This window comes from Sulfitobacter sp. SBS6 (genome assembly GCF_048285585.1).
In the GTDB taxonomy this organism is placed as follows: domain Bacteria; phylum Pseudomonadota; class Alphaproteobacteria; order Rhodobacterales; family Rhodobacteraceae; genus Sulfitobacter; species Sulfitobacter pontiacus.
Genome location: NZ_JBLWBA010000010.1, coordinates 1 through 57,671 on the forward strand (window position 1 = coordinate 1; position 57,671 = coordinate 57,671).

Consider the following 57,671-nt stretch of genomic DNA (forward strand, 5'->3'; position numbering starts at 1 on the left):
ATGGACCTGTCACGGTTTGATGCCGCTCCTTTGATAGCATTTACTGCACCAAAGGAGACTGACTATGGGACTGAAACGGACGGATGAATTTCGCAAGGATGCGGTGCGCATCGCACTGACCAGTGGGTTGAAGCGCCAGCAAGTTGCTGATGATCTGGGTGTCGGAATGTTGACGCTGAATAAATGGATCACGGCGCACCGGGACACAGATGTGGTCTCGAAAGAGGATTTGGGACTGGCTCAAGAGAATGACCGGCTTCGTCGCGAGGTCCGCATCCTCAAGGAGGAGCGGGACATCTTAAAAAAAGCCACCCAATTCTTCGCGGGTCTAAAGCAATGAGATTTAGATTCATCGAAGAACACATAGATTGCTTTCCAGCGAACCGTTTGTGCAAAGTCGTAGGTGTCAGCTCTCGGGGCTTGCGGGCCTTCCGCAGCCGCCCTGCCAGCCGCAGGCAGCGATCTGATATGGTGACGTTGGCGCACATCAAAGAGCAATCCCGTCTCAGCTTGGGCAGCTATGGTAGGCCACGGATGACAGAAGAGCTGAAAGAGATCGGTTTGGACATCGGTCACCGCCGTGTTGGCCGATTGATGCGTCGGAACGGCATATCAGTTGTCAGGACACGCAAACACAAGGTCACGACAGACAGTGACCACAAGTTCAATATCGCGCCAAACCTGTTGGATCGCGACTTCAACGCTGATGCCCCAAACCAAAAGTGGGCTGGTGACATCAGTTACATTTGGACGCGTGAGGGATGGTTGTTTCTGGCTGTCATCCTCGACCTGTATTCAAGGCGGGTCATTGGTTGGGCCGTCAGTAACCGCATGAAGCGCGATCTGGCGATCAGAGCCTTGCAGATGGCCATTGCATTCCGGTCACCGCCGAAAGACTGCATCCACCACACGGATCGAGGCAGCCAATATTGTTCTCATGATTATCAGAAGATCCTGCGCCAGCACGGCTTCAAAGTATCGATGAGCGGGAGGGGCAATTGTTACGACAACGCTGCCGTTGAGACGTTCTTCAAAACCATCAAGGCTGAACTGATTTGGCGGCACCCTTGGAAGACGCGGCGGAAGGCTGAGATGGCCATCTTCGAATACATCAATGGCTTCTACAATCCGCGTCGCCGCCACTCAGCACTGGGCTGGAAAAGCCCCGTCGCTTTCGAAAGGAAAGTGGCTTAAACGAGCACTTGGGGCGGCACAAAACCGTGACAGGTCCAGAAAGATCGTGAGCGCCATCAAAGATCTCACCCTCGTAGCCCGTCGGTCCATCACTTTTGATCGCGGAACTGAGTTTGTCAGTTGGCCACACCTACAAGCCGAGATCGGAACCCAAACGTGGTTTTGCGACCCCTCCAGCCCCTCTCGGGACATCGCTACGCGATACTCTGCCGGGCAACGCATGGCAGAAAGGCACAGTCGAGAACACTAACCGACGCCTTCGAAGGTGGCTGCCCCGCAAACGCGACATCCGGCAATGCACAGATCACGATATGAAGGTGATCTGTGATCGCCTCAACAACACGCCGCGTAAGTGTCTTGGATGGAAAACGCCAGCCGAAGTCTTCCGCCAAAAAACATTGGAGGAAATGCGATGACGCCCCTACCCTGAGCTCAACAAGAGTCGCGGTTCACGTATCGCTCACACTTAACCTTTATAGATGCTCCAGCGCGATACTTGCGGGATGCTTGGATTGTACCCGTGGCGATAGGCTGCCCGACTACATCCCGGGCAGCCACAGCGCCAGTTGCGGGAACAGGATCAACAAGAACACCAGCAGCACCGAGCATCCCATATAGGGGAAGGCAGATCCGTAGATTTCGCGCATGGTTGTGCCTTTGGGGGCGACGCCCTTCATCACGAAAAGCAATAACCCGAAGGGCGGTGTGGTAAAGCTGATCTCGAGCGCCAGCAGGATCACCAGACCGAACCACACCGGATCAAATCCCAGCGTTGTGGCGAGCGGGAAAAAGATCGGTACGGTCAGCAACATCATTGAGATCTGCTCCATGAACATACCCAGCAGCAGCAGTACTCCGAACATCACCAGCAGCATCGCCACAGGGGCCAGATCAAACGACGTTGCCCACCGGATCAACCCGCTGGAAGCACCGGAGAACGCCAGCAACTGGCTGAAGGTAGCCGACCCGAAGACGATGAGATAGGCCATCAGGGTCACCCGCATCGCGCCGATCACCGATTTCTTCATCGCGTCCCATGTGAGGCAACGGAAGGCCACGGCCAAGATCAACACGCCAAGCGCCCCGAATGCCGCGGCCTCGGACGGGGTGATCAGCCCGCCCACCATACCGATCACGATCACGACCATGACAGACAACATGGGCACCACATCGCCGAAGAACAGGCGCATCTTCTGGCCAAAGCGCAGGTCTTCAACCTCGTAAGCGGGGGCGGCGTCAGGATCGATCCGGGTCTGAATATAGATTGTCGCGATATAGAGGCTGGCAAGGATGAGCCCCGGGATGATCCCCGCGATCAACAATGCGCCCACATCGATCCGCGCCAAGGTTGCCAACAACACGGCCAGCGCCGAAGGCGGGATGATAATCGCCAGACCACCCGTGCCAAGGATCGGACCGATGGACATATGCTTTTTATACCCGCGTTCCGTCATCTCGGGCACCATCAGGCTGCCCAGCAACGCGGTGGAGCCCATGGACGACCCAGACAGCGTTGAAAATGCCGTGCCGCCCAGAACCGTGACATAGGACAGCCGCCCCGGCAGCTTGCCCAGCAAACGGTCGATGGCATTGAACATGCGCTTGCCCAAACCGGTGTAGAAAAAGATTTCGCCCATCAGCAAGAACAACGGGATCGGCACCAGCGCATAGTTGGTCAGCCCGCCGAACCCATTATTCAGCAGCAGCGTGACCCCTTTGGCCCCGCCCATAAAGAACCACGCCCCAACGATATTGGCTGCGAGAAAAGCCAGGGCAACCGGCATCCCGATGGCCATCAGCACCAGAATAGAGCCCAGCAAAAGGGCCAGCGATTCAAACCATTCCATTATTCATGTACCCCTGCTTCGCCGGAGTGCATCAGGTCATCACCAAAAACAAATCGGGAAAATTCAATCGCCATCAGGCCAAAGCTGACCGGAAAGGCCAGCGTCAGTATCCATTTCGGGAAGTAATACGCACGCACATCCAGATCATTGCGCGCGATGTTGTTCAGGCACAGCTCTGCCCCTTTCCACGCCAGTATCAAGGACACGACAACACAAAGCACCGCGACCAGCCGACTGACAAAGCGCCGCGCCGCTTCGGGCAGCGCCGCGGTCACCAGTTCGATATGCACATGACCCTTCTCGCGTACCAGCCAAGGTGCGCCGAGCATGGTCATATACAGGATCGCGTATTCAGAAGAGGTAAAGAGCCACGCAAAGGGCTGCATCCCGCTGTTGCGCATCACCACTGATAGAATGACCGAAATCATCAGCCACACCAGCATGGCCCCGGCAATCCCCGCCATCGCGTAAAGGAAACCTCTGTAAATTTGTCCGACACGCGCCATGGCTGCCCCTTTTGAACGAAAGCAGGCGCGCCCCATCAGAGCGCGCCAGATTTGGCTTACTGATTTTTCTGCGCGTCGTAGAACAGCTCGATCAGTTTGTCGTAGTTCCCGTCGCCTTGGGGGCTTTCGGCCATCAGGCCCTTCATCCGGTTCCACGTATTCTCTGTCGCCGCTCCCAGATAGTTTTGCGCCGCTTCCCCTTCCAGCGTCACAACGGTCATGCCTGCCTCTTCGAGCTTGGCAAAGTCTTCATCACGCACCGCGCCCAGCTTCTCGGCCGAGCCTTTCTCGTGCTCGATCGCCACGTCTTGCAGGATTTTGCGCGCCTCGTCCGAGAGAGAGTTCCACTTGTCGAGGTTCACAATCGTGCCAAGATCGGTCGAGAAAAAGCAGGGTTCGATCCGGTAGTTCAGGAACTCGTTCCATTTAAGGTCAATCAGGCCGATCTGCGTCCAGCCTGTTGCATCGACCACGCCGCGTTCCAGCGCAGAATAAACCTCGGTTGTGGGCAGATCGATCACCTGCGCGCCCAGATAGTCGGTGAAGAAGGCGTTATAGACCGCGTTGCCCCGCAGCTTGAGCCCCGACACATCCAGGTTCCCCTCTGCGTCAAGGCTGGGCTCATTACGGGTCCACAGGTTGTAGCATACGCCGGAATCGAACCAGCCAAGGTATTTGACGCCCATCTTCTCTTGGTGGATCTGATCGATCAGGTCCAACCCGCCATTGGCGCGGGTTTCGACCGCGGTCAGGTTAGATGTGACCAGCGCGTCTTTTTCAGGCAAAGCCCCTGCGTAAAAGCTGCCCGGCGTATAGACCATATCGACCACACCCGACCGGACGGCGTCGGGCTGCTGGAACATGCCAATGGCTTCGGGGCCACCGCGCACTTCGATCTGCACAACGCCTTCACCGGCGGTGTTCACCTTGTCCACAAATTCAAGGAACGACTTGGTATAGATCAGGGATTCAGGAAAGGCGTGTACTGCGGTCAGCGTCTCTTGCGCAAAAGCCGCCGTGGTCAGCGCCGTCGAGGCGAGGATACCGCCAAGGATTGTCTGTTTCATCGTATATACTCCCGGTTGGTGGGGCTGTTGGACCCCGTTATGTTGCCGTCCTGTCCCTCTTGCGGGGATCAGCACGCCTTAGGATGCGGGCACTGCCCACGGGTGCGCGGCAAACCGTGCCGTGCGAAAATCTTTGATGCGGTCGTTATGCTGGGCGGTCAGGTCGATATCATCCCAACCGTTCACCAGTTTCTCTTGCCAGACGGGATCCAGTTCGAACGTCAGGGTATGCCCCGCGATCACCGCTGCACATTTTTCCAAATCCACTGTCGCGCTGACAGCATCGGTGCCGATCGCGTCCAGCAGGGCGTCAATCTCTGCATCGCTCAGACGGGCGGGCAGCAGTCCATTGTTGACAGCATTGCTTTGAAAGATGTCGCCAAAGCTTGGGGCAAAGACGGCCCTGATCCCGAAATCAACCAGCGCATAGACCGCCGCCTCGCGGCTTGAGCCGCTGCCGAAGTTGCGCCGCGTGATCAACACATCTGCCCCCGCATGGCGATCAAGCACATGATCCACCGCATCCTGACGCAGGTCGTGCAACAGGAACTTGCCATAGCCGTCAGCCCGCGGTGCCGACATAAAGCGCGCCGGTATAAGCTGATCGGTGTCGACGTTTTCCTGCAGCAGCGCGACGGCGGTGCCATTGATCTGTGTCCAGCCGGTCATGTGCGTCCCTCCAGCAGCGGGCGCACATCGGCGAGATGTCCGGTAACTGCGGCGGCGGCGACCATCGCGGGGCTCATCAGATGGGTCCGCGCCCCGCGTCCCTGACGGCCCTTGAAGTTACGATTGGTCGAAGACGCGCAGCGTTTGCCGGCCTCGACCCGATCGCCATTCATGCCGACACACATCGAACAGCCCGATGCAGCCCATTCAAGCCCCGCTTGGGTAAACACGTCGGCCAGCCCTTCGGCTTCGGCCTGTTTCTTGACCTGCGCCGATCCGGGCGACACCAACCCCGGCACGACGGCCTTGCGCCCCGCCAATACTTTGGCGGCAAGACGAAGGTCTTCGATCCGGCCATTGGTGCACGATCCGATAAACACCTGATCCACCGCAATTTGGTCCAGCGCCATTCCCGGTTGCAGCGCCATATACTCCAGCGCCGCGCGCGCCTGCGCCTGTTTGCTGCCCGACAGCCGCGCCGGATCAGGGACATGTCCGGTGATGGGCAGCGCCTCTTCGGGGGAGGTGCCCCAGGTCACGGTTGGCGCGATATCGCTGGCGTTGAGTGCAACCTCGCGGTCGAAACGGGCATCTTTGTCAGTCGCAAGCTGGGACCAGTCCCGCAGGGCCGCCTCCCAATCCGCGCCTTTCGGGGCAAAGTTGCGCCCTTTGATATAATCGAATGTCACCTGATCCGGGGCCACCAACCCCAACCGCGCACCCCCTTCGATGCTGAGATTGCACAGCGTCAGGCGCCCCTCCATGCTTAATGCGCGGACAGCGGGGCCGGCATATTCAATCGCGTGGCCGCGTGCCCCATCGGCCCCCAGCTCTGCGATCCAGTGCAGCGCCAGATCTTTGGCCGTGACACCGGCCCCCAGTTCGCCGTCCACGGTGATCCGCATCGTTTTGGGCCGTTGTTGCCAGATTGTCTGCGTCGCCAGAATATGCGCCACCTCTGTCGCGCCGACGCCAAAGGCCAGCGCACCAAAGGCCCCATGCGTTGAGGTATGGCTATCGCCGCAATTGATCAGCAGCCCCGGCAAGGTCAGCCCCTGTTCGGGGCCGATCACATGCACAATGCCCTGCCCCGGATCGCGCAGATCGAATAGCCGGATGCCCTGTGCCTTGGCGTTGCGCCCCAATGTGTCGATCATCCGCCGGATATCCGCCGCCATCTCACCGGCGCGGGTGGGGGCATAGTGATCGACGACCCCAAAGGTCAGATCAGGGGCGGCGACCTTCATGCCGCGGCTCTCCAGTTTCACAAATGCGTGGTGCGATCCTTCGTGCACCAGATGTCGATCGACCCATAGCAGTGACGTGCCGTCATCGCGTCGCATCACCTCATGTGCGGCCCAAAGCTTGCCAAAGAGGGTCTGCGGCGCGGTCATTCTGCGGCCCCCTTCCGGCCCGGTTTCACCACCGGTTCCCAATGGCGCGCCTCGCCTGCGCCGACACGGCTCAGCGCCATTTCAAGGCGGAACATATCGGGGCGGTAGAGCGCAGACAGGTATTCAACCCCGCGTCCATCCTCATCCTTGACCACACGGTCCAGCGACAGCAGCGGCGCGCCGACACTGACCCCCAAAGCATCCGCCACATCGGGCGACGCGAGGGTCGCGCTTACCGTTTGATGGGCTGAAGCAACCTTGACGCCAGACCGCTCCAGCAAGCGGAAAAGCGGCGTCGTCGCCAGCTCAGCCTCTGTATAGTTATGTGCGATATCTTCGGGCACCCAAGTGGTCAGGTGGGAAAACGGCTCCCCTTCCACCAACCTCAGACGCACCGCAACTTGTACACGCGCTTGCGCATCCAGCCCCATCGCGGTGGCCACACTGCCCGGCGCGGCACCATAGCTAAAGGACAAAAGCCGCGCGGTGGTGTTCTGCCCCATCTCGACCAACTGCGGCATCAACGTATTGAAATCCGCGGCAAGTGCCGGCTGCACCTTGGGTGCGCAGACAGTCGTCCCCGATCCGGCACGGCGCAAGATCAGCCCGTCCCCTTCCAGCGCGTCCAGCGCACGGCGCACGGTCACCCGCGATACATCCAGCGTCACCGCCAGCTTTTGCTCGCCGGGCAAAACCGCACCGGCAGCGTAGACGCCGCGCATGATCTCTTCGTGCAGATGCAGGTAAACGCGCCGCGCCTTACCCCCTTCGGGAAGCCCCCTGCCCTTCGAAGATGTGCTTTGAAGTGTCATTTGAATCCTTCCAATCCTTTCCAACCCTACAAAGAGTTTTTTCAAAAGCAAGAAATCTATCTGACAAAAATCAAATTATTTGATCTATGCACATTTAATTATCTGTATTACAAAAAATACAGATCTGACGCAGGAGGCTTTATGCCGATCATCGAGATTCATGTGCTGCAAGGGTATGACGCAGCCCAGAAAACAAGGCTGTGCAAGGCGCTGACCAATGCCGCCCGCACGGTGATTCCCGCGACACCGGATGCGGTGACAGTGATGATCAAGGAGATGCCCGCCACCGATTATATGCGCGGCGGCCAGCACCGGTCGCCCGCCCCCGCCCTGCCGGATGCCCCGTCGATGGTGGCGCGATACCTGCACTCGATGGAGCAGCGCGACATCGTTACCGCCCGCACGCTTTTAGGCGACGGGTTCACCATGCACCTCCCCGGTGCCGCGCCTATGACAGAGCTTGATGATCTGCTGGAGTGGGCCGCGCCGCGCTATCGCTTCGTCAAGAAAACCATTCGCTCGATTGATCTTGCGCCCGGCGACGGGCCGGCCACGGTCGTCTATTGCCACGGCACGCTTTCAGGCGAATGGCCCGACGGGACCGCCTTTTCCGATATTCGCTTTATCGACCGCTTCGAAGTCACCGACGGCTTCATCACCCGCCAAGACGTCTGGAATGACATCGCAGAAACAAAGGCCCAACCATGACCCAAGACATCGACCCGATTACACTGGCCGTTCTGGCCGGACGGATGGAACAGATTGCCGACGAAATGGACGCAACCCTGTTCCGCGCCGCCTTTAACCCGATCATTGCCGAAGCACATGATGCCTCGCACGGGCTGTATCATGCGGTGTCGGGCGACACGCTGGTGCAGGGCAAGTCCGGGCTGCCGATCTTTGTCGGGGTGATGTCATTTGCCGTGAAGGCGGTGATCGACAAAGCGGCCGAGAATGGCGATCTGGAAGACGGCGACATCTATATCTTCAACGATGCCCATCTGGGCGGCACGCACCTGTCCGACATGCGGTTGGTGCGCCCCTATTTTCACGACGGCAAACTGTTTTGCTATCTCGCCTCGGTCGGGCATTGGCATGACGTGGGCGGCGCGGTGCCGGGCAACTACAACCCCGCCGCAACCGACGCCTTCCAGGAAGCCTTCGTGCTGCCCCCTGTGCGTCTTGCCAAAGCGGGCAAGGTCCAGACCGACATTATCGACATCCTGATGCGCAACACCCGCCTGCCGCAATCGGCCCAAGGCGATCTGAACGGCCAGCTCGGCGCGCTTGATCTGGGCAAAAAACGTCTGGACGAGCTGCTGGCGGAATACGGTGCCGAGACTGTGCGCGCGGCATTGGATGCGTTGCAGGACCGCGCCGAAACCCTGATGCGGACAGAACTGACGGACCTGCCAGATGGACGCTGGGAGGCAGAGGATTTTCTGGATAACGACGGCATCACCGATACGCCGCTGCCGATCAAGGTCGCGCTCGAGATCAAGGGCGATCAGATGCTGCTGGATTTCACCGGCACGGCAGACCGCTGTGCAGGGCCGGTCAATATCGCGCTTCCCACGGCGGTGGCGACGGCCTATGTCGCGATCAAACATATCTTTCCCAGCCTGCCCGCCAACGCCGGTGTGATGCGCCCGATCGAGGTGAAGATCCCCGAAGGGTCGCTGCTGTCCGCCCCCTTCCCGGCGCCGGTCGGCGGCTATACCGAAACGATCCTGCGGATGGTCGATGTGATCTTTTCCGCCGCGTCGCAGGCCGCACCGGACCGTGTGGTTGCCAACGCGTATGGCACGATCAACGCGCTGTCGATTTCGGGCAAACGCGCGAATGGTCAACCCTGGGTGATGTTCAGCTTTTACGGCGGCGGGCATGGGGGCTCTCCCGAAGGGGACGGGCTGAACCACGGCAATGCGCCGATCTCCACCGCGACCATCCCCCCGATGGAAATCCTCGAATCCGCCTATCCGGTGATGTTCAAACAATGGGCGCTGCGCCCCGACAGTGCCGGTGCGGGTCAGCATCGCGGCGGCATGGGGGCCACCTACGAGATCGAAGTGCTTGAGGAATCCGCCACCGCCTTTCTGTTCGGCGAACGCGGACGCTTTGCGCCGAAAGGGGTCGCAGGCGGGGGCGACGCGGCGCTGAACCGGTTTGAGTACGAACAAGACGACGGCTGGCACGCCCCGCCCATGGCCTCGAAAATGGTGGGCATCAAGCTGCAACGCGGCCAGTCCGTACGGCTCGATACCCCCGGCGGTGGCGGCTATGGCGCGCCCGCAAACCGTGCTGCGGCCGATGTGGCCCGCGACGTGGCGGGTGGCCTGCTGACACCCGACTACGCGACACAGACTTATGGCCCAGACTGGAAAGAGGTGACCCAATGACCAGCGCAAACCGCATGATCGGCGTCGATGTCGGCGGCACCTTCACCGATATTTTCGTTCTGGACGAGGCAACAGGCAGCGCGCAGGTTGCCAAGGTTCCCACCTCGCGCCCCGACCAATCGGCGGGCTTTTTGTCGGGCATCGGATCGCGGGTCGATGATCTGTCGACTGTCTCAGTCGTCGTACATGGCACCACTGCCGGCACCAATGCGCTGCTGGAACGCAAAGGCGCCAAGATCGGCGTGATCACCACGATGGGCCTACGCGACGTGCTGGAAATGCGCCGCCGTGACCGGCCGCGCACCTGGGGGCTGCGAGGGGACTTCACGCCCGTTGTCGATCGCGCCTTGCGCCTTGAAGTACCGGAACGCACGCTTGCCGATGGCACGATCCGTCAGGCGGTGGACCTCGAGGCGGTGCAAGCCGCCGCGCAAGAGCTGCTGGATCAGGGCTGTCTTGCCTGTGCGATCCTCTTTGCCAACAGCTATGCCAATGCCGAAAACGAAAGACTGGCGGTCGAAGCCGTGCGCGCCATGTGGCCGAATGCCCATGTCTCGGCTTCAAGCGAAATCCTGCCCGAGATCCGCGAGTTCGAACGGTTCTCTACCACCGCGTTGAACGCCTATCTGCAACCCGAAGTCTCTGGCTACCTCGCGCGGCTTGAAACCGCGCTGAAACAGGACGGGTTTGCAGGCGAGTTCATGATCGTGCAGTCCAACGGCGGGGTGATGGATGCGGCGACCGCGGCGCGTCTGCCCGTGCGCACTGCGCTGTCGGGTCCGGCAGCGGGGGTCATCGCCGCGGGTTACATCGCCGAAGCCGCCGGTTTTCCCGATATCATCACCGGCGACATGGGCGGCACCTCTTTCGATGTGAGCCTGATCGCCAAAGGCCAGTCGATGCTGTCGCAACAGACCTCGATCGACTTTGGCATGGTGGTCCGGTCCCCCATGATCGAGATTACGACAATCGGCGCGGGCGGTGGCTCTATCGCTTGGGTCGATAAGGGCGGCTTGCTGAACATCGGGCCGGAAAGCGCCGGGTCCACGCCCGGCCCTGTCGCCTACGGTCAGGGGAACACGCGCCCCACTGTGACCGACGCCAATGTCGTTCTGGGCCGTATTGATCCCGACAACCCCATCGGCGGCAAGCTGGACCGGCTGGATGTGGAGGCGGCAAAGGCCGCGATCCTTGAACATGTGGGCACCCCCCTTGGGCTGGACGCGCTGCAAGCCGCCGAGGCGATCTTGCGCGTGGCCAACAGCCGCATGGCCGGCGCGCTGCGACTTGTCTCTATCGAACGTGGGTTTGATCCAAAACGCTTTGCGTTCATGCCCTTTGGTGGAGGTGGTGCCTTGCATTCCGGTGCCATGATGGCAGAGGTCGGTCTGGCGCGGTCCATCGTGCCGCGTTACCCGGGGGTAACATCTGCCATGGGCTGCGTCATCGCGGATATGCGGCAGGATTTCGTGCAAACCATCAACTCGACTCTGTCGGGCATCGACCTTGGGGCGCTGACTGGTTTCATGCAAACCCACGTTGATGACGGGCTTGCCACGCTTGAAGCCGCGCGCACCCATTTTGAACGGCGCGATACGGAGTTCACGCTTGATATGGCCTATCTCGGCCAGACGCATACGGTATCGGTGACGCTGCCGGTGACCGTGGCCGATGGCACAGTGACACCCCCAACAGAGGACGATATCTCGGCGGCATTCGACAGCGCCTACCGCGCCACCTATGGGCGGCTGCTTGAGAATGGCACGCGACGGGTGATCAACCTGCGTTCTGCCATCACCGGACGGCGCCCGCGCTTTGATCTGTCCACGCTCGCCCCTGTCGGTGGCAGCGTTGAAGACGCGCTGAAAGGCACGCGTCAGGTACACTTTGACGGTCAATGGCACGAAACGAAGCTCTATCACCGTCTTTCCTTGCCGGTCGGGGCCGAAGTCCCCGGCCCCGCAATCCTTGAACAACCTGACACAACCGTGTTGATCGAACCCGGACTGGTCGGCAAAGTCGACGCCTACGGCAACACTCTGATCGAAAGGGCCACCGCATGACCCCTGCCACGACCGCTTTGCTGACCATCGACCTGCAAAATGATTTCCTGCATCCCGAAGGTGCCTATGGCCGTGCGGGTCAGGGGGCCGAGAGCATCCTCGCCCTGCCCGACCGGATCGCGCCGCTCAAGTCCACGCTGACCAAGGCGGGCGGCACCTATATCTCGGCGCAGTTCACGCTGGTACCGGGGCGCGATGACGAACCGCTGATCGCCGCGCATCTCAAGAAGCTGCGCCCCTTCCTGACCAAGGGCGACTTTACCCCGGGCGGCTTTGGCCACGCGCTGGTAGATACGCTCGCCCCGGCGGATTTCACGATCGAGAAAGTCGCCTACTCCGCCTTTTACCAGACACGGCTTGAATATGTGCTGCGCGCGATGAAGATCGACACGCTGATCATCGGCGGGATCGTCACCAACGGCGGTGTCGCCAGTACCGTGCGGGATGCCCATCTGCGCGACATCCATACGGTGCTGCTGTCGGACGGTTGCGCCGCGTTCAAACAGGACGTGCACGAGGCGACGCTGACCTCGCTGGGGTCGGTGACGCAGGTGATGACCTGCGCCGAGGCCACCGCCGCTGTCGGAGGTGCCCAATGACCCTGCGCCAACGCCTGACCGCCCCCGATATTCTGATCGCCCCCGGTGTCTATGACGGGCTGACCGCCGCCCTTGCCACCGACGCGGGCTTCGAGGCGCTGTATCTTTCCGGTGCAGCGGTTGCCTATACCCGTTTGGGCCGCCCCGATATCGGGCTCAGCACCGCCTCCGAGATGACCGATACGATGGCGTTGATTGCCGATCGCACCGACCTGCCGGTGATCATGGACGCTGACACCGGTTTCGGCAATGCACTGAACGCGCGGCGCACGATGCAAAGCTATGAACGCGCGGGGGCCTCTGCTTTGCAGGTGGAGGACCAGACCTACCCCAAAAAATGCGGCCATCTGTCTGATAAGTCTCTGATCCCGAAAGAGGAAATGGCCGGCAAAATCGCCGCGATGGCCGATGCGCGCCGCCACGATACGCTGATCATCGCCCGCACCGACGCCATCGCGGTAGAAGGCTTTGACGCGGCGATTGATCGCGCGGGCAGCTATATCGACGCCGGTGCCGATGTATTGTTCATCGAGGCCCCTCGCGACAGCGGAGAGCTTTCGCGCATCGCCGATACCTTCAAGGGGCGTGTCCCCCTGCTGGCCAATATGGTGGAAGGCGGCGCGACCCCGATCTCTTCGGCGACCACGCTAGAGGATATGGGTTTCGATATCGTGATTTTCCCCGGCGGCATCGTGCGCGCTTTGGCGAAATCGGCGCAGGACTATTACGCGAGCCTGAAAGCAACCGGCTCTAACAAAGCGTTTTCCGACCGGATGCATGATTTCGACGGGTTGAATGCCGCGATTGGCACCCCCGAGATGCTGGCCCTTGGAAAGCGGTTCGATGGCAAATCCTGATGTCGCCGCCCCGCCGTCGGCTTTCGATCTAGAGGTCGAAACCCTGATCATCGGCGCGGGGGCCTGCGGCATGATCGCGGCGCTGGCGGCGCATGAGGCGGGTCAGGATGTGCTGTTGCTAGAGGCCGACGCGATCCCCACAGGCTCTACCGCGCTGAGCGCCGGGTTGATCCCCGCGGCGGGGACGCGCCTGCAAAAGGACGCGGGGACCAGTGACAGCCCCGACGGTTTTGCCACCGACATTCAGGCCAAGGCGCACCACGAAAACGACGATGCGCTGGTCACCGCGATGGCCCGCACCGCCCCTCAGGTCATCGACTGGCTTGTCGAAACACATGGGCTGCCGTTCTCCCTCGTGCGTGACTTTGATTACCCCGGTCACAGCCAACGGCGGATGCACGGGCTGCCCTCACGGTCGGGGCGCGAATTGATCGACGCCCTGCGCGCGCGGATCGAGGCGCTTGATATCCCGCTGATCTGCAACCGCCGCGCCATTCGGCTTTATGCGGCAGGGGCAACACTCGCGGGGGCGCGGGTGTCGTTGCCTGACCAAAGCGGCGAAGATATCGGCTGCGACCGGCTGATCCTTGCGTGCAACGGGTTCGGTGGCAACCGCGCCATGGTCGCCCACCACATGCCGGATATCGCGGACGCGATCTGGTTCGGCCATGACGGCAACCGCGGAGAGGCGATCAGCTGGGGCGAGGCGCTTGGCACCCGCCGCCGTCATCTGGGTGCCTATCAGGGGCACGGCAATGTCGCCCACCCTCATGGCATCCTGATCACATGGGCCACAATCACCGAAGGCGGCGTTCAGGTGAATACGACCGGCAAGCGGTTCTGGAACGAAGCGCAAGGCTACTCCGAAGCGGCGCGGGCCGTGCTGGCGCAGCCTGACGGCGTGGCATGGACCATATTCGACGCTCGCATCGCCGAGATTGCCCGCCAGTTCGAGGATTTCAAGAACGCCGAGGCCCAAGGTGCGGTGATCACAGGGGATACGGTCGAAACACTGGCTGCAAAGGTCGGATTGCCCGCAGATGTTTTGGCGAAAACGATCACTGATATTCCGGCGGGCGGGCGGGATGCCTTTGGCCGCACATGGGGTGCGGCGTCCCTTTCCGCCCCCTTCTGCACAGTAAAGGTGACCGGCGCGCTGTTTCACACGCAAGGCGGGCTTGAGGTTGACCCGACGACGGCCAAGGTGCGCAGGGCAGAGGGTGGCACATTCGACAATCTATACGCCGCAGGAGGCGCCGCTTGCGGGGTATCGGGCAAGGGCGACAGCGGCTATCTGTCGGGCAACGGCTTGCTCGCGGCTGTCACGCTCGGGTACATCGCGGGGCGCGGATAGGGTTTTGCTCAGCAAATCTCTTCTACCCTTCAGACCCGCTCCGCTGTGCCGTTGGGCGTATGGTGTGGGCTTTCTGGACTGGCCTGTCCGTCAAAGCAGACACGCACAAACTCACTCAAACCCCTCATCATCCTCCAGCAAGATACGCGCGGCATCGCCCTCCAGGTCTTCGTACTGACCACTGCGTAATGTCCACAGACAGGCGATCAGCCCTGCTGCGCCGAGGCATATGGAAACGGGGATGAGGACAATCAGAATATTCATCGACGCAGCGCATTCAGAACGACAAGGATGGAGGACGAAGACATGACCGCCGCCGCCATCAGCGGTGTGGCAAAGCCCATGACCGCGACCGGGATCGCCACGCAGTTATAGGCGGCGGCGAGGGCGAGGTTCTGCCTGATGCGGCTGCGCGCCCGACGTGCCAGGCTCAGGGTCTGCGCGACCGTGCCGAGAGTGCCCCCCAGAATGACGCCGTCCGAGGCGACCCTTGCCGCATCCAGCGCCGAACCGGGGGCGAGCGATGCATGTGCGGCGGCAAGCGCTGCGGTGTCATTCAGCCCGTCGCCCACCATCAGCACCCGTCTGCCCTGTTCGGACATGCCACGCACCAGATCGACTTTCTCGTGGGGCAAGACACCGGCATGTATCTGATCAATCCCAAGTTTTACGGCAAGGGCGGCGGCGCGGGCCGATGTGTCTCCGGTGATCATCGCGACCTGGCACCCGCCGGCGCAAAGCGCGGCGATCAAGGCGGCGGTGCCGGGGCGCGGGGTCTCGGTCAGCGGCAGGGGGATGCACCGATCGGGCAGATGAAGCTCGGGCCCGTCCTCTCCGCGCACCAGCCCCACGGGCTCACCATTCCAAAGGGCGGTGACCCCCTGCCCTGCGACCTCGACCACGTCGCGCAAGTCGGCAGGAGCCCGCCCCGCAAGGGACGCCGCCAGCGCACGGGACGCGGGGTGGTGCGACGCTTGGGCCAAGCTCAAGGCAACTGACGCGGCGTCGGGATCAAGCGCGGGAAGAACAGCCACCCCTTCGGTCAGCGTGCCGGTTTTGTCAAAAACGACCGTGTCGATGTCAGCCAGCCGTTCCAGCGCCGTGGGCGATTTCAGCAGCACGCCCGCGCGGAACAGCCGCCCCGTCATCGCCGCCGTCACTGCCGGAATGGCAAGCGCCAAGGCGCAGGGGCAGGTAATGATCAACGTCGCGGTGGCCACCGCAATGGCGTGATGCAGATCCCCCGTCAGCGCCCACCAGACCGCGAAAGCCACCGCGGCCAAACCATGCACCACCGGCGCATAAAGCCGCGCGGCGCGGTCCGCGATCCCGCTGTAGCGGTGCTTGCCGGTCTCTGCGACCTCGACGAGGGCCGCCAAATGGCGCAGGGTGCTGTCTTCGGCACGATGCGTGGCCCGTAGTGTCAGCGGTGCGCCAAGGATCACTTCGCCCGCGCAGACCAGATCCCCTGCCGCCAAAGCGACGGGGTCCGCCTCTCCGGTCAGGGCAGAGCGGTCCACCATTGCGGCGGTTTCAGCTATGCCATCCACAGGCGCACGGGCCCCTGCGGCCAATGCGATCCGGTCGTCCGGCATCAGCACGGCGACATCCACGGTTTCGCGCCCTGTTGCGGTCAGTCGGGTGGCGCGCGGCAGTTCCAGCGCCGTCAACTCTGCTGCGGCAGAACGCGCCGTCGCCCGCGCGCGGTGTTCAAGATACCGCCCCACCAGCAAGAAAAACGTCAAGGACAGCGCGGCATCAAACCATGTATGCGCCCCGCGTGCCGCAAAGGTTTCATAAAGCGATGTCGCAGCGGCCAGCAGGATCGCCAGCGCAATGGGTACATCCATGTTCACCCGCCCCGCCCGCAAGGCACCCCATGCCGAGGCAAAGAAAGGCACCGCAGAAAACGCCAGCGCGGGCAGTGCTATTGCGGCCGAGACCCAGTGGAACATCACCCGTGTCACATCCCCGGCCCCCGACCAGACCGCGACAGAGATCGCCATCACATTCATCATCGCAAAGCCCGCCACCGCAGCACGGGCCAGCAGGCGCCGCCCCGCGTCGTCATTGGCGGGGCGCAGGGCGGTCGCGTCCAGCTCATGCGCGTCAAAGCCTGCGTCGTTCAAGGCCTGAAGGGCGGTGCTGGCGTCACACCCGGGGGCGAGCACAAGGCGCACCCGCTTGGCGCTCAGGTTTACTCTCGCCGCTTTCACAGACGGCAGCTTGGCCAAAACCCCTTCGACCCCCGCAATACAAGCGGCACAGCGGATCTGCGGCAGCGCAAGGTAGACCGCCGCCTCGGTGTCGGCCACGCCCCTGCGCGCGGTGTCGACAGATGGGGCCAGCGCGTTACAGCCCGGACAGGCAGCGACGGTCATCGCAGGCCCCGCAGCGGGATGCGGCGCCGAAAGAGCGTACCGTCAGCGGCCCGCATCTCTATCCGCAGGTTCCAGTTGCCGGGGCCCGACGTGACGGGGGCAACCCATGCGGTGCCGTCCCAGCTGAATTCCGGCATGATGTCATCCGCCACCGTCGTCGCGCGCCCCAATGTGGCAAAGATGATCTCGGGCCTTACCACGCGATTGCCCGCATCTGTCACAGAGAGCCTAAGCGTCGTGTCGGTCAGCGCCGTCCGCACGGTCCAGCCCAAAGCTTCCTGTGCGGCGCGGTCGGTGTCGAAGTTCTGCGAGGCGACATAGCTCGACTCGGTCTCTTTGCCGGGGAAAGTCCGCACCGCGTTGAACGCCAGCGCGAGGTTCACCGAGATGATAATAGAAAAACCGCCGATAAACATCGCCAGCACATGCCAGCCGGTCAGCGGGCGCTCAGTCTGTACCACGCTCATCAGATCCTTCCTTTCCGTTGAAAATTGTATTGCCATAGGCCCGCTCGCCCGAGGTGACATCTTCGACCCAAAGGCGCAGGTCACTGCGCTGCGCGCGGGCGGCGGGTGTCTGCGGCGGGGCGATCACATAGACACGTTGCAACCGGCTGGTGTCAGCGGGCACGTTGACCACGGCGTTACTTGCGCCCTCTAGCGCCAGTTCCAAGGGGCTGTCGGCCACCAGCGACACTCTGAAATCCCGCGCTTCGGTGTGTTTGTTGCGCAGGCGGATGTCATAGGCGTTGCGGATGGACCCGTCCGATAGGGTGACAAAGGTCGGGTTGCGCACCGGCGCAATGGTCATGTCGATTTCGGGCCGGATGAAAAGTGCTACGACCAGCGCCACACCGATGGCGGCCCATGCCGTCGTGTACACAATCGTGCGGGGTCGAAAGACATGCTGCCAAAGCGGCTTGGGCTGCCACGGGGGCAGCGTGGCACCGGCAACGTCACCGGCGGGGGCGTCGGCATACCCCGCGACTGCGGCGCTTTCTTGCGGGGCGGTTGGCGGTTCGTCATCCAGCGCCAGATAGTCAATCAACCCCCGTGGCCGCCCGATCCTGGCCATCACATCGTCACAGGCGTCGATGCAGAGGGCGCAGGTAATACACTCCATCTGCTGACCCTCGCGGATATCGATCCCCATCGGGCAAACCGCGACACAGGCGTTGCAATCGATACAATCCCCCAGCACGTCGCCGCTGCGCGACTGGCGATCTCCGGCGGAGTTTATGTCCAGCGCGGCACCATAGCGCGCCACGGCATCGCCGCTCCCAATCGCGGCGGCGGCGGCTTGCTGGCGCTTCACCCCACCCTTCCCGCGCGGCTCCCCCCGCCATATGCGGTAGCCGACGGTCAGCGTGCCGGGGTCCATCATCGCGCCTTGGATGCGGGGCCAGGGGCACATGTAGATGCAGATCTGTTCGCGCATGAAGCCGCCAAAGATAAAGGTCGTGGCGGTCAGCACGGCGATGGTGGCATAGGCGACGGGTGCGGCTTGCAGGGTCACAAGGTCGCGCGCGAGACTGGGCGCATCGGCAAAGTAAAAGACCCAAGCCCCGCCCGTCGCCACCGAGATCAGCAACCAGACCGCCCATTTCGCCCCCCGCAACCGCGCCTTGCGCAGGCTCCACGGCGCATTGTGCAGGCGGATGCGCGCGTTACGGTCGCCCTCGATCCAGCGCTCCACAGTCATGAAGAGGTCAGACCAGACGGTTTGCGGGCAGGCATAGCCACACCAGACCCGACCCAAGGCAGAGGTAAACAGGAACAGCCCCAGCCCCGCCATGATCAGCAGTCCGGCGACGAAATAGAACTCATGCGGCCAGATCTCGATCCAGAAGAAATGGAAACGCCGGTTGGCAAGATCGACCAGAACCGCCTGATCCGGCAGGTTCGGCCCTCGGTCCCAACGGAGCCACGGGGTGACGTAATAGACCCCCAGCGTGAGGATCAGGATCACCCATTTCAGCCGGCGGAAAAAGCCGCTCACCCGGCGGGGGAAGATCGGCTCGCGCGCGGCGAAAAGCGGGGGGGCGGCGTTGGACATGTGCGGGGGGCTCCGGGGTTGTGTCTTGCGGCCTACACCCGTGGGGCGCAGGCCGCTTTGATCTGCATCAAACAACAGGTCTTTTTGTGCTGCGGCTCAATCCGCAGGCGTATCCTGCGCCGTGTCCATCGCGGCCTCCCCCCCGCCCAGACCGTGCACATAGGCCGTCACAGCGCGCACATCGGCTTCGCCCAAACGCGCCTGCCAGGGCGGCATGACCCCCATGCGCGGCGTTTTCAGCTGTTGGATAATCGCCTCGTGACTGCCGCCGCGCAGCCAGATCGCATCGGCAAGGTTTGGCGCGCCGATCTCGCGATCCCCAAGGCCCGTCTCACCGTGGCACGCGCTGCAATTCGTGGCGAAGATATCCGCACCCGCTTGGGCCGCTGCCTCGTCATGCGCGAGCCCCGAAAGGCTGCGTACGAAATGGGCCGTGGCGTCCAGTTCCGCAGCGCCCAGCCAGTCAAAGGACGGCATCTGCGAAAGACGCGCGTCGGCGTCATCCTCGTTGCGGATGCCGTGGCGCACGGTATAGGCGATCTCGGCCATTGTACCGCCCCAGAGCCAGTCGTCGTCCAGAAGGTTCGGATAGCCAGAGGCCACCACGCCCCCTGCCCCGGCGCCATGACATTGCGAACAATTCGCCGCAAAGACCGAACGCCCCGCCTGCACGGCGAAACGGTGCAGTTCTTCGTTGTCTTTCAGAACCCCCATATCGACGTTGATCAGGCTTTCCGTCAGATCGGCATTCGACAGATCGACACGCGCGATTTCAGCCGCGACCTCGCCACGGGTGGAATAGCCCAACAGCCCCGCCGTCGCCCCCGAAACCAAAGGCCATGCGGGATAGAGGATGGTATAGATCACGCCCCAGACGATGGTGGCGTAGAATGTCCAAAGCCACCACCGCGGCAGGGGTGTGTTCAGCTCTTCGATGCCATCCCAGCTGTGGCCCGTGGTTTCGGTGCCGGTGGTGGGGTCGATCTTGCGGTTGTCGGTCATTGGTGGGCTCCGTCTTGGCGGGCTTGGTCGGGGTCGTCGTTGCGAAACGGCACATCCGCCGCGTCATCATGCAGCGCGCGCGAGCCGGGGCGATAGGCCCAAGCAATGACCCCCAGAAAGATCAGCGTCAGGATCAGCAAGGCCCAACTGTCGGCCAGTTCACGCAGGAAGGAATAGGTGTCCATGGCGGGCTCCTCAGCGGGTGGCGTCGGGCACAAAGGTCGAAAAATCGACCAACGTCCCGAGCATTTGCAGATAGGCGATCAGGGCATCCATCTCGCTGACACCGGGCTGCCCGTCAAAGTCGCGCACCTGCGCACCGGGGTAGCGGTCCAGCAGCGCGTCATAATCCCCCATCGGGTCAACCTGCATGCGGAAATCTCCGCTCGCGCTGGCGATCATCTCGTCGGTGTAGGGCACGCCAACCATACGGTGGGTCGCCAGCAGATCGGTCACATCCTCGCTTTCCAGCTTGGCTTCCATCAGAAAGGCGTATTTCGGCATCACGCTTTCCGGCACGACCGACTGCGGGTCCATCAGGTGGTCCACATGCCACTCGTCCGAATAGCGCCCACCGACCCGCGCCAGATCCGGCCCCGTGCGTTTCGAGCCCCATTGAAACGGGTGGTCATACATGGATTCGGCGGCGAGGCTGTAATGGCCGTAACGCTCCGTCTCGTCGCGCATGGGGCGGATCATCTGGCTGTGGCAGACATAGCAGCCCTCGCGCACATAGATCTCGCGCCCCGCCAGTTCCAGCGGCGAATAGGGTCGCATGCCTTCGACTTTCTCGATCGTGTTCTCCAGCCAGAACAGCGGCGCGATCTCAACGATGCCGCCAATGCTCACCACCCCGAGAGAGGCGATCAGCAGCAGCGTCGCATTGCGTTCAAACCGCTGGTGGAAGGTGATCGTCTGCGTCTCGGGCGGCAGCTCGTTCGGGATTTTGCCCTTTTTCATCCCTTCGCTGGCGGTCACCACCTTGGGATCGTCAGCGGGGTCATAGTTGGGGCTTTGGGGGTTCTTGGCCATTGATATTACTCCGCTGGCAGGGCGACGGTGACGGGGCGGGCTTGCGGGGCGCGGATGGTCATCCACATGTTCCAGACCATCACCGCACCCCCCGCGAGGTAGAGCACCCCGCCCAGACCACGGACCACATACATCAGGAATTTGGCTTCGACGGTGTCGGCAAAGCTGTTGACAAGGAAGCCATTGGCATCGACCTCGCGCCACATCAGCCCTTCCATAATGCCCGAGACCCACATCGACGCCGCGTAAAGAACGATGCCCACGGTCGCGAGCCAGAAGTGCAGGTTGATCGCCGACAGCGAATGCATCTGCGCCCTGCCCCAAAGCCGCGGTGTCAGGAAATACAGCGCGCCAAAGGTGATCAGCCCGTTCCAGCCAAGCGCACCAGAATGCACGTGCCCAATGGTCCAGTCGGTGTAGTGGCTAAGGCTGTTCACCGCGCGGATCGACATCATCGGCCCCTCAAAGGTCGACATCCCATAGAAGGCGAGCGAGGCGACAAACATGCGGATGATCGGATCGGTGCGGATCTTGTCCCATGCGCCTTCGAGCGTCATCAGGCCGTTGATCATGCCGCCCCAACTGGGCATCCACAGGATGATTGAAAACACCATCCCCAGCGTCGCCGCCCAATCGGGCAAGGCGGTGTAATGCAAGTGGTGCGGACCGGCCCAGATATACAGAAAGATCAGCGCCCAAAAGTGGATGATCGACAGTTTGTAGCTATAGACCGGACGGCCTGCCTGTTTCGGCACGAAGTAGTACATCATGCCCAGAAAACCGGCGGTCAGGAAGAAGCCCACGGCGTTATGCCCGTACCACCACTGCGTCATCGCATCCTGCACGCCCGCAAAGACCTGCACCGATTTGGAGCCCCAGATCGACACCGGAATGGCGAGGTTGTTGACCACATGCAGCATGGCCACGGTGATGATGAAGGCCAGAAAGAACCAGTTCGCGACATAGATATGACGCTCGCGCCGGTTCAGGATCGTACCGAAGAACACGGCGAGGTAGGTCAGCCAGACGATGGTCAGCCAGATGTCGACATACCATTCCGGCTCGGCATATTCCTTCGATTGGGTCGCCCCCAGCAGATAGCCCGTCGCTGCCAGCACGATGAACAACTGATAGCCCCAGAAAACAAACCAAGCAGCGTTGCCGCCCCAAAGCCGTGCCGCCGACGTGCGTTGCACGATGTAAAAAGAAGAGGCGATCAGGGCATTGCCGCCAAAGGCGAAGATCACCGCGCTGGTGTGCAGCGGACGCAGACGGCCAAAGTTGGCATAGGGCTGCGCCCATTCGATATTCAGCGCGGGAAACGCGAGTTGAAAGGCGATGTATGTCCCCGCAAGGAACCCGACAACACCCCAGAACGCCGTAGCAATCACGCCATAGCGGATCGGCCCGTCCATATAGCCCTGCGGCGCCGGCGCATGGGGTGCGGCGCCCCCCTCGACCGGCATATTGCGCAGTTGCCAGAAGAATAGGCCGGCGGCGATCACCATGATCAGCAGCGCATGGACCATATAGGCCGGATCCCGCGCCCAATCGGCCGCCAAAGCTGCGAAAAACACAATGAGCGCAAGCACGACCAACTTGAGCGTATCGAACATATCCCGAATCCCCTTTATTTCGGGACACGGTTCTCATGGCGGCAGGGGCGGTGCCTTGATCTAGATCAAATGCGGCACGGGCTTGCCGGGCATTTTAGGGGTCAATCTATCGGCGGGTACGCGCGCTCTGTCAGACCAGGCCCAGATCGGTGCGCGAGATAATGGCACCCTTATGCCTGATCACCTGCCCCGCACATCTCTGCGCGGCCGATATAGCGTCCTCGGTCGACAAGCCGCGCAGAAGGCACGCAATATAGGCGCCGTTAAAGGAATCTCCGGCGGCTGTCGTATCGATAATGTCCCCGACCGGCACCACGGGGAAGGCCGTCAACTGGCCACCCTCTAGATGGATCGTATCCGCAGGCCCGTTCTTGACCACAACATGCCCGGCCCCCAGATCGGCATAACGTTTCGCGCTGTCCTGCGGGGTCCGGTCACCAAAGGCCGTTGTTTCATCGTCGAAACTTGGCAGTACAAGATCGCTCAGCCCCGCGGCACGCGATATGACATCAAGCATCCGGTCCTTATCCGCCCAGAGGTGAGGCCGGATATTCGGATCAAACGCCAAAAGCCCGCCTTGCTTTTTATGCTCTACCAAACCGGCCAGGAGTGTCTCTAGGTCGTCGGGCGGCAGGATCGCCAGCGTGATGCCCGAGAAATAGACCACATCCGCCCCTGCCACATCGCGCCAAAGCGGGCCGGGGTGGCGCACCATCATCTGCGCCGCCGATGTATCGCGCCAATAGGTAAAGCTGCGCTCGGCCCCGTTCAGCTGGATCGTATACAGACCGGGGCGCCTATCGGCGATGCGCGGCGTCTGCGCGCAGCGGATCCCGCCCGACTGGATAAAGGCCAGCATCTGGTCCGACATAGGGTCCGTGCCAACAGCGGTGTGAAAGGCGACATCCGCATCATCGGCGGAATGCGCCCGCGCGTACCACAGGGCGTTGAATACATCGCCGGAAAATCGTTGCCGCCACAGGTCGTCGCCCGCCGACGACAGTTCGATCATACATTCGCCGATGCCAAGAATTGAGGTCATTGCACCTGCCTTGCGTGGTTTGATCCGGTGGCTGAATGGTCCAGCGCGGCCAAGGCACCTCGTAGCTCCGCCAATCCTTTGAGCCGCCCCAGATAGGAATAGCCCGGATTTGTTTTCTGCTGCTGTTCGAATGCCAGCAGGTGACCGTGATCCGGCCGCATGGGGATAGCGCGGGCGGGCTGCCCCTGTTCTGCCGCGCGCAGGGCCGCGAGGACCGCAATCATATCGGTGCTCCCCCCAAGCGCTGCGGCTTCATGAAAGCTGCCATCCCCCTCGCGCTGCACATTGCGCAAATGGGCAAAGTGGATATGCGCGCCAAAGCGGCGGGCCATGTCCGGCAGATCATTATCCGCACGGGCCCCAAGTGACCCAGTACAGAAGGTCAGCCCGTTCGCAACGCTCGGCACCGCATCAAGAATAAACGCCAGATCCTGCGCGGTCGAAACGCAGCGCGGCAAACCGAAAAGCGGGAACGGCGGATCATCGGGATGGATGGCAAGCCGCACCCCCAAGGCCTCTGCCTCTGGCACGATGACCCTCAGGAAGGCGGCCAGATTGGCTTGAAGGTCGCGGTGCGACAGGGATGCGAAACTTTCGATGCCCGCCAGCAGATCCGCCCGCGTAAACCCTTTCGCGCTACCGGGGAGCCCGGCGATGATATTCGCCTCTAACGAGGCGATCTCGGGCTTTGTCATATGCCCCCACCGCATCTGCGCCGCGGCCAGCAGATCGGGGGCGTGGTCGGCCTGAGCGTTCGGGCGCGCAAGGATATGCACGTCGAACACCACGAAATCCACCATGTCAAAACGCAAGGCCTGCCCCTGCCCGTCGATCTCGAAGCGCAGATCGGTGCGGGTCCAGTCCAGCAGCGGCATGAAGTTGTAGCAGATCGTCTTGACGCCCGCGCGCGCCAGATTGCGCATCGTCTCGATCCATGCCGCGATCTCTGCCGTGGCACCGGCACCCTTCAGCTTGATCGCATCCGGCATCCAGATCGACTCGCATACATCCCAGCTCAGGCCCGCCTCCTCGATCCGCGCCTGAAGGGCGGTGATATCCCTTAGCGGCCAGACCTCGCCGGGGGCGTAGTCGTGCAAAGCGGTCACAATGCCCGACGCGCCTGCCTGCTTGATATGGGTAAGCGTGACCGGATCAGTGGGGCCAAACCAGCGCCATGTTTCTTTCATGGGATATCCTATTCGATCAGATGTCTGCGCCGACGGGTCATTGGAATGACATCGGCATGAGCGTGCGCGGCAGCCACAGGGCGATCTGCGGGAAGAGAATGACCAGCAACAAGATCACCAGCATCGGGGCCAGAATGATGCAGACATCCCGCAGCACCTTGACCACATTCATCCCCCCGATCGACGCAGAGATCAGCAGACACAAGCCGTAAGGCGGCGTGACCAAACCAAAGGCCAGCGAGATGATCCCGATGATCGCAAAGGCCACCGGATCAATCCCCGCCGCCCGCGCTACGGGCAAAAGCACCGTTCCCAGAATGATAATGGTCGGGATCGCATCGATGAACAGACCGAAAAACAGGAACAGCGCCGCGATGATCAACGACGTGCCAATGACGCCAAGCTCGTGCGCGGTCAGCACGTCTACGATCAAACGCGGCACGTTGTAGAACGCCAGCATCCAGCCAAAAGCCGAAGCCGTCCCGATCGCAAAAAGCGAGATCGACGCAAAACGGCCCGTGTCATAGAAGATCCCGCCAAGATCCCGCACCGACACGGTACGAAAGACGAAAACCCCAAGGATCAACGCATAGCCCGCCGCGATGATCGCGCTTTCGGTCGGGGTCACAATGCCCCCCACGATGCCGCCGATCACCAGAACCGGGGTCAGCATCGCCAGCGCCGCGCCTTTGAACGCCGACCAGAACTGCGCGAATGTGGGCCGCAGGGTGACGGGGTAGTCGTACTTTTTGGCATAGCCATAGACCGTCGCCATCAGGGCAAAACCGATCAGCAAGCCGGGAATGGCCCCCGCCAGAAACAGCGCGCCGACCGAAATCTGCATGACCCCGCCCCAGACCACCATGAGGATGCTGGGCGGAATGATCACCCCCATCACGGACGAACAGGCCGTGATCGCGATGGCAAAACGGGTGTCATAGCCCTCTTTGACCATCGCGGGGATCAGGATCTTGCCGCAGCCCGCCGCATCTGCCGTGGACGACCCCGAGATACCGGCAAACAGCATCGACACGGCGACATTCACATGCCCCAACCCTCCGGGCATCCAGCCGGTCAGCACGCGGGCAAAATCAATCAGCTTTTGCGTGATCAACCCCGAATTCATCAGGTTCGCCGCCAACAGAAAGAACGGCACGGCAAGCAGGATGAACGAGTTATACGACTGGAACATCCGGTCGATGACGATGAAGGGCGTCAGCCGGATATCCAGCATCACAATCGGAATTGTCGCGATCCCCAAGGCAAAGGCGACCGGCACCCGCCACGCCACCAGCAGGATGAAACCGCCCACAAGAATAAGACAGGCAAGGCCCGTTGAAACGATCATGATACGGCCCGCCCCTCTGTGCGGTAGACCGCAAATGCTTGATACAAACGGTAAAGGGCAAAGACCGCCCAAAGCACACCGGCGATCGGGACAGAGATATGCGTGAACATCAGATTTGCACGCATCATGACCGACGTCTGGTTGCCCCCGAACTTGGCGTAATCAATGCCGTACCATGCGAACAACAGCGCAAACCCCGCGACCAACCCAAGCACCAGCGCTTGCTGCAAGAACGCCAGCAGCGGATGCTTGGCACCGGGGATGACCTGAACGTCGAAATGCGTCCCCTCCCACACCGCGAGGGCAGACCCGAGCATGACGACCCATACAAAGATGAACGTGGCCAGCTCTTCGGTCCATAGATAGACGGGGATCACCCCGGTGTAGCGCGCAATGACCTGCAGGCCGACGGGGATCGCCAGTGAAAACATCAGCACCCCCACAACGAAGCGGAGCAAGGATGCGAGCAGTTCCAGACCACGCAGGATCATGTGCTTACCGATCAACTTGAGTGAAAATAAAATCCCCCTCGGGTCACAAGAACCCAAGGGGGGCATCCGCAGGGATTACTTGGCGCGGACCGCTTCAAGCAGCTCCGATGCACCGATCTCGGCGGCATAGGCATCCTGCACCGGCTTGACCATCTCCAGCATCTTGTCGCGGTTTTCGAATTCGGACACGGTCAGCTGACCCGCATCGACCATCTCTTGCAGCTTAACGCCGTCCTCGCGCGATTCCAGCTCGCGGCCATAGGCCCCTGCCTCTTCGCCTGCTTCAAGCACGGCGGCCTGCAGGTCTGCGGGCAGGCTGTTAAAGGTCTTGCCGCTCATCACGATGGGGCGCACGGTGATCGAATGGCGCGTCAGCGTCAAGTTCGGGGCCACCTCGTAGAACTTGAGGTTCTGAATGCTCGCGGCCTCGTTCTCGAACCCTGCGATGACACCGGTCTGGATGGCGTTGTAAACCTCGTTATAGGCAATCGCCGACGGGGCCGCAGTCAACGCCTGGAAGATCTGCGCCTGGATCGGCGCGCCCATGACGCGCATCTTGTGGCCCTTCAGATCATCAAAGGTCACAACAGGGTTTTTCGACAGCAGATTGCGCGTGCCCCCGCCGGTGTAGCCCACGATCTTGATATCGGCTTTCTCCAGCAGCTCGTCCTCCAGCGGCGCAAGCACATCGCTGGACAGGACCGCATTCCAGTGGTCCAGATCGCGGAACAGGAAGGGCATGTCCATCAGCGGAATGGACGGGGCGAACTTGGCCATGTTGGACGGCGCAAGGATCGTGTAATCAATCGCCACACCCTGGTTCAGGAAGGTGACGTAATCGCTTTCGACGCCAAGCTCGCCGTTCAGACGTAAGTCAAACGTCACATCGCCATCGTATTTCTCGCCGACCAGTTCCTCGAATTTACGCAGTGTTTTGGTGAAGGCATGTTCATCGTCGAACATGCTGGCCCCCCGCAGAACCGTCTCGGCCTGCGCGGTGGCTGTAAAGAGCGTCGCAGCAACGGCGGCACCCGAAACAAGCTGTGCTGTCTTGGTAAAAAATGACATGGTAGTCCTCCCTGATTGTTGTCTGACCAGATACGTGCCTGACCAGATTCTCCCTGACGTGAAATATGTCGTTAGTATTTGTAATGCGTCAAGTTTATTTGTAATTATTTGTATACCTCAAATTTATCAGCGGCTTACCCCCCACGCGCCGCTGCCCCGCACAGGATCAAACGACCGGCAGCAGCTCCGCCGGAAGGTCTTGGTAACAGACAGGGCGCAGGAAACGGCGGATCGCCAGCGTCCCGACCGACGTCGCGCCAAAGTTGGTCGACGCGGGATAGGGCCCGCCGTGGACCATCGCCCCGCTGACCTCCACGCCCGTGGGAAAGCCGTTGGCCAATATCCGCCCCGCCTTGCGCTCTAACACCGGCATCAAGGCTTGGGCGGCAGCAGTATCGCCTGCGTCCATTTGCAACGTGCAGGTCAGCTGCCCGTCCAGCCCTTTGGCAACCGCGGCCATCTCATGCGCATCGGCCACACGCACAATAATGCCAAGCGGCCCGAAGATCTCATGCGCCAGCGCGTCGCTGTTCAGCCAATCGGTGCCAGAGACCTCGAAGACAGCGGGGGTGACACGGCGCGCCTCGCCCCGATCCGAAGAGACGAGCGCGCGCGTACACCCCGCGCGCGCGATACGATCACGCCCGTCGAAATAGGCATCGGCGATCCCCGCCGTCAGCGTTGTTTGGGCAGGGCTGTCGTGCAACGCGGCGACCGCGGCATCGCGGAAGGCATCGGCACCGGGACCGTCACTGATCACCAGCACGCCCGGGTTCGTGCAGAACTGCCCTGCCCCCATCGTCAGCGACGCGGCCCATCCCGCGCCGATCTCTGCGCCACGGGCGGAGGCTGCGGCGGGCAGTACAAAGACCGGGTTGATCGACCCCAGCTCGCCGAAGAACGGAATGGGTTCGGGCCGCTGTGCGCATAGATCAAACAGCGCGCGTCCGCCGCGCAGCGATCCGGTAAAGCCGACGGCCTTGATCAACGGATGCTGCACCAGCGCCTGCCCGACCTCTAGCCCGCCCCCCTGGATCAACGAGAATACACCCGCGGGCATGTCGCAAGCTGTAATGGCGGCACCAATCGCTGCGGCCACGACCTCTGCCGTGCCGGGGTGCGCGTGGTGCCCCCTGACAACCACCGGACAGCCCGCCGCCAAGGCCGACGCCGTATCCCCGCCTGCCGTCGAAAAAGCGAGTGGGAAGTTCGACGCCCCGAAGACCGCAACAGGGCCAATCGGGCGATGGATCATCCGCAAATCGGATCGCGGCAAAGGCGTGCGATCCGGCAAGGCCGCATCATGGCGCGCGTCCAGAAACTTGCCTTCAAGGATATGCGTCGCGAACATGCGCAGCTGACCGGATGTGCGCCCTGTTTCACCGCGCAAACGTGCGTCGGGCAGGCCGGTTTCCTGAGTGCCGATCAGGGACAATGTGTCGATACGAGCGTCTACCTCGTCCGCGATCGCATTCAGGAAGGCCGCGCGATCCTGCGCTGTGGTGGCGCTGTAGGCGTCAAACGCATCCTCGGCAGCCTGCGCGGCGCGGTCGACCAGATCAACGGTGCCGGCGGCGAAAATCCGTGGCTGCCCGTCGGCGGGGTCGGATGAAAATTGCTCTGCCGCGTCGGTCCATTCGCCTGCGATCAGGTGTTTGCCCATCAGTTCCATGCTGCGTTTCCTTTAGCCTCTGTCAGAAAAAGCCGGCGGCCGCGTGCATCCGCAGCCGCCGGTCGTGTCGTTGTCAGGAGAACAGCATGCCGCCGTTGATATCGACGTTGGCACCTGTGATGAACGCCGCATCATCCGAGGCAAGGAACACCGCCAGCTTGGCCACATCTTCCGAAGTCCCCTCGCGTTTCACGGGCGAGACATTGGCCACATGGGTGCGCACTTCGGGTTTGGTAAAGATGTTGTGGAAATCGGTATCGATCATCCCCGGGCAAAGCGAATTCACGCGGATTTTCGGACCCAGCTCTTTCGCCAGACCCCGCGTCAGCGTCATCAGCGCCCCCTTGGATGCGCCGTAAGCAGAGGCACCGGGCCCGCCGCCATCGCGACCGGCCTGCGACGCGAGCCCGACAATCGACGATCCTTCGGTCATATGGGGAAGACATTCACGCACCATCAGCACAAAGGATGTCAGGTTCACGTCCATGACCGACTGCCAGTGATCCAGCGTCATCTCCGACATGGTGACCCGCGCGACCAGCCCGCCCGTGACGTGGACCAGCGTATCGACCTGCCCGAATTCCTTGACGGTCTTTTCTACCAACGCGGCAACATCGGCCTCTTTGGTCATATCGCCCTGCAGCGCGAAGGCATTGCCGCCCGCCGCCTTGATTTCGGCGACGGCGCTGTCGGCCCCTTCAGAGCTTGCCATATAGTTGATCGCCACATTCGCGCCCCGCGCCGCGAACTCAAGCACACAGGCGCGGCCGATATCGCGGCCACCGCCGGTTACAATTGCGGTTTTCCCTTTGAGGTCCATGATCGTCTCCTGAATATAAAATTCTGCGGAGGAACCTGACCGAGCAGTGCTCTCCGCGTCTCCCTTCGATGCACAATGGGGTTCCAGGGCGGCGATGCACGCCCAACAACTGCATTATCCGTCCCCTTGCTTAGGGCAAACCTCAGGGCGCGACAATACAAATTATTACAAATACGGAGATTGGTGAGTCGAGAAGGTCGTTAACTCCAGCGGAAAAGACCTAGCGAACAGTAGAATATCCGTCGTATCAGGCACAAAACCCGATAAAAGTCGCTGCGGCCTACGGCACGCCTCTCACCCAAATCTGTTGACAACATCCAATAATAGTTACAAATTATTACATCTGATTAACGCCGGGGGGAGGCATACCAATGGACACCACAGCAGACGCATCACAGGGTTGGATGACCTCGGGCCCCGGCGCGCAGCGGCGCATCTTGTGTCAGGACAAAGCGCTGATGATGGTAGAGTTCATGTTCGAAAAGGACGGCGTCGGCATGCCCCATTCGCACCCCCATGTGCAAACGACATTCGTGTCCTCTGGCCAGTTCGAATTCACCGTTGGGGGCGACAGGCAGATCCTCAACCCCGGCGATGCGTTGATCATCCCGTCGAACGTCGAACACTCCTGCCTGTGCTTGCAGGCGGGGAAACTGCTCGACAGTTTTGCACCGCGGCGGGATGATTTCATGGCGGCCCACGGGCTACCGCTAGAGTAAGCGGTTAGCCTTCGAACACACGGTTCTTTGCATTCTCGACATGGGCGCGCATGGCGGCGCGGGCTTCGGCCTGATCCCGTGCGATGATCGCGGCGAGGATGCGGCGGTGTTCTTGCTGGACAAGCTCCATCCGCTCGCGCGGTTTGCTGAGCGACAGGTTCCGCGTCAGGTTAAGGCCGGTCAGGATGTTCGACTTCATCGAGGTGCGCGCAGTTGCGAAATACTGGTTGCCGGACGCCTCGCAGATCGCCTGATGAAAGGCCTCGTCTGCTTCGACGCCCAACTCCCCTTCGCGAATGCAGCGGTCCAGTTCCTTGAAATGCGCGCGCAGCTTGGCCAGATCCGCTTCTGTATGGCGGACGGCGGCAAGGAACGCCGCCTCCCCCTCGATCGCGGCGCGGAATTCGAAGGTGCGCTGGATATCAGCGATAGACCCCACGGGCGCAAAGGTCAGCACCGCCGTATCGGGGCGGCGCTGCACGAATGACCCGGACCCCTGCCGCGACACGACCACGCCGTCTTCGCGCAACTGCTTAAGCGCCTGACGCAGCACCGGCCGGGACACCTCCAGCATCTCGCTCATGGCGTGTTCGGTCGGCAGCTTATCCCCGACCGCGGTCTCCCCGCTGGAGATCATCGCGAGGATTTTCTCGTAGGCGTGATCCGCGAGCGTGCGTTCCTTGGCGGGCTTGCCCATGGCGGAACGGCTCGCATCTGCGCCTGCTACCGGTTGTTTTGTTCCCGCCATGCTTTGAATTCGTCCTTCGTTGCCGGATCTGTCGGTGGGTAAAGCCCAAAAATCGAAGCACCATTTTGCACCATTTCCAGAACGAAGTCTTCGAAAACGGTCATCTCTTCGGTTTCTGACGCTATTTCTGCCACCAGATGCTTGGGGATGCAAACGACGCCTTCATTGTCGCCCACGATAATATCACCCGGAAAGACGGAAACACCGCCACATGCGATAGGGTCATTGATCGCGACGGCGTGGTGTTTGGTCAGGTTTGTCGGCGCACTGGGGCGCGTGTGATAGGCGGGCATCTCGAGCGCTGAAATCTCGGGCGTGTCGCGGAACCCCCCGTCGGTGACGATCCCCTTGCAGCCGCGCTTCATCAATCGGGTGGCCAGAATACACCCCGCCGACGCCGCCGTTGAATCGCGCCGCGAGTCGATCATGAAGACGGACCCGGGGGGGCATTCCTCTACGCCCTTGCGCTGCGGGTTGGCACGGTCCGCAAAAGACTCTAGCCCGTCCAGATCCTCGCGCGCGGGAATATAGCGCAGGGTGTAGGCTGGCCCGACCATATTCGGCCCGGGGTTCATACGGTACGGCCCCTGAATAAAGACGTTACGAAAGCCGCGCTTGAACAATGCGGTGGTCAGCGTTGCCGTGCTGACATGCATGAGCTTTTCAAGGAGTTCTGGCGTCGGTTCAGTCATGGTGAATACTTTCTACTATGGTATTTCGGGCGTTTTGAAAGGCGTGGAAAAGGTCGGCTCATTCAAGCAATGAGGGCAGGAACAGCGACACGGCGGGGACATATGTGACCAGCAAGAGCGCCATAAGAATGGCCAGGTAGAAGGGCCATATGGTCCTGAGCGTTTCCTCGATCTTGACCCTGCCGACGGCACAGCCCACGAACAGGCAGGTGCCAACGGGGGGCGTGCACAGACCAAGCCCGAGGTTGACCAGCAGCATGATCCCGAACTGGGTGGGGTCCATGCCAAGATCGCGCACAATGGGCAGGAAGATCGGCGTGCAGATCAGGATCAGCGCGGCCATATCCATAATCATCCCCAGCACCAGCAGCATGATGTTGATCATCAGCAGAACGGCGATCTTTTCTTCCGAGATGCCAAGCATGAAGCTGCTCAGCTTTTCGGGCACCTGATACAGCGCCAGAAGATAGGCGAATGAACTGGCAAAACCGATCAGCACCATGACCATCGCAGTTGTGCGCACGGCAGAGACGACGGCGGTCTTGAACCCGTTCCAGTCAAGGCTGCGATAGACGAAATAGGTCAGCAGCAGCGCATAGATCGCACCGAAGGCACCGGATTCAGTCACGGTGAAAATACCCGAAAGCACCCCGCCCACGATAATTACAGCCGTCACCAGACCCGGCAGCGCATGCAGCGATGCAACGCCGACCGCACGCCAGCCGGGGAAGGGTTCCGCCGGATAGTTACGTTTGATCGCAATGACATAGGCCGCCACCGCAAGGCACAGACACATCAGCATGCCGGGCACCACCCCCGCGAGGAACAGCTTCGAGATCGAGATCCCCCCGCCTGCGGCCACCGCAAAGATAATCATGTTGTGGCTGGGCGGAATAACGATGCCTGCAATCGATGATGTAACGGTCACGTTCACCGCGTAATCGGAATGATAGCCCCGTTCCTTCATGACAGGGATCAGAATAGACCCGAGCGCCGAGATATCAGCCACAGCCGATCCCGAAATCCCGCCGAACAACATGCTGGAAAAGATGTTCACCGATGCCAGACCGCCGCGCACGTGACCCACAAGGGCCGAGGCGAACTTGACCAGACGCATGGCGATACCGCCGTGCAGCATCAGCTCGCCTGCGAAAACGAAGAACGGGATCGCCAGCAGCGAGAAGACAGAGATGCCGGAAACCGACCGTTGAAAGGTGATCAGCAGCGGAAAACCTTCGTACCAAAAGGCGGTCAGGGCTGCGATACCCATTGCAAAGGCGACGGGGATACCGATCACGACGGAGACGCCGAAAATGCCAAGAAGGATTGTCAGACCCATGATTAAAACAGACCTTTTTCATGATAGGGGATACCGCGCAGAAAACAGGCGATCCGAAATACCGCGCGCAGGCCGGCAAATAGAAAGACAAGCCCGCCGCACATCGCAGCCGACAAGGACCGGAAGCTTTCAGGGATGTTCAGCATGGGGAGCATTGTGCTCCACCCGAATTTGACCAGTTCAATACTTGCGACCAGCATGATCAGGCCGAAACCGGCAAGGACGATATCAATGACGAGCTTCAGGAAATGACTGACCCGCCAGCCCATCATGTCGCGGAACAGCGTCACCCCGAGATGTGTGTTCTCATGGATCCCGACCGCCGCGCCCAGATAGGTCACATAGCAGATCAGCAAAAGCGCCAGCTGTTCGACCCATGTCGGTGTGACGTTCAAGACATAGCGCCCGAACACCAGCCAGCCAAAGGTCGCGATCAGTACGACGATGGCGATAGAGGCCGCGAGCATGCAAAGAAAACTCAGCCCGTCGAGCGCACGCTCGGTATGCTTCATCCAGAGGGGTGCGTGTTCCACGGCCCTATTCCTTTGTGAGAGAAGGGGTGCGCCCCGTTGCAACAGGGCGCACGATTGTCCAGCCGCGCTGATCAGTCAGCGTTGCGGAACAGATTGACGAGATCCGTCATCTCTGGATTGGCCGCCAGATACTTTTCGTAGACGGGCACCATCGCTTCCTGGAACGCCGATTTGTCGGCGATCTCGTTCACTTCGACGCCACCGTCCATGATGATCTTCATCGACGCCGCCTCGCGTTCGCCCCAGAGTTTGCGCTGCAGATCGGTGGAGTTTTTACCGGCGGTTTTCACGATTTCCTGCTGTTCTGGTGTCAGACCGTCAAAGGTCTTTTTGCTCATGCACAGGCATTCGGGAATGATCAGGTGCTGGGTCAACGAATAGTATTTCGCGACCTCGAAGTGGCTGGTGGATTCATAAGACGGCGGGTTGTTCTCTGCCCCGTCCACAACGCCGGTCTTGATCGACTGGTAGACTTCCGCAAAGGCCATCGGGGTGGCGTTGCCGCCCATGGATTCGATCATGCCGACGAACAGATCGTTGTTCATCACGCGCACTTTCATGCCTTGCACGTCTTCGGGCGTATTGATCGGCTTGACCGAGTTATAGAAAGACCGCGCGCCGGCGTCATAGTAACCAAGGGGGACGATCCCCTTTTCCTCTAGCGCTTCCCCAAGTGCGGCCCCCGGTTCGCCGTCCATCAGCTCATACATTTGGGGCACGCTTTTGAAGACAAAGGGCAAGGACACGACATTGGTCGCAGGCACGGCCTGACCCATCGGCCCAAGGCTGAAGACGCCAAAATCCATGATCCCGAGACGCAGCTGTTCAATCGCATCGGGCTGCGAGCCCAGAACGCCGGCGTGGAACACCTTGCCCTTGATCTCGCCCCCGGTCTTTTCGGTGACCTCTTCCATGAAGGCTTCCATACCGTGCGATACGGGGTAATCCTCGACGTGGATATTCCAGCCGCGCCAGTCCTTTGCCTGCGCCGTCACGGGCATGACAGCCAGCGTCGATGCCGCGGCAATCGCAAAGGCACCACGGGTGATGATTTTATTCAGTTTCATATTTGTTTCCTCCCAAAGACAAATTATTGCAAAAGTGATCACATGACTTACAAATATTTACAAGTACTATTTTTCGAGTTTTAATGGGGACGCGCCCGACCTTGTCGTTTTGATCTTCACTGCACCGACCCAAAAATTTAGAATTTTAAAGGGCTTAAGGCCTGCGAAGAGACGACTAAGGCGACGGAAATTTCGCCCCTGCTGCACGGGCGGGCCGATACATAGGAAGAGGTAGATACATGACAAATTCGCATTCCAACCAGACAACCAAACTGCAGGCGGGCACCGCCTTCCCCGTGTTCGAGGTGCCTAAATTCGGCGGCGGCACCATGACGGTGGGCGGCGCGACCGACGGCTGGACGCTGCTCATTGTATACCGTGGCAAGCATTGCGGACGCTGCAAGACCTACCTGGGCAAGCTGGAACACAGCTATGCAAAGTGGGAAGACGCGGGTTTTGCGGTGAAATGCGTCTCGGCCGACCCGCTGGAGAAAGTCAGCGATGATGTCGCACGCTTCGGGTGGACCTTCGACATCGGCTACGACCTGCAAGAAAGTGACATGCGCGCCATGGGGCTTTACGTCAGCGACCCTCTGTCTTCGCAGGAAACCGACCGTCGCTTTGCAGAGCCCGGTATTTTCTGCCTGCGCCCCGACGGCACGACGCAGATCATAGCCATTTCTAACGGTCCGGCGGCGCGCCCCGATTTGGATGAACTTCTCGACGGGATGATATTCACGATCAACAACGACAAACCTGTCCGCGGGAACGCCTGAACCCGGCCTGAGCCTACCAACCGCAAGACAGCCAAGAGGAGAACCCCCAGTACAACACAACGGCTCCCGCTACGCGACAGACCCGAGTTCTGCCAAAGCGCTGGATACAGCGGGCCTGCGCGAACGGGCACCGATCCAGCGGGCGCCCCCAAACTTTATCGAAAGTTATTTTGTCACGCGGGAATAAACCGCACCCCCCGGACGTCACTTGGTCATAGAGCCTTTGCCCACGATGCAGAGCAAAGGCCCGGAACCACGGGAGGAAGACATGAAAGTCATTGAAAACGTTAAGCGTCGGCACTTTTTGATCGGATCGGCAGGCACGATGGCAGCCGTCGCGGTCGGGGCACCGGCTTTGGCACAATCAGGCGGAGAGCCTTTGCCGGATTACGTCGCCTGGAAAGACGCCGAGGACATGATCGTCCATTCCAAGCAGACGCTCGAGACGAAACGCGCCGCACAGGGGTCAGAGCTGATCACGCCCACGACCGAACTTTACATCCGCAACAACTTGCCCGCCCCCTCGGACAAGATCGTTGCCGACCGCGATGCCTGGGAGGTCGAGATCGACGGTGTTGCAAACCCCGGCAAGATGACCGTCGGTGCGTTGAAAACGCTTGGCGTCGAAACGGTCGTGTGCGTGCTGCAATGCTCGGGCAACGGGCGCGCCTTCTTCGATCACGAGACGAGCGGGTCGCAGTGGTCCGTCGGGGCGGCGGGCAATGTCGTGTGGACAGGCGTGCCCGTGCGCGCCGTTATTGACGCAATGGGCGGCGCCGATGCAGATGCCGTGTATCTGACCGGCACCGGCGGAGAGGATATTCCCCAAGGGCTGCCGCCTGAATCGATCCAGGTTGAACGCTCTGTCCCCAAGGCTGCGATGGATCGCGCGATCCTCGCGTGGGAGATGAACGGCGAACCCGTGCCGCTGGCGCACGGTGGCCCCCTGCGGCTGATTATCCCGGGCTACTACGGCGTCAACAATATCAAGTATCTCAAACGGTTGGCCCTGACGGTCGAGGAATCGCCCAATAAGATCCAGCAGACTGGCTACCGCGTCCGCCCTGTCGGCGAAAAAGGTGATCCCTCGCAACCCTCCATGTACGAGATGTCCGTGAAATCATGGATCACAGGGCCGCTGGTGGATGCCGCAACGGGCAAGGTGCAGATCCACGGCGTCGCCATGGGCGGTGTCAGTGGGCTTGAGAAAGTCGAAGTGTCCACCGACGGCGGGCAGACCTGGGCCGATGCGCAGTTTCTGGGGCCTGACCTTGGCCCCTACGCGTGGCGGCCCTTTGTGCTGATCACCGATTTGACGGAAGGCACACATATGCTGGCCAGCCGGGCAACCAATGCCGCAGGCGACGCCCAGCCAGAGAACTTTCCGCCAAACGAACGCGGTTATGGCAACAACGGATGGCGGGCACATGCCGTCGACGTGACTGTCAGCTGATACCATAGACCGGCGGCCTTGGCCGTCGGTCCGACCCTTACCCGGAGACATTGAAATGACCCCATCCCTGACGCCGCGCCTTGGCGGTGCCCTTTTCCTTGCCCTGATCGGCAGCGCAGCAGCAGCCGACGCCTCTCTTGACGCCGGGCGCGCCCTTTTCAACGAGACAGCGCAGCCGCAATGTGCCCTTTGTCACAGCTTGAAAGACGCGGGTGCCGAAGGCGAGATCGGCCCGAACCTTGACGACTTCAAGCCTACCGTCGAACAGGTCCGCGCCGCCGTGACAAGCGGGATCGGCATTATGCCCGGCTTTGCCGAAACACTGACTGACGCAGAGATCGAAACGCTATCGATTTATGTGGCGACGGTCGCGGGCGGATCTGACGCCGCGGCCAACAGCGACGCCAGCGCGCCGACCGAGGACGCCGCCGCAGCAGAGCCGGAAACCCCCGGTGCCGAGATTCTGGCACAAGGCGATCCCGCCGCGGGCGAGAAGGTGTTCAGGAAGTGCAAAGCCTGTCACACGGTAGAAGAAGATGGCCCAAGCCGCGTCGGGCCAAATCTTTATGGGATCGTCGGTGCCTCTGTCGCGGCGGTGGACGGATTCCGCTATTCCGGTGCGCTGACCGACCATGGCGGCGACTGGACACCGGACCGGCTTGCGGCTTTCCTTGCTAACCCCCGCAAGGCCGTGCCCGGCACCAAGATGAGCTTTGCCGGGCTGCGCAAGCCGGAAGATCAAGCCGATGTGATCGCCTATCTCGCCAGTTTGTCAGACGCCGACTGACCTAACCGACGCAAGGCCGCGCCGAACGAACCGTCTTTGAAAGTGCTGCCATCACGCTTTCAGAGGCGCGTTCGCGCGTTTCGAGCTTGAGATAGCGGGCGATCGCATCGAACCGGGTGCGGTCCATCCCTGTCGCGACGATAATATGGCGCTGTTGGTCCCGTGAGCCCCAGCTCGCGATCTGCTTTTCTGACGTGCTCTTACCCTCTGGCAGGGCAAACCCGCCGCGCAAGTAGGTCAGGCGACATCCATTCTGGCCCGCATAATGCATGATATCGCCCTTTTCTGCCACGCGGGACGCAACGGCTGTCAGGTTCGCGCCCTCAAGATCCGGCACACCTGCCAAACCACCCCCCGCCACGGGGCGCAGATCGCCAGAGCCTAGATCATAGGTCTGTGCTGCCAGTTCGGTGTGAATGTCGAAAGCCGTGGGGGTGGCGACAAAGCCAGACCCGAAAACCATCGCCAAAGCCACCGCTGCGGCGACAGCGCCGCCCCAAAGCCAAGGTCGCGGGTGCCGGTTGCTATTTGCAGCCCTCGTTTGCGGCGTAGCATCTGGATCTTCCAGCACCGGACGCATCAACGCCAAACCGCGCGAAACGCGCCGCACATCCTCCAGCGCCGCAGCCAGCGCGGGTTCGGCAGCCAACCGCGTCTCTAAGGCACGCATTTCCGACGCGCTCAGCGCGCCATCATGGTAGGCGTTGACCTGTTCCCAGTCTTTGTCGTTCAGCTCGCTCATGTCTTCCGCGTCACTTCCTGTTTTGCCGTTCCGGCCCCATCGACGACGTCCAGTAACGCCCGACGCGCGCGGCTGATCCGGCTCATCACCGTGCCGTTCGGCACATCCATCACTTTCGCCGCCTCGGCGTATTTCAGGCCCATAATGTCCACAAGGCACAGCACCTCGCGGGTCTCGGGCGGCAGCTTCTCGAACGCCAGCCGGATCAATACATCCCGCGCGGTATCCGGACCGCCTGCTTCATCAGATAGACGTTTCTCCTCCGCCGAATATTCACGGCGCACGCGCCTTTTTCTCAGCTCGTCATAATGCAGGTTGCGAATGACGCGGAACATCCACGGGCGCAATTCCTCCAGCAGTTCGGGTCTGCGATCAGACCGTAACCCCCGCTCCACCGCGTCCTGCACCAGATCCTCTGCCGCGTCGCGCGACTGACAGATGGCCGTGGCATAGGCCCTCAACTCAGGCAAAAGAATCTCGATAAGGGTACGTTGCGCCATATCAATCCGTACCGCGTTTTCAGGCCGGATCAAAGCCAACACGACCCGCTGTGGCCCTCTTAGTTCAGAACCTGAGGTACAAGTGTGCTATTGAGATATGAAAGCTTGCGAAGCTGGTGAACTGGCCCCCTTTTTAACCGGACACTTGGGCATAACCACGGAGGCTTGGGTATATGCCTGAGCTCGTGCTTATGTCTGATATAGAAATCATCACTGATGGTGGCCGTCGTCGTCGCTGGAGCGCCGCTGAGAAGCTGCGTATTGTCGAAGAAACGTTGGATGACCGGGCCAGCATTTCTGTGGTCGCGCGCCGTAATGGCGTAGCCCCCAATATGATGTATAGATGCGCAGGCTCTTGCTGGAGGGAGGACGTGTCGCCGTGGCAGAGGATGATGACGTGACCAGCACCAAGGTCGTCCGACAGATGGAAGATCGCATCCGTGAGCTGGAACGCCAGCTCGGCCGAAAAACGCTGGAGGCCGAGATCCTGCGCGAGGCGTTGGACAAGTCACGCTCAAAAAACAGATATGGCAGGTGCGGTCGCCTTTGAGGGGAGATTCCCAGTGAAGGTCGTGGCCGAAACGCTGGGTGTGGCCCGCTCGAACTTGATTGACAGGCTGAACGACAGGACGAAGTCACGTCGGCGCTACTATAAAGCGCAAGCCGCGGCCTTGGTGCCGCTGATCACAACGCTGGTGGCGGCCCGACCGATCTATGGCTACCGGCGGATTACGGCGATACGGAGCCGGCAGCTGCGCTCGAAAGGGCTGACCCCATCAATTACAAACAAGGTCTATCGCATCATGAAGGCGCACAATCTGCTTCTGGCGCGCAAGTACACGGAGCGCCCGGAGCATGTTCACGACGGCAAGGTCATCGTTATGCACTCCAACCTGCGATGGTGCAGCGATGGCTTCGAGTTCACCTGCTGGAGCGGTGACATCGTCCGTGGTGCCTTCATCATTGATGCACGTGACCGCGAAATCATCGCATGGCGCGCCTTCTATCGCGAAGGACACGCAAATCTTCGCCCGCCAGTTGGGCCTAGAACCCTGTTTTACACCGGTTCACAGCCCACAGAGTAATGGCATCTCAGAGGCTTTTGTGAAGGCGCTGAAGCGCGATTGCGTCCAGGTGACGCCGTTACCGGACGCCCAGACAGTTCTTGGATTGATCGGAGCTTGGATCGAGAACTACAATGAAAACCACCCGCACTGAGGGCTGAAAATGCGCTCACCACGCGAGTTCAACGCAGCTCAATCCGCAACCGCCTGAGTGTCCGCTGAAACGGGGGCAAAATCAGGTTCCACCCTATCCGAACTCTGCACGAGCACCGCTTCTGAGCGCCCTAAGTTCTTTCAGCGATCTGCGCGTAGAAAATGGAGCATACTTGAGTGGCGGCGGCGTTGGCGCATTTTTCGCCTGCATCCGCTAGCCAATGGGCATATTGTTTGTGAGTGTGATCCGGTGCCGGCACTTGGCAGTGGCTACATTATTTCACGCAAGGCGGCGCAAGCCTTTATCACTACCGCTGAACAACTGTACTTTCCCATCGACCTTATTTGGCGTTTTGCCCCCGGCAAGCTGCGCCAAGCTTTTCTGGCGCGGCTGATCGTGACCCAGACGCAGCAGGACTCCGACATCTCGGGGCGTTTCGACCAAGGTAGGATTGCGTTAAAGTACCGGCTTATGCGTCCCATTCTAAAAAGCCGAAGACTGCGCCGGAGAATTGATGTACTGCGACTTTACGGATTTCTGCGACACTAGCTATATTTCAAAAAGTGAACCCAATGCGTAAAAAACCTGGGCGGATCAAGCAACTCTTATCCATGAACCAACATCGAAAACGCTGGGGCGCGCGCAAGCATTCCGCGACAACGCAAAACTTGACGGCTCTTAGGGAAACCATAATTGACGAGGGCGAACCAGCTCAGACGCGCGGCGCTGAAAAGTCGATTAACGCGCACCTTCAAAACTTGCGCCGTGAGTTTTCGGGGAAATCCGCGCTGCTGCTACACCATGCAGAACTAATCGTACTTATCCGCCGCGAATATAATGTTGCTGAGACCTACGAAAAATTTCGGGAGCTCTGGCTTGATGAAGGGGCGTTTCTGATTGAAAACCTTAACATCAGATGGCTGGTCTCAGCCACTGACACATTTGCGGCGCATGACAGTGACATGCGCATTCGCGCCGTCGGCATGATGACGACGGTCATGGTAAATGCTGTAAAGATGCAAGAAAGCGAAAGATACCTTACCGGCATTGAAAATGTGACGGTCGACCCCGCACGCGCGGCAGATGTGCAGGAACGGCTGATCCCACTTTTTGAAGGCATGTCGTGCTTTACTGTCGGGACGGATGACACTTTGCGCAACATGGTTTGGCGAATGGAGCCCTTTATGGAGCTAGAACCGGTTGGTCCAATTTTGCGCGAAATCTGGGCGCGGCTTCAGATTAATGACACCGTATTCGCACGGTTCAAGGCACTACACACCCGAGAGAAAACCAGTTGGTGGGAAGACGCCTAGGCCTGCCCACCCCGTCGGGATGCGTCAAAGTCGTCAGGCGACAATGATATCTCGCGCCGCTCGGTATCGGCAAAATAACGCAAAGCCCTTAGCCCCATACGGAGTTGCGCGTAAATGCGGCGCAACCTGAAGCTCAGGTTTTTACTTTGACGCGCAGGGGTGCCTGCACCGATAATTGACTGAGTGGCTTGCCCGGCTGTCATGCCGTAATCTGTCGTTCGATCAAGCTGCACGGCGCTCGCGGGCTCGATCTGAAAGCTGTTTAGTTCGTAGGCTTTGCAGATCATTGCATCTGCCACAGCGGCCTGTGCTTGTGCCCTGCGCAGCAACTTTGCGGCACCGGATGGCCACAGCACGTATGCCGCGGCACCGCTTCTATCTTGATAAAGACGCAGCATCCGGTGGGTGCCTGTCAGCTGTGAACCTTGCTTTGCTACAATTTTCTTCCGCTTTCTCACCTCAAACGTCATGTGGTCAGCTCCGTTGAGCTTGCTGCAGGCCTCCAGAAGCTGCGGTGTTGCACGGGAAAGCAAAACATCGTCTTCCAGAATCAATGCCGGCTCCCCACGCGCCTCGACCAGCTTCCATGCCATGACATGGCTCAGGAAACAGGCTTTCTCGGTCTCTTTTAAGGGGCGCTCCCAAGTGTCCCAATAACCCGGGCTGGGTGTGCCGATCTGGACGTCGGGTGTGACGGCTTCCAAGCGCTCGTAGCTTAGCCCAAGCGCAGCCATCTGCTGTGCCATGAAAGTCATGCGGTCAGTTGCCGATGCAACGTTGATTATGATCGCTTTTATGGGAAAGTCCTCCGGCTAGGTCGCATCCAGACAGCGCATGTACCAGATGCCGCTTGTATCAACTGTCAGGCGACCAGGCAATCTTGGATAATCTGGCAAGGCCGCAGCCGGCGGACCGCGGGCCATTGAGGTCGTAGCACTGGGGGTTTCCCTTTAAAATTGATATTTTTCCATATAGTTAGCGGCGCTCACTTAGGGGCTTGGGCCACTGCTTCCGGTTGAAATAAACAGAGCGCTAGAGTAGGCTTTCATCGTGGCAACGCGTTTGTTTGCTGAAAAGTCAGGTGCTCAAGTGAATGGCAAAGTGATCCGGCGTAAGATGGCAGGGTGCCATTTCGATGCGTTTTCCCTGCTCGATGCGGTTTTACAAGACGTCGGCGATGCGCAACATGTCACGCTATATTTCGACACATCCGTTTCGCCGGACGCGGTGGTTCCGCCCCAGGGGGCCACACGTCTAAGCGCCGTTTCTGTGGCCGGTGCGTCGGTGTTCAGCTATGCATTGCCGCTTGGGGTAGACCCTATCTTTGACATCGCCGGCCAAAAGGACGTTGCGGTCGTCTGTTCCAGCGCAGAGACTTCCACCTTCGAGAAGGCGAACGCGCTGGCTGCTGTGCGCAATGGCGAAGATGCGGCAATCGTCGCCGACTGGTTGGCGCATCACGCGAAGTATCATCGTATGACTGCCGCGGTCATTGTCGATCGCAGCATGCCGGACAAAGCCGACAAGTTCGCAACTGAACTGCACGCCGGCATCACAGCACGGAAACTGGACTGCACCGTCGTCATCCTGACCAGCGATATCCCCCTCGGAAAGCCCGGCACACCCGCGGAGGCACACCCGTTCAACGTACCAGAGGCCCCCGGCAAGGATCGCATGAAAGTGCCCCCGTCTAACCCTTGGTCCAGCCCGCTTGGGGTGATGTCGATATACGAGATCATCCGCGCACGGTTTCTGCGCTCTGCCCGCGCTGTGGCGAATATCGATGTGCATGATCTAATTCCCCCCACAAAACCCACGGTATTCGATACGGCGGTTGACGCTGAAAACGGTCTGATCGAACTCATCGGTCAACATTGCTACCCGTGGCGCGTACGCAACAACGACAGCGCGACTTTTGCGGACCATACCTGCGTTCAGTTCGACACGACATCGGGGCGTCGACGTTGGTGCATCGCCCCAGCCAGTGCCCCGAAGGGCGCGATTTGGCGCCTCGTACGCGTGGGCAATGCGTCGCCCGACCTTGGACGCACCATACCCTTTTTCCGCTATATGGCGCTGCGCCATCCGACGACGTCCATATCGAAGATAGTTCCCAAAACGTCTTTGGTAGAGCATCCTCCGTTGTTAGAGCAATCGGTCAATCTTTGGGGCCATGACCCCGTGCGCATGCCCGAAGTTGAAATCGAAGACATTCCCAACAAGCGCGGGCGCTGTGCGATCGTGACGACGATGAAAAACGAAGGCCCCTTCATACTTGAGTGGATCGCGTACCACCGAGCTATCGGGTTTGATGATTTCATCGTCTATACCAATGATTGCACCGACGGAACCGACACGATGTTAGCCCTGCTTCAGGACAAAGGTATCGTCCAACACCGCGAGAACCCCTTCCGCGAGATGAACCTAAAGCCACAGCACGCAGCGCTTCAGGCCGCGGAAGAGGAAGACATCATCAAGAACGCCAGCTGGGTCACCTGCATTGACGTGGATGAATTCGTGAACATCAAATGCGGCGACGGCACGCTTGATGCGCTTTTTGCCGAAATCAAAGACGCGAATATGATCGCGATGACCTGGCGCCTGTTTGGCAACAGCGATGTGCATCTATTCGACCCGACCCCTATCACCGCGCAATTCCAGCGTTGCGCACCGGAACATATCCGCAAGCCGCATCAGGCATGGGGCTTTAAAACGCTGTTCCGCAATATGGGTATCTTTAAGAAGCTCGGCGTGCATCGCCCAAAGGGGCTGAAATCGCAGCTTTGGAAAGAGATCAAATGGGTAAACGGGTCCGGCAAGCCTTTGCCACGCGACATGTACCGGAACGGCTGGCGATCAACCGCGGACACCTACGGATATGATCTGGTGCAGTTGAACCACTATGCTGTGCGCTCGGCTGAAAGCTTTCTTGTGAAACGGGATCGCGGGCGCGTGAACCACGTCGACCGTGACCAAGGTCTTGCCTACTGGTTCCGCATGAACAACAACGCCGAGACAGAGCAGTCTATCCAGTCACGTTTGCCACGCATGAAAGAAGTGCTCGCCCAGTTTATGGAAGATGCCGACATCGCCGCCGCGCACAACCATTCGGTCGCCTGCCACCGCCGCAAAATTACAGAGTTGAGAGCGACTGAGAACTATTCGAAATTCTACGCCGAATTGACCAGCCCACGGATGGAGAAGCTGTCAACGCTGCACGCGCATTTCGGTGCCAACGTCTTCTTGCAGGGCCCTGGCACCGTCCCGGACGAGGTCGTCGCCCGTGCGCAAGACGGCGACTGGGTTTTTACCGTCGAGCGGGAAGAAGAAACCCAACATTGACACAATGTCGGCCTAAACAAGTCGAACAAACCCGTATTCTCAGCATCAGAAACGTCGTCTCGAAACCGCAATGAACTGACAAAGCCCCTAAAACGATCAAGGTCTACTTTTCACGATGGCAAAATCTGACGAACAAAAGCAGGTCATGCGGGACCAGTGGCGCGACACGCTGGCCAATAATACGGAAGCCGGTGGCTTTTTCCAAGAAGTCGGCAAGATGCATAAAGCCATCTATATTCCGGAAAAGGGGCCCTTGGGCAAAACGCTTGTCGTGGCTTTCGATAACCTTGATGATGTGCGCCAGGACCCAAACCGCATGCCATGGGCCATAGATTTCATCAATTCGCAAGGATGGTCATCGCTTGGGGTTATGGCGCATGGGCCGACCTGGTACCGCGATGAAGATGTGTTCGACTTCTTTGACAAGCTCAAGGCAGACAAGTTTTTCGATCGATTTGACCGCGTGGCGTTTTATGGCACGTCAATGGGTGGGTATGCAGCTTGCGCTTTCTCTGCTGCCTGCCCCGGTGCGACCGTGATTGCGATCAACCCGCAGGCAACCATGGATCGCGACCGGGCAGATTGGGATCACCGCTATAAAAGTTCTTGGCGCCACAACTACTATTCACGCTACGGGTATGCGCCCGATATGGTACAGGCCGCCGAAAAGGCTTGGATTTACTACGACGCACGGATGCCCCAAGATGCGATGCATGCCACGCTGTTTCAAAGCCCCAACATCATCCACATGCCCTGCCCGTTCATGGGCCACGGTATGCTGAACGTGTGGCGCGAGATGGGCGTTTTAAAACAGATTGTTTCGGGCTGCATCAACGACACAGTCACGCCGCGTGACGTACATCAGATGCTGCGCAAACGTCACGAGTCCAAAACCTATCAGAAAACAATCCTTCGGTATCTCGAAAGTGCTCAAAAGCACGCGCTATTGGTCCGTTTCTGCAAGATCATACTCGCCAAGCGGGGTGCGCCCCATTTCCGGAATGCGATGCAAGACTCGCTCAAGGCGTTGGGGCGGAAAGCGTGACATCACATGGCTCTTCTGACACCGCTCTGGCTAAACCGGAAGCTGCCAGCTGTTGCAGCCCCACGATGCGCCACCCCCGCATCGGGGGTGCGGCACCATCGCTCCAGTCCCGCGCAAGCGATGACCTAGACGCCAACGTCAAAAGCACATTGATCCAGCTTAAGGGCGGTTTTTTCGAGATGGGTGCGCGCATCTCGAAGTACGCGGACGACATGGACAGCCCGCCTCGGCGCGTCGCGGTGTCGGCATTCCAAATGGCACGTTTCGCGGTCACAAACGCCCTGTTCGCGCGGTTCGTCATGGAAAGCGGCTATGTCACCACTGCCGAACGCGAGGGGGGGTCTTTTGTGTTCCACCTACTGCTGGACGATCCGCAGGCCCACATTAACGCCCCTGCGGGAACGCCGTGGTGGCGCGAAGTCACAGGCGCGTGTTGGTCTGCACCTGAAGGCCCTCGGTCAGACATCTCGGCGCGCGGCGATCATCCCGTTACGCACGTCAGCTGGGAGGACGCACAAGCCTTCTGCAGCTTCACGCACACCCGCCTGCCAACTGAGGCAGAGTGGGAATTTGCTGCGCGGGGGAAGCATAAACGCGCAAAATATCCTTGGGGCAATACCGCAACTCCAGACGGCCAGCACCAGCACAACGTATGGCAGGGGGCCTTCCCTTTCGAGAATACGGTAGAGGACGGTTTTTTAGGGACAGCGCCCGTTGACGCCTTTGCGCCGAATGGGATCGGGCTTTACAATATGACAGGCAACGTATGGGAATGGTGCGCCGACGGGTTTGGCCCCTTGCCCGCCGTACGACACCCGCCCCTGCGCGACCCATTGGGCAGCGCCGATGATAGCCGCAAGGTGATACGCGGCGGATCCTATCTGTGCCACCCGTCCTACTGCGATCGGTTTTATGTGCATTCGCGCAGCCATAACACGGTCGATAGTTCTACCGGGAATACGGGGTTTCGCATTGCTGCGTGATATTGTCCGCCATTCTAAACGGCTCGACGTACTTCGCGGGCACCATCAAACGACTAGTCAACTCTTGGATAAAATGTGATGTTTGCCCTATGAAAACACTTCCAAAAATAGCGTCACTCTGGATTGGTGGGCGGCTGTCCTGGCTTGAACAGCTCTGCTTGAAATCCTTTGCGGACAACGGGCATCACATCACGCTTTATAGCTATTCGCCTATCGATAACCTGCCCGACGGGGTACATGCAGGTAACGCAGAGGATATCTATCCGTCAGAGCCGATGCTCCGTCATGCGCGCACAGGCAGCCCAGCGATCCACGCCGATATGTGGCGCCTGCATCTGCTGCTGAAGACCGATTGCATTTGGGTTGACGCGGATATGTATTGCTACCGTCCGTTCGACTTCGACAGCCCGTTTGTGTTCGGCTGGGAAAAGCCTGGGTTGGTGTGCAACGCGGTATTGGGGCTGCCCTCGGATTCAAAAACGCTGTTGGGGCTGCTGGATTTCTTCACTGATGAATATGCGATTGCGCCCTGGCTCAAGCCTTGGCAGCAACGTGAGCTGGAGGAAGAACGCGACGCCGGAAACCCTGTCCATATGACAGCGCAGGATTGGGGGTTCACCGGGCCCGCATCGGTGACCTATTTCCTGCAAGAAACCGGTGAAATTGATCATGCGGAGCCCGAAACCGCCTTCTACCCGATCTCATTCCCCGACAGGAACCACATGATCCTGTCGCGCTTCAACATTGAAGAACGCCTGACCGAACGCACACGTGGCGTACATTTCTGGGCACGACGTATGAAACCGCGGCTTGAAGAGAAGGAAAACAACACCCCGCGCCGCGGCAGCTTTATGCACGGGCTGATCAAGAAGCATGGGATCGTCCCCGAGGACGCGCTCATTCCGGCCAAGGCCAAAGTTTCGAAGGCACCGGTCGATGATCCCGAATTTCAAGCGATGATCGGCCTTTGGGCACTGCAAAGCGACGCATCTATAAGCAAGATCTGTCGCGAGCATCTGGTTGACAAACAATTCGTCAAAACGTGCCGAGATACGATTGTACGCGAAGCCCCAACCCTTTTTGCGTCCAAGGGCTGATGCAGACAGCGATGCTGAAACACCGGGGACACCGGACCGGTCGCGGAAGGGAGCAGAGATGAGCAAACGTGAAGCTTGGCACACGACCCTCGACAAACTGGGGGACGAGCGCGGATTTTACCGTCGGCTGGGGGCCACCCACAACGCATTGTACCTTAAGGGAGACAGCACCCTTGTTGTTTCTTTCGACAACCTAGACGATGTACGCCAAGACGTAGCCGAGCGGATGCCATGGGGCAGCCAATTCATCTCGTCCCGCGGGTGGTCCTCGCTTGGCATAGGCGCGCATGGCTGGACATGGTATCGCGACGAGGCCGTGTTCGACTTTTTTGATGAGCTAAAGCAGACAAAGTTCTTTGATCAGTTCGAAAACGTCGTGTTCTACGGCACATCGATGGGTGGCTATGCTGCCAGCGTCTTCAGCGCTGCCGCCCCGGGATGCAAGGTGATCGCAATGAACCCTCAGGCGACGCTGGAACGTCGGATCACCTCGGGCTGGGAAACGCGGTATCACAAGTCGTGGCGTCAGGATTTCGGTGGTCGCTACAGCTATGGACCCACTCAATCCCAAGCCGCCGAGGTCGTGTATCTATTTTACGACCCCTATGTCACAGAGGACGCGATGCATGCTGCGCTTTACCAGGGCGCTAACGTCAAAAAGATTAGATGCCGCCATTTCGGGCACGGCCTAACCAGCGCGTTCAACCAGATGGGTATTCTGAAGGAAACGGTGAATGCCTGCGTCAATGAGAACCCAACACAACGCGAAATCTACGCCTTAATGAATGCGCGCAAGACGACGCCTCGCTATCAAAAGGCCGTGCTGAACAAGCTGGTCGCCCAAAAACGCCATCTTTCGACCTATCGCTTTTGCAGGCAGGTGTTGGGCATGTCTGGCGACAGGCCGCGCCCCCACTTTAAACGTGCCATGGCCAATGCCGCCCGTTTTCTGTCGCCAGAGCAACTCTAGACTTACAAAGCCGCGCGGGTGGTGGTTACCAATTCGCGCGCCGCAATCACACAAGGTACGACACCCCGTGAACAGCAATACGTCATCAGCATCGACGTTACCCGATTGGTACAACCAAGCACCCGAAGCCGAACGGAATGTGGATCTGCCCGTCAAGGTGGGACAGGCTGAAATGTACCTATGCGATCGCGGCACAGAACAGTTGGTGGTGAGCTTTGGGCATAGCGACGACACGAACCATCCCGAACTGGACTGGCCAGCATGGACTGACAATCTGATCCGGCAGCGCGGTTGGAGCCATCTGGCGATTACCGCCCCAAAGGGCAGCTGGTACCGCGACGCCGCTCTGATCGCGCAGTTGGAACAGATGCGTGATGATGGTTTTTTCCGGAAGTTTGCGGCCGTCACTTTCTTTGGCCCCGCGCCGCAAGGCGGCGGGTATGCAGCGCTGGCTTTCTCGGCGCTTCGCCCCGGTGCGCATGTTTTGGCCTTTGACGCGCAATCGACGATGCATACCGACACTGTGCCTTGGGATAATCGCTTTGCAGCCGCGCAGGAACTGGATTGGTCCCTGCCCTTCGCCGATGCGGCAAAGTCTTTGTATCAGGGGGATGCAACCTATGTTGTGATAGACCCGCTGCAACCTTTGGACCGGCGTCATCTGGCCCGCTTGCCCGCACAGCGGCTGACACCGCTGCACGGCATGGGGCTTTACCAAGAAATCGGCATCGCGATCCGAAGGCTTGGCCTTTTGGATGATATGCTCTTTGACGCCGCCGCGGGCTGTTTGAACGCGGCAGAGTTCTATCCGAAAATCCGCGCGCGCCGGGATCTATATCTGTACCGCCGCGTCATGGAGAGACATCTTGAAGCCCGCGGCAAGGCCGCTATCAGCAAAAGCTTTGTAACAGCGTTTCGGAAGCGCCGGCGCCTACTCAAGGCACAGTCTCAGCAAAAAGCAGACGCTCCTGCGCCCCCTGCTGCGCTCTTCGCACCAGAGCTGCCCGACCGTCCCACGGCCCCAGCTCTGGCCGGTCCAAGCTACCCACGCACCTTGGGGAATGTCTGGGCGTTGCAAAAAAGCGCGTCGGGCTTCAACTACATGTCTGATCAGTATCAAGGCATGGTCATGGGCTTTGAAGAACGCAACGAGGTGACACTGGCCGAAACGCCCCCGCTCGCAATTGCGATGGCAGCCTTCGGGCATGGTGCTGGGGTCCCGCGCAGGTTGCCTGAAGACTTCGTATATCATGTCGTCGACGAGAATCTGACAGGACGCATTGGGGCGCTTCAGGCAAAATCGCACGGCGTGATCCGTCAACGCCTTGCGGCCAAACAGCGTCATGCCTACCGGACCATCATCGCGCTATCTGAACCCCAATCAGGCATCACCCGCGAAGAGGCTCTGCCGGGCAGCCCAAAATATCAGACCCTGATAAAGCGGATCGCAGCAGCCCGCAGCACGCTACAGGGCTGGAACAAACGACTACACATCGATCGCATCAGCCTGAACCTTCTTGCTGGAACCCCCTCCACCCCGCTGTGCGAAGCCCTTGATCACTATGCGCAGGTTGCCCAAGCGATGCGCCATGATGCAGCGCGGGCCGCAGGGCAGGCAAGCTATCCGCATATGGTCGTTTCGCAATCAGCCGGTACAGCAACCGACGGGCGGGCGGAGGTGATCTTGGCCGAGGGTCAGCTTGACATCGCGCATCCGACGTTAGGTTTCGTCGTTGCAACGCCGCGATACCCTTTTGCCCTTGTACCCGATATGCCCGCGACCCATACGGCATCCGCACAGATGTTGATCGACGAGCTTGAAGTGCTCGCCGTGGCCGCGCGGCAAGACAATCAAAGCTGGTATTGCCCGACCCTCAGCCAAGCCTATGGCCGAGGTAAACAGCTTGTGGTGGAATTCTCTGCGCTAAGCGATCTGGTACTGCAGCAAGGCTTTCATGGCTTTGCTATTACAGGCACCGAAAACCCACCCGAGATCACAGATGTCACGCTGCGCGGCAAAAAAGTGTATCTTACCCTCGATCAAGAACCACGGGCGCGCGATATCTACGTTACCTATGCATGGGGCGCACAACGTGAAGAGACCGGTGACGGTCGATCCGCCAACCAAGGCGCGCTGCGCGACAGCTGGGCACAAGAAAGCATTTTGCAGCCCGGTCACACGCTGCATCGACATGGCTTGTCCGGTCGCGTGAAGGTCATGCCCAGTGACTTGTCTATCGCGCAACAGGACAATCGCCCATGACCGACCGCAAGAACATTTTGCTGATCAGCCTTGATGACGCATTTTCCTACTGGAAATACCGTTCTGCTTTCGGGGCGGAATTACAAACGCCAAACCTTGATCGCATTTGCGCTGAATCGACGGCGTTCCAATCGGCTTATTGTCAGGTGCCCGTTTGCGGACCGTCCAGATCAAGCTTTATGTCCGCCCTCACCCCGCATGAGCTGGGCATTTTTGACAATTATACCAATGTTTTTGATGTGCTCCGGCCCGAACAAATGTGGTCATATAGGCTGAAGCAAGAGGGGTATTATTGCTCCAACGCTGGCAAGGTCCACCACCGCTTCAAGCCACTACCTGCAGACATTCACAATGTTCTCTACTCTCACCCGCCAGAGCCGCTTACCATTGGCCCCGGCAAGAACGCGCAGACCAAGAACTTTGGCGGCCTGATGAAAGGCTTGGGCACTACTGACACAAAGTTTGACGCCAAATATTACGACGCGCAATCCGCAGCCTCCGCGACCGACTTTTTGCAAAGCTATGATCACGATGCGCCCTTCTATCGCGAAGTCGGATTTTACCATCCCCACTCGCCCTATAAGACACCCGTCCGGTTCAAAGAGATGTATGACGAGGACGCGTTTGAACAGCCACCCGAATGGCAGGCACCGCACGATAGAAACGCATTCGCCGACCTGTTCATGCAGGAAAATCTGGACGGGTCGAACACAAGTCTCTGGCGAAAAAGCCTGCGCAATTATTTTTCGGCATTTAGCCATGTCGACGAACATATCGGAAAGGTCTGGGATGCGCTGAAAGCATCCGACCATGCCGACACAACCATCGTCGTGATCTTGGCGGACCATGGGTATCACGTTGGCGACAAGAACCGCTTTCGCAAGTTGACCCTGTTCGAAGAGGCGGCGGGCGTGCCGATCATCATACACGACCCGACCGACCCGACGCCGCGCGAAGTGACTGACCCTGTAGCACTTCTGGATGTGGGGCCAACCGTGCTGGACTACGCCGATTGCCCGCCCATATTTGATTGTGCAGGCAGATCGCTACGTGATCAGGTTGCCGGCGCAGACATCACGGGCCGTGCCGTCCCCACCTTCTTTTTCGGGTCTGCAGCGATCCGCAAGGGGGACTATCGCTACATCCATTATCAGGACGGCAGCTGTCAGCTTTTCAACATCAAAGAAGATCTTTGGCAGCTTAATGATGTGTCCACCACTGATCCCATCTGCAAGGATATGCACAAAGCCCTGATAGAGACCTGCCGCGATTACGGGCTTGAATTGCTGGATACAGCGAACCCACAGCCTGGCCCCAATGCCTATTGCAGCGTGACACGCGGGCTGTTGCCGCCAGATCACCTTACGCTTCAAGGTGCGATATCGTCGGGGAATCTGACTGCGCAGGACACAAGCCCCGAATTCCGTAGGCATTTTGCGATCCTCCCTGAGAACGGAACACTGGGCATGCCCGATGGCATTCGCAGTGTATATCTGGCCTCCGACTATAGTTTCGGCGTGGACTACTTCGGGATCGTCGGAAATGACCGCGGCAATCTGATCAACTTTATCGGCGGACACGCACGGTTCTTGCTGGATATCAACTGCGGCACTGGCGATGATACCGTCTTAGGGCATCTGGATCCAATGCGCCTGCGCCTGAATGCAGGCCACAACCGCGTCGTAACGGGCCACACCGGTGCCGAAGTTTTCGCCGGTGCTGGCCATGATCGCATCCACACCTCGGATGGTGACAATAAGATCCATGGAAGCAGCGGCGTAATGGAGGTGACGACCGGCAAGGGACGCGATGCGGTTACAACCGGCAGTGGCCCATCCCATATCATCTGCAAAGGCGGGGCCAACTACATTGTGCTCGATCAGGGGGCATCCCTAATTGAAATCACCGAGGGCGATGTCACACTGAACGTCCGTCGAAGCGGACAAATGCAAAAGGTTAAAGGCTTTTCCAAGGGCCAGATTGATCTAAGCGATTGGACCCCGCTCGGCCCCATCAATGTTCATCACGCTGACAATGGTGACACATTTCTGACCGCAGGCACAGAACGCATACAGTTTATCGACACACCTCTTGACGTGGTCACATCAGCGATCACATCCTCCTCGCATCTGGATGAATGACAAGGTTTTCTACACATCTAATGATCGGCGTTTCGGACCACCGGACCGCACCAGATCACCACCGCAACGGAACATGAAACAACGCTTATGCCCAAATTGATCATTCATATCGGTTCCCAGAAGACGGGGTCCACCTCGATCCAGACGTTTCTAACCCAGCAACCCGACAAAATGGACGACGCTGGCTTAAGCTACGTCAAAGCTGGTCGCGGCCCTGCGGCACATAACAAGCTAGCCTTCAAACGCGACAGCGATCAGTTTCCAGTACTGATGAAACGTTTGGTTGCCGAAATTGAAGCGAAGCCGAACAAGACCCATGTCATTTCAGCCGAAATGCTGTTTACGCCCCGTATGGCATCTAGCATGATCGAATATCTACCTGACGATCTGCGCCAGAACACCAAGATCATCGCCTATATCCGACGTCAGGATAAGTTCCTAGAAGCGATGTATAAGCAGGTCGTTAAGACCGGGCGGTTCAAAGGAACAGCTCAGGAATACGCCATGAAACGCGAGAGCGCGCTAATGTACAGCAAGGTTCTTGATGCTTGGGCCAAAGGGTTTGGCACCGAGAATGTGCGGGTCCAACCCTATGAGCGCAAGAATTTTCTTGAGGGTGATGTGATCTTGGATATGGCATCTCAACTGGGTATGACCAACGTAACCCGCGAAGATCTGCCCGAAAAATTCTCGAACATTACTCTGTCACGCGAAGTCTCTGAGATGCTCGGCGTGATCTCGAACACAACCGATATCAATATTGCGGAACTGATCCGCGTCATTATCCGGAACAATCCCGAAGGTGCATTCTACTCCGGTGACAGCTATTCACCACTGGAACGCCGAGAAATCGCTGACAAGTATACCGCCGACAATGAATATGTGCGCACGACCTACCGGCCTGACCTACCTTCGCTTTTCGAAACATCCGATCTGCAAGGCGACCTTGCATCCGAGGGGATTCCCGCCGAAGAACAAGTCCTTCGCTTGAAACAGGCGCAGCGCGCGGTGTTTGATGCGATCGGAAGCTCCCATAAATCCGTCTGCGTCCCGGACTAGCTGGATAGGAAAAACACTCGGACAAGCTGTAACCCTATCAATCTGTGAAAAATGCAGCGAACGGGCAAACCGGTGCCCCAACTGAAAACGTTCGGGTACGCTCGCCTTGTGAGCCTAAGGGCGATCGCATAGGCTTCCGATGCGCTGAAGCCTCAAACACGGGAATATGCATGATTACCTTTCAAGCAGCGATGGCAGCGATGGATGATCCGGCGATTGCCGATCTGAACACAGCGGCTTTAGACCACGACGATGTCGTTAATCTCATCATGCAACGGTCGGAGATTATTCGCGACCAAGAACGCTATAACAAATATATCCGCGCGTGGATCAAAGGAAACAGGAACGCAATACTGGATCTGATTGACCAGATGGGCACGGATCTTCTTATACGTCGCGCGGCCGCGTTTATCTTTCTCGAATACCGGCAACTTCGCTCGGTTTTCGATGCCAAACCGCCAAGGGATATTGCGGATATTGGATGCGGTTATGGCATGTTTGATCTCTTTCTCGCGCGTGACTATCAGTGTCAGCTTAACCTCATCGACCTCGAAACAAATGAACATCGCCATTTCGGCTTCGAGGAAGAAGGTGCCGCATACTCCAGTCTGGCAAGCGCGAAGAAGCTTTTGACTGACAACGGCGTTCCTTCAGACACGATCAACACGATGAACCCCGAGACAAGCGACGTGTTGATGCTGAGAAACTTGGACTATGCGTTCAGCTTTATCTCATGCGGCTACCATTATCCGTGGCACACCTACCGAGATTTTTTTCTGAATGCCGTTCGCAAAGATGGTCGGATCATCATCGATATCCGCGCAAAGACGCTCGGTACAAGCGTTCTTGAAATTTCCGAGATCGGCTATTTAAGAGCTTTGGAGAAAGCTGCAAACAGCACTGCTGACAGGGTCATCATTGCCAAAACTGACGGCATTTAGTTGATATCCCGCGCACGCAATCTACGCGCGCGGATGATCCCTAGGCTTGGCTTTGGGGTTCGGCTATGGGGTCAAGAACCAGCACTAAACGGGTTTCGCCGGTCCCTTCAATCGGGGGCGAACGATGACGAAGCCCCGATGACGGAACCTCGGGCCACAATGTCCCACGAAGCATAATCGGCGCACCTGTGCGTGCGCTGAAGATGTCGAACGAGCCGTGGTCATCAGCAAACGTTCCGAATTGCGTCGCGGTGCCGTGATAGGTGCAAATCAACCGGGTCGTCAGCGTGTCGATATGAAATTTGTGACAGGCATTGGTCGCCACGCGATCGAGACGCAGGCGCACCAAAGGTTGCTGCGTGAGGCTTGCCAAAACCTCGGCAAGGCGCGAAATGTCATTGATCAGTCAATTGCACTCGGCACCCTCCGGCATGCCATACGCATCACATGTTTCGACAACAGCGCCCCGCACCGCGCCAGGTTGCAGGGTTAGGCGCTGCGTCGGCAGCCTTTCGGCTAGAAGCGCGTCGATCCAATCCCGAAAGCCCGAGGGCATCTGCCGATCCCAGATCACACCCGGACAGTCGGCGTCGGCAATGCGATGCAAGATTTGGGGCGAAGGACCCATCGTAATGACATCGGCCGCGACGCGGGCCTTGTGCTGCAGACCTCTCATGCCGCAGGCTCTGGGGTGCGCCATTGTGGGAAAGGGTCCGAGTACACGGGCATCGCATCAACCGAGGTGGCCACATTTTCAGGTACAAGGGCCGCATCCAGCCGCGCTTTGACGTCAGGCCAGTCAATACCTGAACCGATAAACACGATCTCTTGTCGCCGGTCGCCCCACGGCTCTACCCAATGCGCCGTCATATACCGGCGTGCGATTTCATCTTCAGGCCAGCGCTCTTTCGGGACCGTTGCCCACCACGTTCCCAAGGGCTTGATCGACGACAGCGCACCTGCCAGCGAAAATTCGGCTACCCATTGCGGCCGAGTGGCGATCCAGAAATGCCCTTTTGCGCGGATCACACCGGGCAGATCACCCTTTAGAACGTCCAGAATTTTTTCCGGTTCAAAGGGCTGACGCGCGCGATACACAAAGGACGCAACGCCATATTCCTCGGTTTCGGGGACGTGGTCGGCAAACCCGTATAGTTCTTTGGTCCACATCGGATGTTCGTGGGCGCGGCCGAAGTCAAACAGGCCGGTATTCAAAATCGCATCTGCGGGCACGTCGGAATGGCTTGTCTCGATCACACGCGCATCCGCGTTCAGACTACGTATGATCTGCCGCGCAGCGACGACCTGGATGGCCGTTGCATCGGCGACTTTATTCAGCACAATCACATCCGCGAATTCAATCTGTTCGACTAGCAGGTTCACCAAGGTGCGCTCATCCGCATCGCCCAATGTCTCGCCCCGATCTTTCAGGAAATCATGGCTAGAATAATCCCGCAGCAGGTTCACC

General features: G+C 59.6%; 52 protein-coding genes and 2 pseudogenes (1 of these 54 running past the window's edge). 23 read left to right on the forward strand and 31 right to left on the reverse strand.

Features of this window, described 5'->3' with window-relative positions:
* The first annotated feature begins 64 nt into the window (after window positions 1–64).
* Window positions 65–1,194, forward strand: a protein-coding gene (locus ACNQ62_RS16360; RefSeq protein WP_418095321.1) for an IS3 family transposase whose coding sequence is annotated in 2 segments (ribosomal slippage) — window positions 65–296 and window positions 296–1,194 — 1,131 coding nt in all. Because the reading frame shifts where the segments join, the coding sequence is not laid out codon by codon here.
* A gap of 539 nt (window positions 1,195–1,733) precedes the next feature.
* Here ACNQ62_RS16360 and ACNQ62_RS16365 read toward each other — a convergent pair.
* The 6 genes from ACNQ62_RS16365 to ACNQ62_RS16390 all read right to left on the reverse strand — a co-directional run bounded on the left by ACNQ62_RS16365 (window position 1,734) and on the right by ACNQ62_RS16390 (window position 7,489).
* A complete protein-coding gene (locus tag ACNQ62_RS16365; protein WP_009824156.1) occupies window positions 1,734–3,041 on the reverse strand; it encodes a TRAP transporter large permease in 1,308 nt (435 codons plus the stop codon).
* On the reverse strand, window positions 3,041–3,547 hold the full coding sequence (locus ACNQ62_RS16370) for a TRAP transporter small permease (RefSeq protein ID WP_005848588.1): 507 nt from the start codon (window positions 3,545–3,547) through the stop codon (window positions 3,041–3,043). Before ACNQ62_RS16370 ends, ACNQ62_RS16365 begins: the two co-directional genes overlap by 1 nt.
* A gap of 56 nt (window positions 3,548–3,603) precedes the next feature.
* Window positions 3,604–4,614: a TRAP transporter substrate-binding protein DctP gene (gene dctP, locus ACNQ62_RS16375; protein ID WP_418095322.1), complete on the reverse strand. Its 1,011-nt coding sequence runs from the start codon at window positions 4,612–4,614 to the stop codon at window positions 3,604–3,606.
* Between the two features lie 78 nt (window positions 4,615–4,692).
* A complete protein-coding gene (gene leuD, locus ACNQ62_RS16380) occupies window positions 4,693–5,283 on the reverse strand; it encodes a 3-isopropylmalate dehydratase small subunit (RefSeq protein ID WP_418095323.1) in 591 nt (196 codons plus the stop codon).
* Window positions 5,280–6,677 (reverse strand): 3-isopropylmalate dehydratase large subunit, encoded by a 1,398-nt coding sequence (leuC, locus tag ACNQ62_RS16385; protein WP_418095324.1) that lies wholly within the window; start codon window positions 6,675–6,677, stop codon window positions 5,280–5,282. Before leuC ends, leuD begins: the two co-directional genes overlap by 4 nt.
* Window positions 6,674–7,489: a GntR family transcriptional regulator gene (locus ACNQ62_RS16390; RefSeq protein WP_340238716.1), complete on the reverse strand. Its 816-nt coding sequence runs from the start codon at window positions 7,487–7,489 to the stop codon at window positions 6,674–6,676. The genes leuC and ACNQ62_RS16390 overlap by 4 nt, the downstream gene beginning before the upstream one ends.
* On the opposite strand from ACNQ62_RS16390, the gene ACNQ62_RS16395 reads away from it, so the two are divergent.
* Genes ACNQ62_RS16395 through ACNQ62_RS16420 form a run of 6 tightly spaced genes read left to right on the forward strand, consistent with a single transcriptional unit; the run spans window position 7,490 to window position 14,761 of the window.
* On the forward strand, window positions 7,490–8,197 hold the full coding sequence (locus tag ACNQ62_RS16395; protein ID WP_418095350.1) for a tautomerase family protein: 708 nt from the start codon (window positions 7,490–7,492) through the stop codon (window positions 8,195–8,197).
* Entirely contained in the window at window positions 8,194–9,888 is a 1,695-nt protein-coding gene (locus ACNQ62_RS16400; RefSeq protein ID WP_180829693.1) for a hydantoinase B/oxoprolinase family protein, read from the forward strand. The genes ACNQ62_RS16395 and ACNQ62_RS16400 overlap by 4 nt, the downstream gene beginning before the upstream one ends.
* Window positions 9,885–11,951, forward strand: a complete 2,067-nt coding sequence (locus tag ACNQ62_RS16405) for a hydantoinase/oxoprolinase family protein (protein WP_418095325.1) — start codon at window positions 9,885–9,887, stop codon at window positions 11,949–11,951. Before ACNQ62_RS16400 ends, ACNQ62_RS16405 begins: the two co-directional genes overlap by 4 nt.
* Window positions 11,948–12,550, forward strand: coding sequence for a cysteine hydrolase family protein (locus tag ACNQ62_RS16410; protein ID WP_418095326.1), 603 nt, complete (start codon window positions 11,948–11,950; stop codon window positions 12,548–12,550). The genes ACNQ62_RS16405 and ACNQ62_RS16410 overlap by 4 nt, the downstream gene beginning before the upstream one ends.
* Window positions 12,547–13,407: an isocitrate lyase/PEP mutase family protein gene (locus tag ACNQ62_RS16415; protein ID WP_009824166.1), complete on the forward strand. Its 861-nt coding sequence runs from the start codon at window positions 12,547–12,549 to the stop codon at window positions 13,405–13,407. The genes ACNQ62_RS16410 and ACNQ62_RS16415 overlap by 4 nt, the downstream gene beginning before the upstream one ends.
* Window positions 13,394–14,761, forward strand: a complete 1,368-nt coding sequence (locus ACNQ62_RS16420) for an FAD-dependent oxidoreductase (protein ID WP_418095327.1) — start codon at window positions 13,394–13,396, stop codon at window positions 14,759–14,761. The genes ACNQ62_RS16415 and ACNQ62_RS16420 overlap by 14 nt, the downstream gene beginning before the upstream one ends.
* Before the next feature lie 111 nt (window positions 14,762–14,872).
* Here the strand turns inward: ACNQ62_RS16420 and ccoS are convergent, their stop codons facing one another.
* The 15 genes from ccoS to ACNQ62_RS16495 all read right to left on the reverse strand — a co-directional run bounded on the left by ccoS (window position 14,873) and on the right by ACNQ62_RS16495 (window position 30,475).
* On the reverse strand, window positions 14,873–15,025 hold the full coding sequence (gene ccoS, locus ACNQ62_RS16425) for a cbb3-type cytochrome oxidase assembly protein CcoS (RefSeq protein ID WP_418095328.1): 153 nt from the start codon (window positions 15,023–15,025) through the stop codon (window positions 14,873–14,875).
* Window positions 15,022–17,142, reverse strand: a complete 2,121-nt coding sequence (locus ACNQ62_RS16430) for a heavy metal translocating P-type ATPase (RefSeq protein WP_418095329.1) — start codon at window positions 17,140–17,142, stop codon at window positions 15,022–15,024. Before ACNQ62_RS16430 ends, ccoS begins: the two co-directional genes overlap by 4 nt.
* Window positions 17,139–17,609 (reverse strand): FixH family protein, encoded by a 471-nt coding sequence (locus ACNQ62_RS16435; RefSeq protein ID WP_168592446.1) that lies wholly within the window; start codon window positions 17,607–17,609, stop codon window positions 17,139–17,141. Before ACNQ62_RS16435 ends, ACNQ62_RS16430 begins: the two co-directional genes overlap by 4 nt.
* Window positions 17,590–19,197, reverse strand: coding sequence for a cytochrome c oxidase accessory protein CcoG (gene ccoG / locus ACNQ62_RS16440; RefSeq protein ID WP_418095330.1), 1,608 nt, complete (start codon window positions 19,195–19,197; stop codon window positions 17,590–17,592). Before ccoG ends, ACNQ62_RS16435 begins: the two co-directional genes overlap by 20 nt.
* Before the next feature lie 96 nt (window positions 19,198–19,293).
* Window positions 19,294–20,199: a cytochrome-c oxidase, cbb3-type subunit III gene (gene ccoP, locus ACNQ62_RS16445; RefSeq protein ID WP_418095331.1), complete on the reverse strand. Its 906-nt coding sequence runs from the start codon at window positions 20,197–20,199 to the stop codon at window positions 19,294–19,296.
* On the reverse strand, window positions 20,196–20,384 hold the full coding sequence (locus ACNQ62_RS16450) for a CcoQ/FixQ family Cbb3-type cytochrome c oxidase assembly chaperone (RefSeq protein WP_009824400.1): 189 nt from the start codon (window positions 20,382–20,384) through the stop codon (window positions 20,196–20,198). The genes ccoP and ACNQ62_RS16450 overlap by 4 nt, the downstream gene beginning before the upstream one ends.
* A 10-nt stretch (window positions 20,385–20,394) precedes the next feature.
* Window positions 20,395–21,231 carry a cytochrome-c oxidase, cbb3-type subunit II gene (ccoO, locus tag ACNQ62_RS16455; protein WP_081781294.1) on the reverse strand — a complete coding sequence of 279 codons (837 nt, stop codon included), beginning with the start codon at window positions 21,229–21,231 and terminating at the stop codon, window positions 20,395–20,397.
* A gap of 5 nt (window positions 21,232–21,236) precedes the next feature.
* Window positions 21,237–22,847, reverse strand: coding sequence for a cytochrome-c oxidase, cbb3-type subunit I (gene ccoN, locus ACNQ62_RS16460; protein ID WP_243252057.1), 1,611 nt, complete (start codon window positions 22,845–22,847; stop codon window positions 21,237–21,239).
* A gap of 130 nt (window positions 22,848–22,977) precedes the next feature.
* Window positions 22,978–23,889, reverse strand: a complete 912-nt coding sequence (locus ACNQ62_RS16465; RefSeq protein ID WP_418095332.1) for a sugar kinase — start codon at window positions 23,887–23,889, stop codon at window positions 22,978–22,980.
* A complete protein-coding gene (uxuA, locus tag ACNQ62_RS16470) occupies window positions 23,886–25,076 on the reverse strand; it encodes a mannonate dehydratase (RefSeq protein WP_418095333.1) in 1,191 nt (396 codons plus the stop codon). The genes ACNQ62_RS16465 and uxuA overlap by 4 nt, the downstream gene beginning before the upstream one ends.
* A gap of 37 nt (window positions 25,077–25,113) precedes the next feature.
* Entirely contained in the window at window positions 25,114–26,424 is a 1,311-nt protein-coding gene (locus ACNQ62_RS16475) for a TRAP transporter large permease (protein WP_418095334.1), read from the reverse strand.
* Window positions 26,421–26,915 (reverse strand): TRAP transporter small permease, encoded by a 495-nt coding sequence (locus tag ACNQ62_RS16480; protein WP_005848940.1) that lies wholly within the window; start codon window positions 26,913–26,915, stop codon window positions 26,421–26,423. Before ACNQ62_RS16480 ends, ACNQ62_RS16475 begins: the two co-directional genes overlap by 4 nt.
* 75 nt (window positions 26,916–26,990) lie before the next feature.
* Window positions 26,991–27,983, reverse strand: a complete 993-nt coding sequence (locus ACNQ62_RS16485; RefSeq protein WP_418095335.1) for a TRAP transporter substrate-binding protein — start codon at window positions 27,981–27,983, stop codon at window positions 26,991–26,993.
* Between the two features lie 166 nt (window positions 27,984–28,149).
* On the reverse strand, window positions 28,150–29,655 hold the full coding sequence (locus tag ACNQ62_RS16490; protein ID WP_418095336.1) for an aldehyde dehydrogenase (NADP(+)): 1,506 nt from the start codon (window positions 29,653–29,655) through the stop codon (window positions 28,150–28,152).
* 73 nt (window positions 29,656–29,728) lie between these two features.
* Window positions 29,729–30,475: an SDR family NAD(P)-dependent oxidoreductase gene (locus ACNQ62_RS16495; RefSeq protein ID WP_418095337.1), complete on the reverse strand. Its 747-nt coding sequence runs from the start codon at window positions 30,473–30,475 to the stop codon at window positions 29,729–29,731.
* Window positions 30,476–30,846: 371 nt separating this feature from the next.
* Between ACNQ62_RS16495 and ACNQ62_RS16500 the strand changes: the two genes are divergently transcribed.
* Window positions 30,847–31,194, forward strand: a complete 348-nt coding sequence (locus ACNQ62_RS16500) for a cupin domain-containing protein (RefSeq protein WP_418095338.1) — start codon at window positions 30,847–30,849, stop codon at window positions 31,192–31,194.
* Between the two features lie 4 nt (window positions 31,195–31,198).
* Here ACNQ62_RS16500 and ACNQ62_RS16505 read toward each other — a convergent pair whose 3' ends face one another.
* The 5 genes from ACNQ62_RS16505 to ACNQ62_RS16525 all read right to left on the reverse strand — a co-directional run bounded on the left by ACNQ62_RS16505 (window position 31,199) and on the right by ACNQ62_RS16525 (window position 35,573).
* Window positions 31,199–31,942 carry a FadR/GntR family transcriptional regulator gene (locus tag ACNQ62_RS16505; RefSeq protein ID WP_050752188.1) on the reverse strand — a complete coding sequence of 248 codons (744 nt, stop codon included), beginning with the start codon at window positions 31,940–31,942 and terminating at the stop codon, window positions 31,199–31,201.
* Entirely contained in the window at window positions 31,918–32,634 is a 717-nt protein-coding gene (locus ACNQ62_RS16510) for a ribonuclease activity regulator RraA (RefSeq protein ID WP_005848951.1), read from the reverse strand. Before ACNQ62_RS16510 ends, ACNQ62_RS16505 begins: the two co-directional genes overlap by 25 nt.
* A gap of 58 nt (window positions 32,635–32,692) precedes the next feature.
* Window positions 32,693–33,973 (reverse strand): TRAP transporter large permease, encoded by a 1,281-nt coding sequence (locus tag ACNQ62_RS16515; RefSeq protein WP_005848953.1) that lies wholly within the window; start codon window positions 33,971–33,973, stop codon window positions 32,693–32,695.
* 2 nt (window positions 33,974–33,975) lie between these two features.
* Window positions 33,976–34,506 (reverse strand): TRAP transporter small permease, encoded by a 531-nt coding sequence (locus ACNQ62_RS16520; RefSeq protein WP_278375703.1) that lies wholly within the window; start codon window positions 34,504–34,506, stop codon window positions 33,976–33,978.
* Between the two features lie 71 nt (window positions 34,507–34,577).
* On the reverse strand, window positions 34,578–35,573 hold the full coding sequence (locus ACNQ62_RS16525) for a TRAP transporter substrate-binding protein (protein ID WP_005848957.1): 996 nt from the start codon (window positions 35,571–35,573) through the stop codon (window positions 34,578–34,580).
* A gap of 239 nt (window positions 35,574–35,812) precedes the next feature.
* Between ACNQ62_RS16525 and ACNQ62_RS16530 the strand changes: the two genes are divergently transcribed.
* The 3 genes from ACNQ62_RS16530 (at window position 35,813) to ACNQ62_RS16540 (ending at window position 38,589) form a co-directional block, all read left to right on the forward strand.
* Entirely contained in the window at window positions 35,813–36,349 is a 537-nt protein-coding gene (locus tag ACNQ62_RS16530) for a redoxin domain-containing protein (protein ID WP_009824388.1), read from the forward strand.
* 268 nt (window positions 36,350–36,617) lie between these two features.
* On the forward strand, window positions 36,618–37,802 hold the full coding sequence (locus tag ACNQ62_RS16535) for a sulfite oxidase (protein WP_235183698.1): 1,185 nt from the start codon (window positions 36,618–36,620) through the stop codon (window positions 37,800–37,802).
* 55 nt (window positions 37,803–37,857) lie between these two features.
* Window positions 37,858–38,589 carry a c-type cytochrome gene (locus ACNQ62_RS16540; RefSeq protein ID WP_418095339.1) on the forward strand — a complete coding sequence of 244 codons (732 nt, stop codon included), beginning with the start codon at window positions 37,858–37,860 and terminating at the stop codon, window positions 38,587–38,589.
* 1 nt (window position 38,590) lies between these two features.
* On the opposite strand, the gene ACNQ62_RS16545 is transcribed toward ACNQ62_RS16540, so the two are convergent.
* Entirely contained in the window at window positions 38,591–39,331 is a 741-nt protein-coding gene (locus ACNQ62_RS16545; RefSeq protein ID WP_418095340.1) for a hypothetical protein, read from the reverse strand.
* The gene (locus ACNQ62_RS16550; protein WP_009824384.1) at window positions 39,328–39,831 is read right to left on the reverse strand and encodes an RNA polymerase sigma factor; all 504 of its coding nucleotides are present in this window, start codon (window positions 39,829–39,831) and stop codon (window positions 39,328–39,330) included. The genes ACNQ62_RS16545 and ACNQ62_RS16550 overlap by 4 nt, the downstream gene beginning before the upstream one ends.
* A 173-nt stretch (window positions 39,832–40,004) precedes the next feature.
* On the opposite strand from ACNQ62_RS16550, the pseudogene ACNQ62_RS16555 reads away from it, so the two are divergent.
* The 3 genes and pseudogenes from ACNQ62_RS16555 (at window position 40,005) to ACNQ62_RS16565 (ending at window position 42,362) form a co-directional block, all read left to right on the forward strand.
* Window positions 40,005–41,049 (forward strand): annotated as a pseudogene (locus ACNQ62_RS16555) (transposase).
* Between the two features lie 57 nt (window positions 41,050–41,106).
* On the forward strand, window positions 41,107–41,598 hold the full coding sequence (locus ACNQ62_RS16560; protein WP_418095341.1) for a hypothetical protein: 492 nt from the start codon (window positions 41,107–41,109) through the stop codon (window positions 41,596–41,598).
* A gap of 23 nt (window positions 41,599–41,621) precedes the next feature.
* On the forward strand, window positions 41,622–42,362 hold the full coding sequence (locus tag ACNQ62_RS16565) for a hypothetical protein (protein WP_418095342.1): 741 nt from the start codon (window positions 41,622–41,624) through the stop codon (window positions 42,360–42,362).
* On the opposite strand, the gene ACNQ62_RS16570 is transcribed toward ACNQ62_RS16565, so the two are convergent.
* Window positions 42,359–43,159 carry a glycosyltransferase family 25 protein gene (locus tag ACNQ62_RS16570; protein ID WP_418095351.1) on the reverse strand — a complete coding sequence of 267 codons (801 nt, stop codon included), beginning with the start codon at window positions 43,157–43,159 and terminating at the stop codon, window positions 42,359–42,361. The genes ACNQ62_RS16565 and ACNQ62_RS16570 overlap by 4 nt on opposite strands.
* A gap of 253 nt (window positions 43,160–43,412) precedes the next feature.
* Here ACNQ62_RS16570 and ACNQ62_RS16575 point away from each other — a divergent pair, with 253 nt between their 5' ends.
* The 9 genes from ACNQ62_RS16575 (at window position 43,413) to ACNQ62_RS16615 (ending at window position 56,203) form a co-directional block, all read left to right on the forward strand.
* Complete coding sequence (locus tag ACNQ62_RS16575) at window positions 43,413–45,704, forward strand: glycosyltransferase family 2 protein (RefSeq protein ID WP_235602552.1); 2,292 nt, start codon at window positions 43,413–43,415, stop codon at window positions 45,702–45,704.
* A gap of 115 nt (window positions 45,705–45,819) precedes the next feature.
* Window positions 45,820–46,749 (forward strand): alpha/beta hydrolase, encoded by a 930-nt coding sequence (locus ACNQ62_RS16580; RefSeq protein WP_064216962.1) that lies wholly within the window; start codon window positions 45,820–45,822, stop codon window positions 46,747–46,749.
* 65 nt (window positions 46,750–46,814) lie between these two features.
* Window positions 46,815–47,732, forward strand: coding sequence for a formylglycine-generating enzyme family protein (locus ACNQ62_RS16585; RefSeq protein WP_418095343.1), 918 nt, complete (start codon window positions 46,815–46,817; stop codon window positions 47,730–47,732).
* 158 nt (window positions 47,733–47,890) lie between these two features.
* Window positions 47,891–48,829, forward strand: a complete 939-nt coding sequence (locus tag ACNQ62_RS16590) for a hypothetical protein (protein WP_418095344.1) — start codon at window positions 47,891–47,893, stop codon at window positions 48,827–48,829.
* A gap of 58 nt (window positions 48,830–48,887) precedes the next feature.
* The gene (locus ACNQ62_RS16595) at window positions 48,888–49,799 is read left to right on the forward strand and encodes a hypothetical protein (RefSeq protein ID WP_064216964.1); all 912 of its coding nucleotides are present in this window, start codon (window positions 48,888–48,890) and stop codon (window positions 49,797–49,799) included.
* Window positions 49,800–49,866: 67 nt separating this feature from the next.
* Window positions 49,867–52,062, forward strand: coding sequence for a hypothetical protein (locus tag ACNQ62_RS16600; RefSeq protein WP_418095345.1), 2,196 nt, complete (start codon window positions 49,867–49,869; stop codon window positions 52,060–52,062).
* The gene (locus tag ACNQ62_RS16605; RefSeq protein ID WP_418095346.1) at window positions 52,059–54,203 is read left to right on the forward strand and encodes a sulfatase-like hydrolase/transferase; all 2,145 of its coding nucleotides are present in this window, start codon (window positions 52,059–52,061) and stop codon (window positions 54,201–54,203) included. The genes ACNQ62_RS16600 and ACNQ62_RS16605 overlap by 4 nt, the downstream gene beginning before the upstream one ends.
* Before the next feature lie 87 nt (window positions 54,204–54,290).
* The gene (locus tag ACNQ62_RS16610; RefSeq protein WP_418095347.1) at window positions 54,291–55,262 is read left to right on the forward strand and encodes a hypothetical protein; all 972 of its coding nucleotides are present in this window, start codon (window positions 54,291–54,293) and stop codon (window positions 55,260–55,262) included.
* 170 nt (window positions 55,263–55,432) lie between these two features.
* Window positions 55,433–56,203 (forward strand): class I SAM-dependent methyltransferase, encoded by a 771-nt coding sequence (locus ACNQ62_RS16615; RefSeq protein ID WP_418095348.1) that lies wholly within the window; start codon window positions 55,433–55,435, stop codon window positions 56,201–56,203.
* 40 nt (window positions 56,204–56,243) lie between these two features.
* On the opposite strand, the pseudogene ACNQ62_RS16620 reads toward ACNQ62_RS16615, so the two are convergent.
* Window positions 56,244–56,903: pseudogene (locus ACNQ62_RS16620) on the reverse strand (DUF1826 domain-containing protein).
* Window positions 56,876–57,671, reverse strand: partial view of a GTP-binding protein gene (locus tag ACNQ62_RS16625; RefSeq protein ID WP_418095349.1) — the 3' portion only. The gene runs 413 nt beyond the window's last position; only the last 796 of its 1,209 coding nucleotides appear in the window; its start codon lies beyond the right edge, outside the window; the stop codon is at window positions 56,876–56,878. Before ACNQ62_RS16625 ends, ACNQ62_RS16620 begins: the two are co-directional and overlap by 28 nt.

Bases quoted from the DNA above. Each gene is read 5' to 3' on its own strand.
- ACNQ62_RS16365 (WP_009824156.1), bottom strand. From the start codon at position 3,041: ATGGAATGGTTTGAATCGCTGGCCCTTTTGCTGGGCTCTATTCTGGTG.
- ACNQ62_RS16370 (WP_005848588.1), bottom strand. From the start codon at position 3,547: ATGGCGCGTGTCGGACAAATTTACAGAGGTTTCCTTTACGCGATGGCG.
- dctP (WP_418095322.1), bottom strand. From the start codon at position 4,614: ATGAAACAGACAATCCTTGGCGGTATCCTCGCCTCGACGGCGCTGACC.
- leuD (WP_418095323.1), bottom strand. From the start codon at position 5,283: ATGACCGGCTGGACACAGATCAATGGCACCGCCGTCGCGCTGCTGCAG.
- leuC (WP_418095324.1), bottom strand. From the start codon at position 6,677: ATGACCGCGCCGCAGACCCTCTTTGGCAAGCTTTGGGCCGCACATGAG.
- ACNQ62_RS16390 (WP_340238716.1), bottom strand. From the start codon at position 7,489: ATGACACTTCAAAGCACATCTTCGAAGGGCAGGGGGCTTCCCGAAGGG.
- ACNQ62_RS16400 (WP_180829693.1), top strand. From the start codon at position 8,194: ATGACCCAAGACATCGACCCGATTACACTGGCCGTTCTGGCCGGACGG.
- ACNQ62_RS16405 (WP_418095325.1), top strand. From the start codon at position 9,885: ATGACCAGCGCAAACCGCATGATCGGCGTCGATGTCGGCGGCACCTTC.
- ACNQ62_RS16410 (WP_418095326.1), top strand. From the start codon at position 11,948: ATGACCCCTGCCACGACCGCTTTGCTGACCATCGACCTGCAAAATGAT.
- ACNQ62_RS16415 (WP_009824166.1), top strand. From the start codon at position 12,547: ATGACCCTGCGCCAACGCCTGACCGCCCCCGATATTCTGATCGCCCCC.
- ACNQ62_RS16420 (WP_418095327.1), top strand. From the start codon at position 13,394: ATGGCAAATCCTGATGTCGCCGCCCCGCCGTCGGCTTTCGATCTAGAG.
- ccoS (WP_418095328.1), bottom strand. From the start codon at position 15,025: ATGAATATTCTGATTGTCCTCATCCCCGTTTCCATATGCCTCGGCGCA.
- ACNQ62_RS16430 (WP_418095329.1), bottom strand. From the start codon at position 17,142: ATGACCGTCGCTGCCTGTCCGGGCTGTAACGCGCTGGCCCCATCTGTC.
- ACNQ62_RS16435 (WP_168592446.1), bottom strand. From the start codon at position 17,609: ATGAGCGTGGTACAGACTGAGCGCCCGCTGACCGGCTGGCATGTGCTG.
- ccoG (WP_418095330.1), bottom strand. From the start codon at position 19,197: ATGTCCAACGCCGCCCCCCCGCTTTTCGCCGCGCGCGAGCCGATCTTC.
- ccoP (WP_418095331.1), bottom strand. From the start codon at position 20,199: ATGACCGACAACCGCAAGATCGACCCCACCACCGGCACCGAAACCACG.
- ACNQ62_RS16450 (WP_009824400.1), bottom strand. From the start codon at position 20,384: ATGGACACCTATTCCTTCCTGCGTGAACTGGCCGACAGTTGGGCCTTG.
- ccoO (WP_081781294.1), bottom strand. From the start codon at position 21,231: ATGGCCAAGAACCCCCAAAGCCCCAACTATGACCCCGCTGACGATCCC.
- ccoN (WP_243252057.1), bottom strand. From the start codon at position 22,847: ATGTTCGATACGCTCAAGTTGGTCGTGCTTGCGCTCATTGTGTTTTTC.
- ACNQ62_RS16465 (WP_418095332.1), bottom strand. From the start codon at position 23,889: ATGACCTCAATTCTTGGCATCGGCGAATGTATGATCGAACTGTCGTCG.
- uxuA (WP_418095333.1), bottom strand. From the start codon at position 25,076: ATGAAAGAAACATGGCGCTGGTTTGGCCCCACTGATCCGGTCACGCTT.
- ACNQ62_RS16475 (WP_418095334.1), bottom strand. From the start codon at position 26,424: ATGATCGTTTCAACGGGCCTTGCCTGTCTTATTCTTGTGGGCGGTTTC.
- ACNQ62_RS16480 (WP_005848940.1), bottom strand. From the start codon at position 26,915: ATGATCCTGCGTGGTCTGGAACTGCTCGCATCCTTGCTCCGCTTCGTT.
- ACNQ62_RS16485 (WP_418095335.1), bottom strand. From the start codon at position 27,983: ATGTCATTTTTTACCAAGACAGCACAGCTTGTTTCGGGTGCCGCCGTT.
- ACNQ62_RS16490 (WP_418095336.1), bottom strand. From the start codon at position 29,655: ATGGAACTGATGGGCAAACACCTGATCGCAGGCGAATGGACCGACGCG.
- ACNQ62_RS16495 (WP_418095337.1), bottom strand. From the start codon at position 30,475: ATGGACCTCAAAGGGAAAACCGCAATTGTAACCGGCGGTGGCCGCGAT.
- ACNQ62_RS16500 (WP_418095338.1), top strand. From the start codon at position 30,847: ATGGACACCACAGCAGACGCATCACAGGGTTGGATGACCTCGGGCCCC.
- ACNQ62_RS16505 (WP_050752188.1), bottom strand. From the start codon at position 31,942: ATGGCGGGAACAAAACAACCGGTAGCAGGCGCAGATGCGAGCCGTTCC.
- ACNQ62_RS16510 (WP_005848951.1), bottom strand. From the start codon at position 32,634: ATGACTGAACCGACGCCAGAACTCCTTGAAAAGCTCATGCATGTCAGC.
- ACNQ62_RS16515 (WP_005848953.1), bottom strand. From the start codon at position 33,973: ATGGGTCTGACAATCCTTCTTGGCATTTTCGGCGTCTCCGTCGTGATC.
- ACNQ62_RS16525 (WP_005848957.1), bottom strand. From the start codon at position 35,573: ATGAAACTGAATAAAATCATCACCCGTGGTGCCTTTGCGATTGCCGCG.
- ACNQ62_RS16530 (WP_009824388.1), top strand. From the start codon at position 35,813: ATGACAAATTCGCATTCCAACCAGACAACCAAACTGCAGGCGGGCACC.
- ACNQ62_RS16535 (WP_235183698.1), top strand. From the start codon at position 36,618: ATGAAAGTCATTGAAAACGTTAAGCGTCGGCACTTTTTGATCGGATCG.
- ACNQ62_RS16540 (WP_418095339.1), top strand. From the start codon at position 37,858: ATGACCCCATCCCTGACGCCGCGCCTTGGCGGTGCCCTTTTCCTTGCC.
- ACNQ62_RS16545 (WP_418095340.1), bottom strand. From the start codon at position 39,331: ATGAGCGAGCTGAACGACAAAGACTGGGAACAGGTCAACGCCTACCAT.
- ACNQ62_RS16550 (WP_009824384.1), bottom strand. From the start codon at position 39,831: ATGGCGCAACGTACCCTTATCGAGATTCTTTTGCCTGAGTTGAGGGCC.
- ACNQ62_RS16565 (WP_418095342.1), top strand. From the start codon at position 41,622: ATGCGTAAAAAACCTGGGCGGATCAAGCAACTCTTATCCATGAACCAA.
- ACNQ62_RS16580 (WP_064216962.1), top strand. From the start codon at position 45,820: ATGGCAAAATCTGACGAACAAAAGCAGGTCATGCGGGACCAGTGGCGC.
- ACNQ62_RS16585 (WP_418095343.1), top strand. From the start codon at position 46,815: ATGCGCCACCCCCGCATCGGGGGTGCGGCACCATCGCTCCAGTCCCGC.
- ACNQ62_RS16595 (WP_064216964.1), top strand. From the start codon at position 48,888: ATGAGCAAACGTGAAGCTTGGCACACGACCCTCGACAAACTGGGGGAC.
- ACNQ62_RS16605 (WP_418095346.1), top strand. From the start codon at position 52,059: ATGACCGACCGCAAGAACATTTTGCTGATCAGCCTTGATGACGCATTT.
- ACNQ62_RS16610 (WP_418095347.1), top strand. From the start codon at position 54,291: ATGCCCAAATTGATCATTCATATCGGTTCCCAGAAGACGGGGTCCACC.
- ACNQ62_RS16615 (WP_418095348.1), top strand. From the start codon at position 55,433: ATGATTACCTTTCAAGCAGCGATGGCAGCGATGGATGATCCGGCGATT.